Raw genomic sequence first — 48,739 nt, 5'->3', positions numbered from 1 at the left:
CCGCCCCCCCCCCAACGGGGGGGTGGGGAAACCGCGGGCGCCGTGCAGCCCCCTCTCCCGGCGGGGTTGTGGGTTTGGGTGAGGGGAATTCCACCAGAACTATTCACTACAAAAATTCAAACCTACCATATAAAAAGACAAATCCGACCACATCCCCCGATTTGCACCAGCACGGTGCTAGCGTTATGGTTACCCACTTTCAAAATAAGCTCGATAGAACACCTGCTATGACGTTTTCACTTTTCGGCGACAAATTCACCCGCCATTCAGGCATTACTCGCCTGATGGAGGACCTCAACGACGGGCTGCGCACTCCGGGCGCCATCATGCTCGGCGGCGGAAACCCGGCGCAAATTCCGGAGATGACGACCTATTTCCAGACGCTGCTCGCACAGATGCTGGAAAACGGTAAAGCGACCGATGCGCTATGCAATTACGACGGTCCGCAGGGTAAAACCGAGCTGCTGACTCTCCTTGCCAAAATGCTGCGTGAAGAGCTGGGCTGGGATATCGAACCACAGAATATTGCACTGACAAACGGCAGCCAGAGCGCGTTTTTCTACTTGTTTAACCTGTTCGCAGGACGTCGCGCCGACGGCACCACCAAAAAAGTGCTGTTCCCGCTGGCACCGGAGTATATCGGCTATGCCGATTCCGGCCTGGAAGAGGATCTGTTCGTCTCCGCGCGTCCGAACATCGAGCTGCTGCCGGAAGGCCAGTTCAAATATCACGTCGATTTTGAACACCTGCATATCGGTGAAGAGACGGGGATGATCTGCGTATCGCGCCCGACTAACCCAACGGGCAACGTGATCACCGACGACGAGCTGATTAAGCTGGATGCGCTGGCGAATCAGCACGGCATTCCGCTGGTGATCGACAATGCTTACGGCGTGCCATTCCCGGGCATTATCTTCAGCGAAGCGCGTCCGCTGTGGAACCCGAACATTGTCCTGTGCATGAGCCTCTCTAAGCTGGGCCTGCCGGGCAGCCGCTGCGGCATCATCATCGCTAACGAGAAAATCATCACCGCTATTACCAATATGAACGGCATTATCAGCCTCTCACCGGGCGGCATTGGCCCGGCGATGATGTGCGAAATGATTAAGCGCAACGACCTGCTGCGTCTGTCTAATGAGGTGATAAAGCCGTTCTATTTCCAGCGCGTTCAGGAGACGATCGCGACGCTTCGCCGCTATTTACCGGAAGAACGCTGCCTGATCCATAAACCTGAAGGGGCGATTTTCCTTTGGCTGTGGTTTAAGGATTTGCCGATTACCACCGAGCTGCTCTACCAGCGCCTGAAAAAGCGCGGCGTGCTGATGGTGCCGGGCGATTACTTCTTCCCGGGTCTGGATAAGCCGTGGCCGCACACTCACCAGTGCATGCGCATGAACTACGTGCCCGATCCGGAAAAAATTGAAGCAGGCGTCAAAATTCTCGCTGAAGAAATCGAGAAAGCCTGGCACGAAGCCGGTTAGTAACGCGTTACGCCAGATTATGCCGCCGGGTCAACCGGAGTTAATATGCTCCTTACAGTACCGCCGTTTCCACACGGCGGGGGTTAACCCGGTATGCTTAGAAAATATCTGCCGGAAATACCCCACGTCATTAAAGCCACAGCGCGTTGCGACCTCGGTTAACGATGCAGAATCGTTGAGCAGCAGTTTTTCCGCCGCCCTGACGCGCTGGCGATGTATCGCCTCCGTCAGGGTTAAATGGAAAGTCCGGCGAAATACACGCCCGAGATAATCTGCATTACAGTGCAACGCTTTTGCCAGCTGCGATGTGGATATTGGTAAATGAAACTGCGTGCGAATAAGCTGTTTTGCCTTCCAGGCCATCGCCGCGCCGGCTTGATCCGCGTTATCTTCATATCCTGACGAACGGGACACCTGCTGTAAAATCAATAATAAAATCATCTCCAGCGCCATACTGCGCTGTAATTTCTCCTGCTCGCTGAGGAATTGCCGAAATAGCGCAATCACATATTCCGCATCCCTTACGCGGCAGTGTTGTTCTATTGCCAGAGGAGCGGCGTTGGGTAACGTTGAATCTGGCAGCTCCACCTCAAAATGGAGCCAGTAAAAGCGCAGGTCCGCCGGAAAATCTTCCACCCCTACGTGCCGACGGCCCGGCCAGAGCAGCAAACTCTCTCCTGCATTAACGTCAAAAATATGATTTTCTTCCTGGATCGTTAATATCCCTTTTTCGACAAAAATAATCTCCCATGACGTTAATTTTCGCGCAGGATGGCGGCCCACTCCGCGGGAAATAAACAACCCGCCGTTCTGGACCTTAACCGGAAGCGCTATGGATAATTCGAGCATGGATATTCACCATTCCGCTTTTATTACCGTTAATTTTCGACTTAGACGTTGATTATTAATCAATATTCGAACAACTGTCCGATCGGAATCACATTTTCATCATCAGGTCGGAATCGTCACCTTTTTATACTTTTCCCTTCCCTTGTTGGTCTGGCCGTTGAATGCAGAATAAACAGGGTACCTACAAATACGATAAAAAATCGTTTATCGAGGAGTTACCCATGACTTCCACACCGATTACAGACGCAGACGTTGCAAACCAGAAAGTCGATGACCGGCTCTCCGTCCGCGAGAAAATTGGCTACGGCCTGGGCGATGCGGGCGGCACGGTGATTACCTGCCTGATCATGAACTTTCTGACCTTTTTCTATACTGATGTATTTGGCCTCACCCCTGCGCTGGTGGGCACGCTGTTTATTGCCCTTCGCGTGTTTGACGCCATTTCCGATCCGGTGATGGGCGTCATTGCCGACCGCACGCAGAGCCGCTGGGGACGCTTTCGCCCCTGGCAGCTGTGGGTCGCGCTCCCCATCGGCATCGTTGGCGTACTGACCTTCACCGTCCCGGACGCCAGTATGGGCGTGAAAATCGCCTGGGCGTTCGGCACCTATTTGCTGCTGTCCGTGGGCTATACCGCCATCAACGTGCCCTACTGCGCGCTGATTAACACCATGACCACCCGCCACAACGAGGTGATAGCCTGCCAGTCATGGCGCTTTGTGCTGTGCGGCGTGGCGGGCTTTTTGGTCTCCGTTGGCCTGCCGTGGCTGGTCGCGGAGCTGGGCCAGGGCAATGCTGCCCGGGGTTATCAGCTGGGCGTTGGCGTGCTGTGCGCCATCGCCGTGGTGATGTTCCTGTGCTGCTTCTTCTGGGTGCGCGAACGCGTCCCGCTGGCGCTGATGGGCAAATTCACCCTGCGCGAGCACCTGGCGGGCCTGCGTAAAAACGATCAGCTGCTGCTGATGCTGGTGATGTCGTTCCTGCTGATCAACGTCTTCAATATTCGCGGCGGCGGTTATATGTACTTCATCACCTACGTGCTGCAAGGCAGCACGGCGTACACCTCGCTGTTTTTCACGATGGTGACCTTCGCCGCCATTCTGGGCGCGGTGATCGTCAGCCCGCTGTCGCGCCGCATTGATACCGTCAAACTCTACTACCACACCAACCTGGTGCTCGCGGCGCTTGCGGTGGGTATGTGGTTCCTGCCGGGTGACCCGGCGCACCAGACGCTATGGCTGATCGTCATTTTAAGCAATGGCGTGATCCTGGGCTTCACTCTGCCGCTGCACTTCTCGCTCATGGCCTTTGCCGACGACTACGGTGAATGGAAAACCGGCGTGCGCTCCTCGGGCATGAACTTCGCCTTCAACCTGTTTTTCATCAAGCTCGCATGGGCGTCCAGCGCCGGGATCATCAGCCTGGTGTTTATCGCCGTGGCCTATCAGCCAGGCGCGGGCAACCAGACGCCAGCCTCATTGCAGGGGATCACCGCCATGGAGACGCTGCTGCCTGCCCTTTTCCACCTGCTGCTGGCGGTCGCTATCCGCTGGTGCAGGCTTAACAACCCTGTGATGTCGCGCATTGCCACCGATCTGCGCCAGCGTCACGTACCGTCCTGAGGAGAACGCTATGTCCATAATGGAACCCGATCTGCACCAGCTGAAAATCAACGACCCGTTTCTCGGGCAGTATCAACGGCTGGTCCGGGACGTGGTCATCCCCTACCAGTGGGATGCGCTGAACGACCGCGTGGCGGAGGCCGAACCCAGCCACGCCATCACCAACTTCCGCATCGCGGCCGGTCTGGAACAGGGGGAGTTTTACGGGATGGTGTTTCAGGACAGCGACGTGGCGAAATGGCTCGAAGCCGTGGCGTGGTCGCTGTGCCAGAAACCGGATGCAGAACTGGAAAAAACTGCCGACGAGGTGATTTCGCTGGTCGCGGCGGCGCAGTGTGAAGATGGCTACCTCAATACCTACTTTACGGTAAAAGCCCCCGAGGAACGCTGGACGAATCTGGCCGAATGTCACGAGCTGTACTGCGCCGGGCATATGATTGAAGCGGGCGTGGCGTATTTCCAGGGAACCGGAAAACGTCGCCTGCTGGACGTGGTGTGCAGGCTGGCGGACCATATCGATGGCGTGTTTGGCCCGGGCGAAACACAGCTGCACGGTTACCCTGGTCACCCGGAAATCGAGCTGGCGCTGATGCGGCTGTACGATGTCACGCAGGAGTCGCGCTATCTCAATCTGGTGAAATACTTTATCGAAGAACGCGGCGCGCAGCCTCACTTCTACGATACCGAATACGAGAAGCGCGGCAAAACGTCTTACTGGAACACCTATGGTCCGGCATGGATGGTCAAGGACAAAGCCTACAGCCAGGCGCATCAGCCGCTTGCCGAGCAGCAAACGGCCATCGGCCACGCGGTGCGTTTCGTCTACCTGATGGCGGGCATGGCGCACCTGGCGCGCCTGAGTCATGACGAGGGTAAACGGCAGGACTGTCTGCGGCTGTGGAACAACATGGCGCAGCGCCAGCTGTACATTACCGGCGGGATTGGCTCGCAAAACAGCGGCGAGGCGTTCAGCAGCGATTACGATCTGCCCAACGATACGGTCTATGCCGAAAGCTGCGCCTCCATTGGCCTGATGATGTTTGCCCGCCGGATGCTGGAGATGGAGGCAGACGGCCACTACGCCGACGTGATGGAGCGCGCGCTGTACAATACGGTGCTGGGCGGGATGGCACTGGACGGTAAGCATTTCTTTTACGTGAACCCGCTGGAGGTGCATCCGAAAACGCTGGCCTTTAACCATATCTATGACCACGTGAAGCCGGTGCGCCAGCGCTGGTTCGGCTGCGCCTGTTGCCCGCCGAACATTGCCCGCGTGCTGACCTCGCTGGGGCACTATATTTATACCGTTCGCCCGGATGCGCTGTTGATCAACCTGTACGTGGGGAACGACGTCGCCATTCCGGTGGGTGATAGCACCCTACAGCTGCGCATTAGCGGTAACTATCCGTGGCAGGAGCAGGTGAAGATCGAAATCACCTCGCCGGTTCCGGTCACCCATACGCTGGCACTCAGGCTACCGGACTGGTGTGCGGAACCTGCTGTTTCGCTGAATGGCGAAGCCATGACTGGCGAGATATCCCGTGGATACCTCTATCTCAGCCGCCGCTGGCAGGAAGGCGATACCCTGACCCTCACGCTACCGATGCCGGTCCGCCGCGTGTACGGTAACCCCCAGGTGCGCCAGCAGGCGGGTAAAGTCGCGCTCCAGCGCGGCCCGCTGGTTTACTGCCTGGAAGAAGCGGATAACGGCGCCAACCTGCATAACCTCTCCTTGCCACGAGAGAGCGAGTTCCGGGTGTTTGAAGGCAAAGGCATTTTCGCGCACAAGATGCTGATACAGGCGGAGGGGATCGGGGGCCACGCGAAGGAGACAGAGGCGCTGTGGCAGTACGATCGCTCGCCGGTACAGCGTCAGCCCCGGACGCTGACCTTTATTCCCTGGTTTAGCTGGGCTAACCGGGGAGAAGGGGAAATGCGGATATGGGTGGATGAAGGCTGAATAGCCTCACCCACGGGAGAGGTTGAACGCTATGGCAGCACGCGACGTGCTGCCTCAGCCAGAAACGCACTTCGATTGCTGAACTGCGGATGCTCGCTGACAAAGGAATCAATCTTCATCAGTAAACGACGAGGCATGGTGATGTTGATACGCTCGGCCCTACCGTCGAACTGTTTCATATTAATATCCACCAGCAGCCATTGCCCGCCAGTGAAGTTGTCAGGGTGGCTTTCCAGGTGCGCTTCCACGTTACCCGGCAGCGGCAATGCTTCATCCATTTCAAACAGCGCTTCGAAGTGCGCTGTGAGCGCCTCACGTGCATCCTGAAATGCGTCATCCAGGGAGTCACCTGCAAAAAAACAGCCTGGAACGTCAGGGAAAAAGCCGCTGGCGCTACCGTCGGTGTCAGAATGAATGTAAGCCGGATAAAACATAACTACTCCTGATATCAGTGTTTAATTCCCGCCTGCCGCCATATCTGCGCGAGCGTGCCCGGTTTAATATCCTTTTTAGGATGTGGGACGGTAACCAGTCCTTTCTGCACGGGATGGCGAAACTGATGATGGCTTCCTTTCGTTCTGACACATTTCCAGCCGTGGCCGATCAGAACAGTAATGACATCCGCACTTTTCACATCCCAATCCTTCCATGATTATACACATGATACACACCATCGCTATCGGGTTAAATCACATTAGCGCACAAGGAACATCAGTGCAGCGGTGTTTTGACGGAACGGGAAGAAGCATCGAGAAATGAAAAAGGAATACATTGTATTGCAGACAAAAATACAGGCACGATCGTAGGCCGGGCAAGGCAACGCCGCCACCCGGCTTTACCGCATCAGAAACGCCAGGTCAGGCCGGTCATCAGCACGAAGCTGTCGTCGCGGTCGATCATCGGGCTGTTCTTCACGTCGTCAGGCAACACGGTGTAGACCGCGCTGGCGTTGAGGTACAGCTTCTGGGTTAACTGATATTTAGCCGCCAGGCCAACGTAGGGCGTCCAGCTGTCACCGGCGGTGTATTGATCCAGACCTGAGCGGCGAGACTCGCTGCCGGATACGCCGTAGTAGTAGTCGTTATAGCTCTCGTCGCTATAGAAAATACCGACAGAGGGCGTAAGGGTAAGGCGCTCCATCCTGATTGGACGGAAGTAAGAGACCTCACCCACCACACCTCCGCTTTCATCCGTGGCATCACCCGAGACCGCCACTTTCAGCGACCCCCAGCTTTCATGGCGGTAGTACGCGCCGCCGAGGAAAGCTGACGCTTTACGCTCATCAAGCTGCTTCATCTGATGGTCGTCGTTGTCATCAGGATCGAAATGCAGCGGCATCCACGACGCGGTCAGGCTGAATTCATTTTTTGCGTCTTTCCACAGGATCCATCCTCCGGTGGTCTGACGAACGTAAAAACGATCGCCTTCGTAGCTAATTAACGGTACTGCGGTAGTATTTTCGTTATAGCCTTTGTAAGGAGACTCATTAAATACAGCCCCCGCTCCAAGTGAAAAATCTCCGGCCATTGCTGAGGATGTTGCAAGTAACGTGGCAGCGATGAGTAAATTGTATTTAATAGTCATTACGTGTAATCCATTAAAATGCCAAACAAGCGGGGCGCATAATAATGGTTACAAATTTGCCAATGCAACGCTGCGGTTTATATAATATTATATATAAAATCATATAGATGGGTGCGCATGATGAGTAAATTACAGCTAAAGCCACGCGAATTAAAAATAATCTCCGTCATCGCAGCCACCCACAGCATTGGTGATGCCGCCGCCCTGCTGGGCATGGCGCAGGCCAACGTCAGTAAATATCTCTCTGATTTTGAAACGCGGGTTGGGCTTAAGGTTTTTGAGCGCACGACCCGTCAGCTCGCTCTGACACAGTTTGGTGAAGCGTTACTCCCGTATGTCGACGCCACACTGGACAAACACACTCAACTTGTTAATTTCATTGCCGATTATAAGCATGAAAAGCGTGGAAAAGTTACGATTTATGCCCCAACGGGCATCGTGACCTATCTCGCGCGCCAGGTGATCCACCAGATAAAGGACATCGGGGACATTCGCATCTCCCTGAAAACCTATAATCTGAACCGCAATGAATTTTCAGAAGGCGTTTCCTTTCCGGATGACTGCGATATTTTAATTACCTATGCTCAGCCGAAAGATGAAAACCTGGTCGCCAGCGTGTTAACAAAATATTCCGTCACGGCATTCGCAACCCAGGCATATTTAAATAACCACCCTTTATCCGGACCTGAAGATTTAATTAATCACTCGTGTATCCTGATTGACTCCATGCTCGTCGATGATGCCAATATCTGGCGTTTTCGCATGCATGGCAGCGATGATGTGCATGATTATCGGGTGACCGGAAATTATATTTGCGACAATACGCAGACGGCCCTGGAGCTGGCAAGAAATAATCTTGGCATTGTGTTCGCACCGAAAGAGAGCCTGAAAAGAGAATTAACGCAGGGCACGCTGGTTCCCTGCTTCCCGCACCAGGAAGAGTGGTGGCTCGATCTGACGGCCATCTTCCGCAAACGCGAATACCAGCCATGGCGTGTGCAATACGTTCTGGATGGCGTTCTGAACTGCCTGCGCCAGCAAATTGCTCAGGCCGCCCACGGACGGCCTGAGCTGGGCGATTAAAACAGCCCCAGCGGTTTATCGGAGTAGCTGACCAGCAGACATTTCGTTTGCTGATAATGCTCCAGCATCATCTTGTGGGTTTCACGCCCGATGCCCGACTGCTTGTAACCGCCAAATGCCGCGTGCGCCGGATAGGCGTGGTAGCAGTTGGTCCAGACGCGCCCGGCCTGAATGCCCCTGCCCATTTTATAGGCCAGATTACCGTTGCGGCTCCAGACGCCCGCCCCCAAGCCATACGGCGTGTCGTTGGCAATTTCCAGCGCCTCCTCCATCGTTTTGAAGGTTGTCACGGCCAGAACCGGTCCGAAAATTTCCTCCTGGAAGACGCGCATGTTGTTCTGCCCGAACAGGATCGTCGGCTCAAGGTAATACCCTTCCTGCAGATCCCCGCCGAGCACCTTACGGCGACCGCCGGTCAGAATATCCGCCCCTTCTTTCTTACCGATATCAATGTAGTTAAGGATGGTTTCCAGCTGGCCATGCGAGACCTGCGCCCCCATCTGGGTGACGTTATCGAGCGGGTTACCGCTGCGGATTGACTCGACGCGGCGAATGGCCCGCTCCATAAAGCGCTCATAGATGGATTCCTGCACCAGCGCGCGGCTTGGGCAGGTGCAGACTTCGCCCTGGTTAAACGCAAACAGCGCAAACCCTTCCAGCGCCTTATCGAAGAAAGCGTCCTCTTCCTCCATCACGTCTGCGAAAAAGATGTTCGGGGATTTCCCGCCCAATTCCAGGGTCACCGGAATGATGTTCTGCGTGGCGTACTGCATAATCTGCTGGCCCACTTCCGTCGACCCGGTAAACGCCACTTTAGCGATCCGTTTTGAGGTGGCCAGATATTCTCCTATCTCACCGCCCGCGCCGTTCACCACGTTAATGACCCCCGGCGGCAGAAGATCGCCAACAATTTCCATCAGCAGCAGGACCGAGAGTGGGGTTAAACGCGCCGGTTTAAGCACAATGCAGTTCCCGGCGGCCAGCGCAGGGGCCATTTTCCAGCTCGCCATCAGCAACGGGAAGTTCCACGGAATGATTTGCCCGACGACGCCCAGCGGCTCGTGGAAGTGGTACGCCACGGTGTCGCTGTCAACTTCGCTGATCCCGCCCTCCTGCGCGCGAATACAGGAGGCAAAATAGCGGAAGTGGTCGATAGCCAGCGGCACATCTGCCGCCATGGTTTCCCGGATCGGCTTGCCGTTATCCCAGGTTTCTGCCGTCGCCAGCAGCTCCAGGTTCTGCTCCATCCGGTCGGCGATTTTGAACAAAATGGCCGCGCGGTCCTGAACGGAGGTATGCCCCCATTTATCTTTCGCTTTGTGCGCGGCATCCAGCGCCAGGTCGATATCACGCTCGCCTGAGCTGGCTATCTCACACAGCGGCTGGCCGGTAACGGGGGTCAGGTTGGAATAGTATTCGCCGTCGACGGGGGCCACCCAGTTGCCGCCAATAAAGTTGTCATAGCGGGGCTTCAGCTTGAGGGGAAAACCATATTCGCCGGGCTGGATACGCGAAGAGGGAGGATTATTTGTCATGACCGTCTCCTTGCTGTTGTTATACAACAAGGGTAGTCCCGGCTGGCGGTTTTCTCGCCAGTGGGTGACGGGTTTACGAGCCGTATCACGGATTACCGTACTTTACGTTTCGTTTCTGCTACTGAGCCATACTTATCAGCTCAAGCGCTCATGAGGAACGATGCGATGCAGCTATTTATCGGTTTTGACGTAGGCGGAACCCACATCAAGCACGGCGTGATTGATGAAAATGGCAGGGAGCTGGCGACGGACGAGTACGATACCCCTGAGGATAAAAACACCTTTAAAAAGAAGTGGAAAGCGGTGGTTGAAGCGTATCAGGACGAACACGACATCGCCGGTATCGGCGTGAGTTTTCCCGGCCATATTAACCACCACAGCGGCGAAGCGGCGAAAGCGGGCGCGCTCGACTATCTCGACGGCGAAAACCTGTGCGAACTCTTCGCCGGGCTGACCGACCTTCCCGTCACTGTAGAAAACGACGCCAACTGTGCGGCGCTGGGCGAGCGCTGGCAGGGCGCAGGTAAGGATTACGAGCATTTCGTCTGCATCACCATCGGCACAGGCATCGGTGGCGGGATTGTGATGGAAGGCGATCTCTATCGCGGGTCACATTACCGCGCCGGCGAATTTGGCGTGCTACCCGTCGGGGATCAGGGCGAACCGATGCACGAGGTTGCGTCTGCCAGCGGCCTGATGAAAGCCTGCCGCCGCGTGCTGGCCGTATCAGAAGAAGAGATGCCTGACGGCGAGGAGCTTTTTAAACGTATGGAGAGCGACGTGCATCTGCGCGAAGCTATTGAAGCCTGGGCACATTTTCTCTCACGCGGCGTTTACAGCGTGATCTCGATGTTCGATCCACAGGCAGTGCTGATTGGTGGCGGGGTAAGCGAGCAGGAGAAAATCTATCTCCTGCTCGATAAATATCTACAGCGATTCGAGGAGTGGGAGGCACTCAAGGTGCCCATTCTGCCCTGCGAGCTGGGTAACCAGGCGGGAAGACTGGGCGCGGTATGGCTGGCTAAGCAGAAACTCTCCCGCAGCACGTAGCGCTCAGGGGAACAGCTGCGCGTCGCGAAGCAGATGGTCATTACCCCGGCGACGCGTAAACCCGATGCGGTTGAAATATTCCAGGATCTGAATCGCCAGCTTGCGGCCTACGTTCAGCCGATCGCGGAAATCGGCTGCGCAGGTGGAGCCGCGCGCCTGATCCAGTTCGCGGATCAAGTTGGCAAATGCCACAATGCGATCGTTACGGTAATAACGATCTTTCACGATCGCGACTATCAGCCCCTGCTGCGCCGCATGGCGCAATACCTGACGCATCGCCTGCTCGTCGGTATTCGTCTCACGCGCCAGATCGCGAACCCACCACGGTTCATCCCCAAACATTAAGGCCACTTTTTGCCATATAGCCTCCTGCTCTGCGGTGAACCCGGCCTTGTGATCCGGCAGATGCAGCCAGCCGTGATGGCTTTTAATCACCCCGCTTTCGCGCATGTTTTCAATCAGCAGCAGCACCAGCGCGTCATCTTCCATCGGCAGCGCCATGCGTCTCAGACGCTCACGGCCAGGACCGGGCTCATCCTGATGCTGTTCATGGTACGTTGCGAGCGTGTTCAGTATCTTACGCTGCCAGTGTGCAGCCACCGGCGCATCGAGCAGGCTGTTGCCGGCCTGAATAAAGCCCGGCTGCCGGGTCAACTGACGTAGTCCTTCGTCGCTCAGCTGACGTGCCCATGCAAAATCACTCAGGCTCACCGCCCCGCGCTCAAGATGCACCCGCAGCGCGGCGTTATCATCCGGAGCCTGGGCCAGCGCTGCCAGCCATTGCAGATATTCAGGCTTACGCTTGCCGCGTCGAGGCGGGTTAAGCGTCACTACCCGCGCCCCGGCCAGCGTTTCCCGCGCGGAAATATCCCGCAGCACCAGACGGTCGTTGTCCGCCAGCCAGAGCGGCGAATCAAAAACCAGTTCGGCAAGATCGTTTTCCAGCAGGGACACGCGCCCGGTGATATGGCTGGCCGCGTGGTGAATATGCAGCGGCTGCCATTGGGTCAGGGGTACGTGCGTCTGCAGAGAGACAATCACGCGTTCAGACGGCTCGGGCGGGGCGTCGGCCAGCAGCCAGTCGCCGCGGTTAAGCTGCTCTTTTTCCGCATCCCCGGCAATGTTGAGCGCGATCCGCTGCCCGGCGTGGGCGTGCTCTGCGGGCTGGTTTTGCGCATGTAAGCCGCGCACGCGCATCGGTTTATTAACGCCCGTCAGCCACAGGCTATCTCCCACCTTCACTTCACCGCTCAGCGCCGTACCGGTGACCACCAGCCCCGCGCCTTTTACGGTAAACGCCCGGTCAATCGCCAGACGGAAACGGTGATGGCTGGCGTGGTCACGCGACGATAATTGCTGCAAGTGGTGGCGAAGATCGTCGATACCGCGGCCTTCAGTCGCCACGGTGACAAAAAGAGACGCCTCGGCAAAACCATATTCCCGTAAGGTCGCCCGCACCGCTTCACGCACCTCGCTGATGCGCGCCTCATCCACGCGATCGGCTTTAGTCAGCGCCACGGTCAGCTGCGGGTTGCCGGTCAGCTGGAGGATTGCCAGATGCTCACGGGTTTGCGCCATCACGCCGTCGTCGCAGGCCACCACAAGCAGCGCATGATCGATGCCCCCCACGCCCGCCAGCATGTTAGACAGAAACTTTTCATGCCCCGGAACATCAATAAAGCCCAGCACGCGGCCATCCGGCTGGGGCCAGTAGGCATAGCCCAGATCGATGGTCATGCCGCGCTTTTTCTCTTCCGGCAGGCGATCGGCATTTATGCCGGTGATCGCCTGCAGCAACGTGGTTTTTCCATGGTCGACGTGACCGGCGGTGGCAATAATCATTTCAGCAACATCTCCAGAAATCGCTCTTCATCTTCAAGGCAGCGCAGATCCAGCCACATGCGGCCATCGTAAATCCGCCCGATGACCGGCGTCGGCAAGCCGCGCCAGCGCAACGACAGCGCCTCAAGGCGGCTGCCGCGCCCGTCACGCGGGGTGAACGTGAGCGCTTCACTCGGCAGCCTGTCCACCGGCAGCGAACCGCTGCCTATCTGCGACTGGCAGGGCTCAATGCGGACGTCAAAATCGGGGTAGTGCGGGGCGACGCGCGGCAGCAGCAGTTCGGCCTGCGCGCGAATCGAGGCGGCATCCCGGCTTAACAGGCGCAGCGTGGGCAGACGGTCGGCCAGCTTCTCCGGGTGGAGATAGAGCCGCAGCGTCGCGTCCAGCGCGGCAAGGGTCATTTTATCGGCCCGCAGGGCGCGCTTGAGCGGGTGCTGCTGCAGCTGCGCAATCAGCTCGCGCTTGCCGACGATAATCCCGGCCTGTGGCCCGCCCAGCAGTTTGTCGCCGGAAAAGCTGACCAGGCTCACGCCTGCGGCAATCATCTCCTGCGGCATCGGCTCTTTTGGCAACCCGTACAGGCTGAGATCCACCAGCGAACCGCTGCCGAGGTCGGCAATCACCGGAATATTCATCTCCTGCCCAATCGCTGCCAGCTCGGCCTCGTCAACGGTTTTGGTGAAGCCCTCGATATGATAATTGCTGGTGTGGACCTTCATCAGCAGGGCGGTATTTTCATTCACCGCCGCGCGATAATCTTTCGCATGGGTACGATTCGTGGTGCCCACCTCATGCAGCGTGCAGCCCGCCTGACGCATCACGTCCGGGATGCGAAACGCCCCGCCAATCTCCACCAGCTCGCCGCGGGACACCACCACCTCTCTGCCGCTCGCGGTCGCCGCCAGCATCAACAGCACCGCCGCCGCGTTATTATTCACAATGCAGGCATCTTCCGCGCCGGTTAGCTGGCAGAGCAGATCCGCCAGCGCGCGATCGCGATGCCAGCGCCCGGCGCCGTCCAGATCGTACTCCAGCGTCACAGGCGAGCGCATGGCCTGCACGACCGCAGCCACCGCCTCTTCCGCCTGCTGCGCGCGCCCCAGGTTGGTGTGCAGCACGGTTCCCGTCAGGTTAATCACCGGGCGCAGGGCGTGGGCATGGCTTTGGGAGAGATATTCTGAAACGGCTCGTACCCAGTCGTCATTCCATACCGGCAATACGCCCTTCTCACCGATCGTCCTGCGCGCCTCGTCCTGTAAATCCCGCAGCACAGCGACCACGCGGGTATGACCATATCTGGCGAGCAGAGGGCGAAATCCTACGTCTCGCAACAAGCGATCCGTAGAGGGGAGAAGACGATAAAGCGAGCTGTGCGTCTGGTTCATAAGCCTGCCTGAGAGTAAGAAATCTGTGGCTATTTTAGCAGGTTGACCTGAGGGAGTCCTTATACATCCGCATACTTTAATTTACCCAGATCAATAATTACCGAGAATAATTAAAATTATTTCATAACTTACTTGAATAAATAATTCAGAAAACATCAATATCAATCAATCAACGAAGCGAATATTATTATGAATTCCTTACCCCGTAACGCATGGAAGCATACAGATGAAAATGAAGATCAAGGTTCTCGCTGCTCTTTTATTATCGACCTGCACTCTTTATACCGCTCAAACGCAGGCTGATAATAAATTTGGCTTTGCCAAAAGGTGCTCACTACCCGACGCACCGATGCCGATTAAATTCAGAGTCGATGATTACATCGAAAACTTCGATGGTATGGCTTATAATATTATTTATGTTGCTGCAGACCAAAGAAAACGTGGCGATCTTTATAGTCTGTACAGTAACAGTGATGGTTATAATTACCTGAAAACAAAACCGGCCACTGGGCGCGATCCTTTTCCCTCCACGGTTCTGCTATACGATAACAACCCCTCAGGAACAACCGGTAGCTACCTTTCCAAACCTGTATGTATGGATAAATCGGATTGTCAGCCATATCCAGCAGACTGGCATCCCACCGTTGGGCGAGGCTTGTCTGCTTATAATAAAGTTTTAGAACAATATCCTAATGACTTTATTTATGTGCATTCTGGCATGTTCCCGTCCCTGTCTGACGACTCCATCGACACCACGATTTTCACCATGACCAGAAACTTTGAATATTTACGCGTAGAGGTTTTCGCCGTAACAAAGATTGGCGACCCTAACGTTACTAGTGCATTTATGGATGAATATGGTGCTGAGCCTATTGTGTTTGAATATGGTCGCGCACAATTTGGTAACCCTGATTATTATATTGGTGCAGACTCTAACCACCTCACTCGCCCAATGGCAGGTAGTCTGCCTGATTTCCCTGCCCACCTTGATAAAAATATCCAGGCGATGGATTTCTATATCAAATATCCAAAAGGTTATCTTGGCGAAGTTGTCACCTCGGCTAAATTCTATTATTTTTCAGACAAGCAAAAAGAAATTCTCTCGACATGTAACTAATCTGCCCGGCTTCGCCGGGCAACCGGGTTACGCTTTTGGTGGCTCGGTACGAGCGAAACTTTCGCGCTGAAATAGCGCCTCTACCAGTTTCACCAGCAGCGGACGGTCTACGCACCAGCCTGGGGACACCCGGCGGAAGTTGAGATAGCCGATGGCGCAGGCGATGGCGATGGTTGCCAGGTTCAGGCTGTCGGTGTGGATCTTGCCCTCCCGGATAAGCTGTTCGCACATATCCAGACTGCGGCTGATTTTTTCCCGCTGGCGCAGCAATTCGTTTTCTGACTGCTGCGCGGCGGGACGCGCCTGCTCGCGTACGGAGGTGAGTGCCGCATCCATAATGCCATCGGCCAGGGCTTCAATTTGCTTCACCGCCAGCGCCGCTTTAGGGTCAGACGGCAGCATTGCCGGGGCAACGCCCAGCAGTTCGACATACTCCGCAATGATGGGGGAATCGAACCAGTATTCGCCCTCGTCCGTTACCAGCGCCGGAACTTTCCCCAGCGGGTTATACTGCGCGACGCCGTTTTCGGCGTTGTAGGGCTGCTCATTAACGAATTCAAATTCAATCCCTTTCTCCAGCAGGAGAATCGAGATTTTTCGCACGAAGGGACTGGTGTAGCTACCGATGAGTTTCATTGCCTGATCCTTGATGCCGGGAAAAAGTCAGTATGGATCAAGCGATGAAAAAAGGGCAGGTATACGTGTCGCATTCCTGCCCCGGAAGGATTAGTGATCGAGATAGAGGTAGTGCATCCAGCTGGTCATACGCAGCAACACTTTACGCATTACCGAGACGTGGGCGAAATGATCCGAATAGACCGCCACCTGGGCATAAATGCCGTCCGGCAAAGCATCGACGTCGGCGTTAGGCTCCAGCTCAATCAGCGCCTGTACGCCATCCGTACCCGGCGCGACGGTCAGTGCCTGCAAGGCGCCCTGCGCCTGATACGACCCGCCCGGCACCACAGGCAGAACGCTGGTGAGCTTACCGGTGAACACCTGGCCCGGCAGCGCGTTAAACACCACTTCCGCTTCATCGCCCGGCTTCAGGCGCAGCAGCGAGTTCTGACGGAACTGGGCCACAATCTGACGCTTCTGTTCAGGAATGAAGACCATCACCGGGCGCAGCGGCAGCGCGGCGGCATAGGTTCCCGGACGAATCAGCACCTGGGTGATATAGCCGTTGCTCGGCGCGCGCACCACGGTCTGATCGAGGTTGTATTTCGCTTCAGCAAGCTGGGCGCGTAACGAGGCAATCTGCGACTGTTCGCCGTTCACCATGCTGTCCAGCTGGCTTTGAATCTGCGTCTGTTCAGCAACGGAACCTTTCACCATGGCATCCTGGGCCAGATAGTTCTGCCGCGCGTTATCAATATCGCTTTCAGAGAACGGATTCACCTTCGCCTGGCTGCCTTTCAGGTAGCGCTGATAATCTTTATACAGGCGATCGCGTTCAGCGGAGACGCGTGTCGTATTGGCAACCGCTTCCGACAGCTGCGCTTTCAGATTGTCGATATTGTGCGTCGCGGTCACCAGGTCTGCCTTCAGTCTGTCGACGCGCGCCTGATAGCGGCCCGGATCCAGTTTAAATAACACTTCGCCTTTTTTAATGAGCTGGTTATTTTTATCGGTCACTTCAGTCACCACCCCCGTGACCTGCGGCGTAATCGGAATGGAAATAACCGCTTTTTGCGCCGTAAAGGTATACGGATGGTTATAGTTCATTAGCAAAATAAGTCCGGCAACAATAAACACGCCGCCTAACGTCGCGGTAGCAAGCGTCCACTGGTTTACCGGAATACGAAATATTTTAAAGATTGCCCAGGCAAATGCCACATAGGTCAGAATAATCAACAGATCCATGATTAGCGCTCCAGCGTGTTTTTATCATCAGAGGGCTGAACCGCTGCCAGCTTGTGTTCTAACTCGGCCACGCGTTTGGCCAGCGCATCCATGCCCGGAACCTCATCCGCCCTGGTGATGTGGTTCTGCATACCCCAGCCGCGATCTTCGCGGTACAGGGTGGCCCAAATCCACAGGAACGGCCAGATGGCATGGAGCGTAAACAGGCTGATCCAGCCTGCCGTATGAATAGCATCGGCATGGGGATGATTGCGCTTTTTGGCCATATTATAGGGGATATCATGAATGGCGATGATTCCGTAAAAAAGAACCAGAAATACAAAAATCAACACGCCCAGCGCGAAATAGTTGAGAAACATATTCTCCTCACTTAAACAACGTCAACTCATTAAACTAATAAAACAGCACGCAGCCTAATTAATTTATTTTTAAATTTAAAAGGCACGCTGATTATTTCAGAGCCGGGGAGTATCGTTTTTTATAATATCTCCATGCAAGTTTATAAGCGTGTCAAAATATATCCTGAATAATAATATACTCAACCTTACATAATGAGCGTAATTCAGGTTTTAGCTTTCCGCCATACTACATACAAAAAGTGTTTTTTTAGCTTTCCGTGTCACGGAAGGCCATCCTGACGCCGATCCCAGTCGGAGAAATCTGCATAAAAATATTTTGTGAAATCAGTCACAATCCAGAAACAAACTCACGAAACCAAAACGAGACATGCATCACAAAAAACCGTGGTTTTTGCTTCTTTTCTCGCCATCGTATTTTTTTTGCCCACTTATTTTGTGATTCAGATCACCATGAAGGGCGGCACACCACCTGCATTTACGTGATGTGCATCACATAAACTTTCGCTGTCTGGACAGTTGAACGATTCAGTGCCAGATTTCACAGCATCAGAACAGGGCCCGGCTACCTCTGCCGCCGCACATTAACGATAAACCTCGGGCCGCAAGCCTAAGCGTAAACATAAGAAGGGGTGTTTTATGTCATCCGATTTCAAGATCAAAGTTCAAAGCTTTGGTCGTTTCCTCAGCAACATGGTGATGCCAAATATCGGCGCGTTTATCGCGTGGGGTATTATCACCGCATTGTTTATTCCGACAGGGTGGTTGCCTAACGAAACGCTGGCGAAACTTGTTGGCCCAATGATTACCTATCTCCTGCCGCTGCTCATCGGTTACACCGGTGGTCGTCTGGTGGGCGGTGACCGTGGTGGCGTAGTGGGTGCTATCACGACTATGGGTGTTATCGTCGGTGCGGATATGCCGATGTTCCTCGGTGCGATGATTGCCGGTCCTCTCGGCGGCTGGGCGATTAAGAAATTCGACGTCTGGGTTGATGGCAAGATCAAATCCGGCTTTGAAATGCTGGTGAACAACTTCTCTGCGGGCATCATCGGGATGATCCTCGCGATTCTGGCGTTCCTCGGCATTGGTCCGGCTGTTGAAGTGCTGTCCAAACTGCTGGCGGCGGGCGTTAACTTCATGGTGGCGCACGACATGCTGCCGCTGGCGTCTATCTTCGTTGAACCGGCGAAAATCCTGTTCCTGAACAACGCCATCAACCACGGTATCTTCTCGCCGCTGGGTATTCAGCAGTCTCACGATCTCGGCAAGTCCATCTTCTTTCTGATTGAAGCGAACCCGGGTCCGGGCATGGGCGTTCTGCTGGCGTACATGTTCTTTGGTCGCGGCAGCGCGAAGCAGTCTGCTGGCGGTGCGGCTATCATCCACTTCCTGGGTGGTATCCACGAAATTTACTTCCCGTATGTGCTGATGAACCCACGCCTGATCCTGGCAGTTATCCTCGGCGGTATGACCGGCGTGTTCACCCTGAGCGTGCTGGGCGGCGGCCTGGTCTCTCCTGCTTCTCCGGGCTCTATCCTGGCGGTGCTGGCGATGACCCCGAAAGGCGCGTACTTCGCGAACATCGCGGCGATCTGTGCCGCAATGGCGGTCTCCTTCGTGGTCTCTTCTATCCTGCTGAAAACCAGCAAAGTGAAAGAAGACGACGATATTGAAGCGGCGACCCGTCGTATGCACGACATGAAAGCCGAATCCAAAGGCGCGACCCCGCTGGCGGCTGGCGATGTCTCTAACGACCTGAGCCACGTGCGTAAAATCATCGTTGCCTGCGACGCCGGTATGGGTTCCAGCGCAATGGGTGCAGGCGTGCTGCGTAAGAAAGTGCAGGATGCGGGCCTGACCAACATCTCCGTGACCAACAGCGCCATTAACAGCCTGCCGCCGGATGTTGACCTGGTCATCACGCACCGCGACCTGACCGAACGCGCCATGCGCCAGGTGCCGCAGGCACAGCACATCTCGCTGACCAACTTCCTCGACAGCGGCCTGTACACCAGCCTGACCGAACGTCTGGTTGCCGCGCAGCGTCATGAAGATAATGAAGTGAAAGTGCGTACCAGCCTGCAGGACAGCTTTGACGAGAGCAATGCTCACCTGTTCAAGCTGGGTGCGGAGAACATTTTCCTCGGTCGTACCGCGGCCACTAAAGAAGAGGCGATTCGCTTTGCCGGTGAACAGCTGGTGAAAGGCGGCTACGTTCAGCCAGAATACGTTGAAGCGATGCTGGAACGTGAAAAACTGACGCCGACCTACCTGGGTGAATCTATCGCGGTTCCGCACGGTACGGTTGAAGCGAAAGACCGCGTGCTGAAAACCGGCGTAGTGTTCTGTCAGTATCCTGACGGCGTGCGCTTCGGTGAAGAAGAGGACGACATCGCCCGTCTGGTGATTGGTATCGCCGCTCGCAATAACGAGCACATTCAGGTGATTACCAGCCTGACCAACGCGCTGGACGACGAAACCGTCATTGAGCGTCTGGCTAACACCACCAGCGTTGAAGAAGTTCTGGCCCTGCTCAACAAATAGCAGTCCCTCTTCCCTCTCCCCTTTGGGGAGAGGGCTAGGGTGAGGGGGTAAACGTTCCTCACCCCAGCCCTCTCGGGTAAAAACATTGATTAAGGTTAACACTATGAAAGCATTACATTTTGGTGCAGGTAACATCGGTCGTGGCTTTATCGGTAAACTGCTGGCAGACGCGGGCATTACCCTGACATTCGCCGATGTGAATCAGGTGGTTCTGGATGCCCTGAATGCCCGTCATAGCTATCAGGTCCATGTGGTGGGTGAAAATGAACAGGTTGAAACCGTCTCTGGCGTCAACGCGGTCAGCAGCATCGGCGACGACGTGATTGATCTGATCGCCAGCGTTGACCTGGTGACCACCGCTGTGGGCCCGGTCGTACTTGAGCGTATCGCTCCAGCAGTCGCGAAAGGCCTGGCAAAACGTAAGGCGCAGGGCAACGACGCTCCGCTGAACATCATCGCCTGCGAAAACATGGTGCGCGGTACCACGCAGCTGAAAGGTCACGTCATGGCGGCCGTGGCTGACGAAGATAAAGCCTGGGTTGACGCGCACGTTGGTTTTGTCGATTCCGCCGTGGACCGCATTGTTCCGCCGTCCGAATCCGCCACCCACGATCCGCTGGAAGTGACCGTAGAAACCTTCAGCGAGTGGATCGTCGATAAAACCCAGTTTAAGGGCGCGCTGCCGACCATTCCGGGTATGGAATTAACCGATAACCTGATGGCATTTGTCGAACGCAAACTCTTCACGCTGAACACTGGGCATGCTATAACCGCGTACCTCGGAAAGTTGGCCGGTCATCAGACCATTCGTGATGCGATCCTCGATGAGCAGATCCGCGCGGTGGTAAAAGGGGCGATGGAAGAGAGCGGCGCGGTGCTGATCAAACGCTACGGTTTTGATGCTGATAAACACGCAGCATACATCCAGAAAATCCTCGGCCGCTTTGAAAACCCGTATCTGAAAGATGACGTTGAGCGCGTGGGCCGTCAGCCGCTGCGTAAGCTGAGCGCGGGCGACCGCCTGATTAAGCCGCTGCTCGGCACGCTGGAATACGGTCTGCCGCACGCCAATCTGGTGAAAGGAATTGCCGCCGCGATGCACTACCGCAGCGAGCAGGATCCGCAGGCGATTGAGCTGGCTCAGCTGATTGATGACAAAGGCGCGCAGGCTGCGCTGGCGCAGATTTCCGGTCTGGACGCCAGCAGCGACGTGGTGGCGGAGGCGGTTAACGCATATAACGCAACCAAATGATACAGAATCCGGCGCAGGTTAGCCTGCGCCCGAATAACAGATTGTCAGATATGCAGGCAATAATGGAACAAACCCAGGCCTTTGAAAATCGTGTGCTTGAGCGTCTGAATGCTGGCAAAACCGTACGAAGTTTCCTGATTGCCGCCGTCGAGCTGTTAACCGAGGCGGTGAACATTCTGGTGCTTCAGGTGTTTCGCAAAGACGACTACGCGGTAAAGTACGCTGTAGAACCGTTACTGGACGGAGACGGACCGCTGGGCGATCTGTCGGTGCGCCTGAAGCTGATTTATGGCCTGGGCGTGCTCAACCGACAAGAGTATGAAGATGCGGAACTGTTAATGGCGCTGCGCGAAGAGCTCAATCATGACGGTAATGAGTATACCTTTACCGATGATGAGATTCTGGGCCCCTTCGGCGAGCTGCACTGCGTTACCGCCCTGCCTCCTGCTCCCCATTTTGATAACAGCGACCCTGAACTGTACGCGATGCAAAAGCTGCGCTATCAACAGGTTGTCCGTTCCACTATGGTCCTCTCCCTGACTGAGCTGATTTCTAAAATCAGCTTAAAAAAAGCGTTTCAGAAGTAAGCCCGTTCACATTGGTGTATCCTTCCCTGTAAATTCCCCGTTTTCAGAGTCATTTGTCATGAAAGAAGTCGAAAAGAACGAAATTAAACGCCTGAGCGACCGCCTGGATCTGATCCGTCACCAGATGGCTGGCATGTCGCTGGTCGATTCCGCCGAGAAGTACGCCGAGCTGGAGAAAGAGACCGCGAAGCTGGAAGCTGAAATCGAGCGCCTGCGCGAAGTGAAAAGCCAGAAGCTGAGCAAAGAAGCGCAGAAACTGATGAACATGCCGCACCGCCGCGCGATCACCAAAAAAGAGCAGGCTGACATGGGCAAGCTGAAGAAAAGCGTCCGTGGCCTGGTGGTGGTGCACCCGATGACCGAGCTTGGCCGCGAGATGGGCCTGAAAGAGATGACGGGCTTTTGTAAGACCGCGTTCTGATCGTTCTTCCCCTCAACCCGCCCTCTCCCCAAAGGGGAGAGGGAGAAAACCGCACAGTTCAGTCCCCTCACCCCTTTGGGGAGAGGGTTAGGGTGAGGGGTGCCTCAGCCACACTCCCGCTTCAAATTGGCCCAACCAATCCCCCTTTACTTTCTTCCCTGGTTCACAATTCCATTATTTCCGCTCACAAAACCATTGCTAGCTCATAACATCTGGTTAACCATTCATTGTCATCAACCCTACAACACAATATTGGCAGGACCACTTTTACACAGTTTGTGATGCTGAGATGAGCGGAGACTCACCCGCAGCGCAGGCTGTCTGGTCCCCAGGAGACCTGCATGAGCCTCTGGCAACAAAACTACGACCCGGCCGGAAATATCTGGCTGTCGAGCCTGATCGCATCGCTTCCGATCCTGTTCTTCTTCTTTGCGCTGATTAAGCTCAAGCTGAAGGGCTACCTCGCCGCGACGTACACCGTTGCCATCGCCCTGCTGGTGGCGCTGTTCTTCTATAAAATGCCGGTCGATCGCGCGCTGGCCTCCGTCGTCTACGGTTTCTTCTACGGCCTGTGGCCGATTGCGTGGATCATCATCGCGGCGGTCTTTGTCTATAAAATCTCGGTGAAAACCGGGCAGTTCGACATTATCCGCTCGTCGATTCTCTCCATCACGCCGGACCAGCGCCTGCAGATGCTGATTGTCGGCTTCTCCTTCGGGGCGTTTCTGGAAGGTGCGGCAGGCTTTGGCGCGCCGGTGGCGATTACCGCCGCGCTGCTGGTCGGCCTGGGCTTTAACCCGCTGTATGCTGCTGGCCTGTGCCTGATTGTGAACACCGCCCCGGTGGCCTTTGGCGCGATGGGGATCCCGATTCTGGTGGCCGGGCAGGTGACCGGGCTGGACAGCTTCGAGATTGGCCAGATGGTAGGCCGTCAGCTGCCGTTCCTGACCATTATCGTGCTGTTCTGGATCATGGCGATTATGGACGGCTGGCGCGGCGTGAAGGAAACCTGGCCCGCGGTGATGGTGGCGGGAGGTTCGTTCGCCATTGCCCAGTACCTCAGCTCGAACTTCCTCGGACCGGAACTGCCGGACATTATCTCTTCGCTGGTGTCGCTGGTCTGTCTGACGTTATTCCTGAAACGCTGGCAGCCGGTGCGCATCTTCCGCTTTGCCGACATGGGCGCGTCGCATGTGGATCAGACCCTCGCCCGCACAGGCTATACCGCAGGACAGATCGTTCGCGCCTGGTCACCGTTCCTGTTCCTGACCGCAACGGTAACGCTGTGGAGCATTCCGCCGTTTAAAGCGCTGTTCGCTCCCGGCGGCGCGCTGTACGACATGGTGATTAACATCTCCGTGCCGTTCCTCGACAAGATGGTCGCCCGTATGCCGCCGGTGGTGCATGCCGCCACGCCGTATGCCGCGGTCTATAAATTCGACTGGTTCTCCGCCACCGGTACCGCCATCCTGTTTGCGGCACTCCTTTCCGTTGTATGGCTGCGCATGAAACCAGCCGCCGCGGTACAGACCTTTGCGGCGACCATTAAAGAGCTGATGCTGCCGATCTACTCCATCGGCATGGTGCTGGCGTTCGCGTTTATCTCGAACTACTCCGGCCTGTCGTCGACGCTGGCGTTAGCGCTGGCCCACACCGGACACGCGTTCACCTTCTTCTCGCCGTTCCTCGGCTGGCTGGGGGTGTTCCTGACGGGTTCAGATACCTCGTCTAACGCCCTGTTTGCTGCCCTGCAGGCAACGGCGGCCCAGCAGATTGGCGTGTCGGACATCCTGCTGGTAGCCGCGAATACCACCGGCGGCGTGACCGGCAAAATGATCTCTCCACAATCCATCGCCATTGCCTGTGCGGCGGTGGGACTCGTCGGTAAAGAGTCGGATCTGTTCCGCTTTACCGTGAAACACAGTCTGATATTTACCTGCATGGTGGGCGTGATCACCACCCTGCAGGCCTATGTCTTAACCTGGATGATCCCATGATAGTGATGCCCAGACGCCTGTCCGACGAGATTGCCTCTCGCGTGCGGGCGCTGATTGAAGAACAACAGCTGGAAGCGGGCATGAAGTTGCCCGCCGAGCGCCAGCTTGCAGCCCAGCTTGGCGTATCGCGTAACTCACTGCGCGAGGCGCTGGCCACGCTGGTCAGCGAAGGGGTGCTGGTGAGCCGTCGCGGCGGTGGCACCTTTGTGCGCTGGCAGCATGACGACTGGTCCGAGCAAAACATCGTGCAGCCGCTGAAGACGCTGATGGAAAACGACCCGGACTACAGTTTCGACATCCTTGAAGCGCGTCACGCCATCGAAACCAGTACCGCCTGGCACGCGGCGATGCGGGCAACCGAGGCCGACAAAGAGAAGCTCAAAGCCTGCTTTGAGGCCACGCAAAGCAGCGACCCGGATATCGCCTCCCAGGCAGACGTCCGTTTTCACCTGGCGATTGCCGAGGCATCGCATAACGTGGTTCTGCTCCAGACCATGCGCGGGTTCTTCGATCTGCTGCAATCCTCCGTCAAGCAGAGCCGCCAGCGCATGTATCTGGTTCCGCCGGTCTTTGCTCAGTTGACCGAACAGCATGAAGCCGTGCTCAACGCCATTCTGGCCGGTGATGCCGAGGCCGCGCGCAAAGCAATGATGGCGCATCTCGGCTTCGTACACACCACCATTAAACGATTCGATGAAGACCAGGCCCGACAGGCGCGTATTACCCGTCTGCCTGGCGACAGTGATATTTCCAGGGAGAACAAAGCATGATTATTTCAGCAGCCAGTGACTATCGCGCCGCGGCGCAGCGCATTTTGCCCCCGTTCTTGTTCCACTACATCGACGGCGGGGCCTATGCCGAATATACCCTGCGCCGCAACGTGGAAGATCTCTCGGAGGTGGCTCTGCGCCAGCGCGTGCTGAAGAATATGTCTGACCTGAGCCTGGAGACGAAGCTGTTTAACGAAACGCTCTCCATGCCCGTGGCGCTCGCGCCTGTAGGCTTATGCGGCATGTACGCCCGCCGTGGCGAAGTGCAGGCTGCTGCCGCGGCGGATGCCAAAGGCATTCCGTTTACCCTTTCCACCGTCTCAGTCTGCCCGATTGAAGAGGTCGCCCCGACCATCAAGCGCCCGATGTGGTTCCAGCTTTACGTCCTGCGCGATCGCGGCTTTATGCGTAACGCCCTTGAGCGTGCCAAAGCGGCAGGCTGCTCCACGCTGGTCTTTACCGTCGATATGCCGACGCCCGGCGCGCGCTATCGTGATGCCCACTCCGGCATGAGCGGCCCAAATGCTGCGCTCCGCCGCTACTGGCAGGCGGTTACCCACCCGCAGTGGGCGTGGGACGTCGGTCTTAACGGACGTCCGCACGATCTGGGCAATATCTCGGCGTACCTTGGTAAACCGACCGGGCTGGAGGATTACATCGGCTGGCTGGCAAACAACTTCGATCCGTCGATCTCCTGGAAAGACCTGGAGTGGATCCGCGAATTCTGGGACGGCCCAATGGTGATCAAAGGGATCCTCGATGCGGAAGATGCCCGCGACGCGGTGCGCTTCGGCGCGGACGGGATCGTGGTCTCTAACCACGGCGGACGCCAGCTCGACGGCGTGCTCTCTTCTGCCCGCGCGCTGCCGGCCATTGCCGATGCGGTGAAAGGCGATATCGCGATTTTGGCCGACAGCGGCATCCGCAACGGGCTGGACGTGGTGCGCATGATTGCCCTGGGCGCAGACAGCGTGCTGCTGGGCCGCGCGTACCTGTATGCGCTGGCCACCAGCGGCCAGGCCGGCGTGGCGAATCTGCTCAACCTGATCGAAAAAGAGATGAAGGTGGCGATGACGCTGACCGGCGCGAAGTCGATTAGTGAGATCAGCAAGGATTCGCTGGTGCAGGAGCTGAGTAAGCTGCCTGCGGCGCTGGCCCCTCTTTCGCAGGGAAACGCGGCCTGATTTTCATCCGTTACTATTTTTTCTCATGCGCCCGACTCCCCTCGGGCGCTTTTTTTGTCGAAAATAACACCCATGTAACATTCTGGATAAGAAAATTTGACATACCCCACCCGCCCGCAATTGTATAGACAAGCAAATACAAGAACACAAAAACAACATCACATCGGAGGGGAGCGTATGACGTATTCAGGTAAGGTGGATATTCAGCGGGTTATCGACGAGAGTCCCTTTTCAGGGTTTCACTGGCTTCTTATCGTGCTGGGCTTTCTGGTTCTGGCGATCGACGGTTTTGATACCGCAGCGATGGGCTACATCGCGCCTACGCTGTCGGCAGAATGGGGGATACACAAACAGGATCTGGGGCCGGTGCTGAGCGCGGCGCTGCTGGGGCTGTCGCTGGGCGCGCTGATTGCAGGCCCGGTGTCGGACCGGATGGGACGCAAGCGCGTGCTGGTCTTCTCGTGCCTGTTCTTCGGCCTGGCGAGCCTGGGCACGGCCTGGGCACAAAGCCTGAATACCCTGACGCTGTGGCGCTTTTTGACGGGCCTGGGGCTCGGCGCCGCAATGCCTAACGCCATCACGCTGATCTCCGAATTTGCCCCCCAGCGCTGTCGCGCCATGGCGATTAATACCATGTACTGCGGCTTCCCTCTGGGTGCGGCAGGCGGCGGTGCGATCTCTTCCTGGCTTATCCCCCATCACGGCTGGCGAAGCGTGCTGCTGACCGGCGCGATTGCTCCGCTGATTTTAACGCTGCTGCTGGCGCTGCTGTTGCCGGAATCGGTGAAGTTTCTGGTGCAGCGCGGGAAAGACGTTATGCAGGTCCGCCGCATCGCCAGCCGGTTCAGCCGCAGCACGCTGGAGAGCGTCACGGGCTTTTTCCTGGCGGAGGAGAAAGTCGCGTCTAAAGAAGGGAGCGTGGGGCAGCTGTTTTCCATGCCCTGGCTGCCCGGCACCCTGATGCTGTGGGTGACCTATTTTATGGGGCTGGTCATTTACTACGTCCTGCTGAGCTGGATGCCAACGCTGATGCAGGGGATGGGTTATGCGCTGGCGGAATCCGCCTGGCTCACCTCGCTGTTCACGTTCGGGGGTACCGCAGGCATTCTGCTCGCGGGCTGGATGATGGACCGCTGGGAGGCGCACAAGGTGGTCGCAGGGGGATTTGTCCTGACAATGGGATTGATCCTGTTACTCGGCCTTGAGCATAACCATATCGCCCTGTTTGGCGGGCTGATTTTCCTGATGGGGATCGCCATGAACGGCGCGCAGTCGGGCATGCAAACCCTCGCGGCCACCTTTTACCCTACCGAGTGCCGCGCGACGGGCATCGCCTGGATGCAGGGGATTGGCCGCTTTGGCGGGGTGGCGGGCACCATGACCAGCGCCCAGCTTCTTTCTATGCAGTGGCAGGCAGACAGTATTTTAATGATCCTCAGCGTGCCCGCCCTGGTGGCCGCGGCAGCAACCGTCTACAAAATGCTGTATAGCCGCTCGCAGGAACCCGGCGTCGCGTAGTTCCTCTCTTTTCTGCTATTCTGCCCCCGCAATTAAGGGGGCAGCATGCTTAACATCGTTTTATTCGAACCAGAAATTCCGCCAAATACCGGCAATATCATCCGCCTGTGTGCCAACACCGGTTTTCGCCTGCACATCATCGAGCCGATGGGCTTTACGTGGGACGACAAGCGCCTGCGCCGCGCGGGGCTGGATTACCATGAATTTACCGCCGTGGTTCGCCATCACGATTACGCCGCGTTTCTGGAAGCGGAGAAGCCGCAGCGCATGTTCGCCCTGACCACCAAAGGCACACCAGCGCACAGCGCCGTGAGCTATCAGGAAGGTGACTATCTGATGTTTGGCCCGGAAACCCGCGGCCTGCCGGCTACGATTCTGGATGCTCTGCCCGCTGAGCAAAAAATCCGTATTCCGATGATGCCGGACAGCCGCAGCATGAACCTGTCGAACGCGGTGTCGGTGGTAGTGTATGAAGCCTGGCGCCAGCTAGGTTATCCCGGCGCCATTTTAAGAAGTTAAATGCCGTCACCATACTCGAAGGTATGGTGAATGCCGTTGAAGTGCTGATCCATATCCATCGACGGCTTATCGCTGTCAGGCTTACCGACGATGCGCGCCGGTACGCCAGCGGCAGTGGTGTGCGGCGGCACGGGCTGGAGCACAACCGACCCGGCGCCAATCTTCGCACCGCGCCCGACTTCAATATTGCCGAGAATTTTAGCGCCCGCGCCAATCATCACCCCTTCACGAATTTTCGGGTGGCGATCGCCGCTGGTTTTACCGGTACCGCCCAGAGTAACCGACTGCAGGATCGAGACATCATCTTCAATCACCGCCGTTTCACCCACCACAATGCCGGTGGCGTGGTCGAGCATGATCCCGCGGCCAATCTTCGCCGCCGGGTGAATATCGACCTGGAACGTCACGGAGACCTGGTTTTGCAGGAAGATCGCCAGCGCGCGGCGGCCTTCATTCCATAACCAGTGGCCGATGCGGTAAGCCTGCAGGGCGTGGAAGCCTTTCAGGTACAGCAGCGGCGTGGAGTATTTATCGACCGCCGGGTCACGGGTGCGCACGGCCTGGATATCGCAGGCGGCAGAGGCGATCATTTCCGGGTCAGCGGCGTAAGCCTCTTCCACCACTTCACGGATGGCGATAGCCGGCATGATGGAGGAAGCCAGCTTATTGGCGAGCATGTAGCTCAGCGCGCTGCCGAGATTTTCGTGCTTGAGTAACGTCGCGTGGTAAAAACTGGCCAGCATTGGCTCACAGTCGGCCAGCGCCCGGGCTTCGGCTTTAATATTATTCCAGACGATATCCAGTTCTTCACACGGCATTGCTAACTCCAGACGATAGTATAATGACCAGCCAGTTCTGCGCTGGCTGGGTCATTCAGGTGACAACGGTTCCGACTAGTTACTGCTGCGCTCGTCCTTGCGCGCACGACCTAATAAGGTCAATGCTGCCTCGCGCGCATTTTTTCCGCAATACAATACCTGATAAATTTCCTCGGTTATTGGCATTTCGACACCAAACCGGTGCGCCAACTCGCGAACTTCTTTGGTATTGCGGTAGCCTTCCACCACCTGTCCAATCTTCTCCTGCGCGCTTTTTACATCGCTGCCCTGTCCGAGCATCATGCCAAAGCGGCGGTTACGAGACTGGTTGTCGGTACAGGTCAGCACCAGGTCGCCCAGACCCGCCATTCCCATAAAGGTGGCCGGATCGGCGCCCAGCGCTTCGCCCAGACGGGACATTTCGGTTAAGCCGCGGGTAATCAACGCCGTACGCGCGTTGGCACCAAAACCAATGCCGTCTGACATCCCGGCGCCAATCGCAATCACGTTCTTCACCGCGCCGCCCAGTTGCACGCCGATAAAATCGGGGTTGCTGTAGACGCGGAAGCTCTTGCCGCAGTGCAGCAGCTGCTGGAGATCGTCGGAGAAGGCCTGGTCAGTGGATGCCAGCGAGATCGCCGTCGGCAGGCCCGCAGCCAGCTCTTTGGCAAAGGTCGGGCCGGAGATGACCGCAAGCGGGATCTCATCACCCAGCGCTTCGCGGGCAACGTCCTGCAGCAGGCGTCCGGTCTCCGCTTCCAGCCCTTTGGTTGCCCAGACAATACGCGCATCCGGGCGCATCAGCGGCTTAATCTGATGCAGCACGTCGCCAAAGACATGGCTCGGCACCACAATCAGAATGTTGCGGCTGGCCGCCAGCGCGGTCGCCAGATCGCTTTCCAGGTGCAGAGAGTCAGGGAACGGAACGTCTGGGAGAAACGCCACATTGCAACGGTCGCGCTGCAGCGTGGCGATATGTTTTGGATCGTGGCCCCACAGGACCACATCGTGACCATTTCTTGCCAGCGTGATGGCAAGAGCGGTGCCGTATGAGCCGGCACCGATCACAGTCATTGACGCATTAACAGTGCTCATCAGGCATCCTGATGTTGTTCGGCACCTTCGCCAGCCTGCTGCTGCAGATAGTTCATGAACAGCGCATCAAAGTTCACTGGCGCAAGGTTCAGTTGCGGGAATGTACCGCGAGAAACCAGGCTGGTGATACATTCACGGGCATACGGGAACAGGATGTTCGGGCAGTATGCACCCAGGCAATGCGCCATCTGGTTGCCTTCGATGCCGCCGATGGAGAAGATACCGCCCTGCTGTACTTCACACAGGAATGCAGTTTCTTCGCCCAGAGAGGCGGTCACGGTCACACGCAGTACGACTTCATACACGTCATCCGCCAGCTGGGTGGATGCGGTATCCAGATCAAGTTTAACCTCTGGCTGCCAATCTTTCTGGAAAACGTGCGGCGCATTTGGCGCTTCGAAAGAGACATCCTTGGTGTAGATACGCTGGATCTGGAAAGTCATTTCGGTGTTGTTTTGTTCTGACATGGAAATACCCTTTTTAATTGTCCTAAAGTCTCTTAGCTCAGCAGCGGATCGAGTCCACCACGGGCGTCGAGCGCATACAAGTCATCACAGCCGCCAATGTGCTGCGCATCAATAAAAATCTGCGGAACCGTCGTACGACCACTACGTTGGATCATCTCTTCGCGTTTGATCGCGTCACCGTCGATAGGCAATTCCTGGAACGTTACGCCTTTGCTGCTCAGCAGCGCTTTCGCACGATGGCAGAACGGGCACGTCGCTTTGGTGTAGATCTCAATATTGGCCATGACTGAACTCCTTATTTACCGCGAACCAAAGGAAGATTTTCCCCGCTCCAGCCGGAAATACCTTCTTTCAGTACCGTTACGTTTTCGAAGCCCGCTTTATAAAGCGCGCTGGCAGATTCCTGCGCCTGCATACCAGTCGCATCCACAACAATAATGGGCTGAGCTTTGTGTTTCTCAAGCTCACCCACGTTGTTCGCTTTGATTTCAGCTGGCAACAGGTTGATTGCGCCGGCAATGTGACCTTTACGGAAATCGTCACGCTGACGCAGATCGACAACAACGGCGTCTTCTTTGTTAATCAGACGCGTCGCTTCACCACGGGTGATAACCTTAATCTTAGACGTCAGGCTCTTAAATGTGGTGAACAGTACAGCAGCCAGCAGGCCAATCCACGCGATGCTCAGAACCGGATGGCGGCTAACGAATTGCATAATTTCTTGCATGGAGGGTAACTACTCCCGACTAAGTGATAAAAAAACCAAGACAGGAGTATACCTGTGCGTTCTGGCAAATACAGCCAGCGACCATAACCTAATCCATTTTCTGCGGCATGCCACCTAAAAAAATGCCTCAAAATGGTCCGGTCAGCATCTTGCCCCCGCGCTTTCTTTGATCTTCTGCGGCTATTTGATCGATTCAGCTGTAGTAAAATTACGCAAATTTTGACTCTTGAGCATGAGGTTGTTGCAATGTCGGTTTCTAAAAAACCTATGGTACTGGTGATTCTGGATGGCTATGGCTACCGCGAAGACAGCCAGGATAACGCTATTTTCAACGCAAAAACCCCGGTAATGGATGCGCTGTGGGCAAAACGTCCGCATACCCTGATTGATGCATCCGGTCTGGAAGTCGGCCTGCCGGATCGCCAGATGGGCAACTCCGAAGTCGGTCACGTTAACCTGGGCGCAGGCCGTATCGTGTATCAGGACCTGACCCGTCTGGACGTCGAAATCAAAGAACGCACCTTCTTCGCGAACACGGTTCTCTGCGGTGCGGTAGATAAAGCCGTTGCGGCAGGTAAAGCGGTGCACATTATGGGTCTGCTCTCCGCGGGCGGCGTGCACAGCCACGAAGATCACATCATGGCGATGGTTGAGCTGGCCGCTGAACGCGGTGCGGAAAAAATCTACCTGCACGCCTTCCTGGACGGTCGCGATACGCCACCGCGCAGCGCAGAAGGCTCCCTGAAAGCTTTCGAAAACAAATTCGCCGCGCTGGGCAAAGGCCGCGTAGCCTCCATCATTGGCCGTTACTACGCTATGGACCGTGACAACCGCTGGGATCGCGTTGAACAGGCCTATGACCTGATGACCCTGGCAAAAGGTGAGTTCCAGTTCGCGACCGCCGTTGAAGCCCTGGAAGCCGCATACGCGCGTGATGAAAACGATGAATTCGTGAAAGCGAGCGTGATCCGCGCTGAAGGCCAGGCCGATGCCGCGATGGAAGATGGCGACGCGCTGATCTTCATGAACTTCCGCGCTGACCGCGCGCGCGAAATCACCCGTGCGTTCGTCAACAGCGATTTCGACGGCTTTGCCCGTAAGAAAGTGGTGAACATCAACTTCATCCAGCTGACCGAATATGCGGCAGATATCAACGCGCCTTGCGCTTACCCACCTGCCTCGCTGGAAAATACTTTCGGCGAGTGGATGGCGAAGAACGACAAAACCCAGCTGCGTATCTCCGAAACTGAGAAGTATGCGCACGTGACCTTCTTCTTTAACGGCGGCGTTGAAGAGCCGTTTAAAGGCGAAGAGCGCATTCTGATCAACTCGCCGAAAGTCGCCACTTACGATCTGCAGCCAGAGATGAGCTCTGCCGAACTGACCGAAAAACTGGTGGCCGCGATCGAAAGCGGCAAGTACGACACTATCATCTGTAACTATCCGAACGGCGACATGGTCGGCCATACCGGCGTGATGGAAGCGGCGGTGAAAGCGGTTGAAGCGCTGGACCACTGCGTTGAGCAGGTTGCGAAAGTGGTTGAGTCCGTTGGTGGCCAGCTGCTGATCACCGCTGACCACGGTAACGCCGAGCAGATGCGCGACCCGGCAACCGGCCAGGCGCACACCGCCCATACCAACCTGCCTGTTCCGCTGATTTATGTAGGTGATAAATCACTGAAAGCAGTGGAAGGCGGCAAGCTTTCCGACATCGCGCCAACCATGTTGTCGCTGATGGGCATGCCGATCCCTGAAGAGATGACTGGTAAGCCGCTGTTCATCGTGGAATAATCGCTCCCCATGAGGGGAAAGGCGATTTTTTCAATCACATGGGTCGTGAAGCCGCTTAGGTTATCAGTCAGACCTCTGCTTTGCGCCAGCGCACTCAGCGCTGGCGTATTGCTGTGCGCCGCATCCGCCCACGCGGATGACCGCGACCAGCTGAAATCCATTCAGGCCGATATCGCCGCCAAAGAGCGTGCGGTACGCCAGCAGCAACAGCAGCGCTCCGCCCTGCTCGCCCAGCTTAAGCAGCAGGAAGAGGCCATCTCCGCTGCCGCACGTAAACTCCGTGAAACGCAAAACACCCTCGCCGAGTTGAACAAACAGATCGACGAGATGAACGCGTCGATTGCCAAACTGGAGCGCCAGCGTGATGCGCAGGAGCGCAACCTCGCGGCACAGCTGGATGCTGCATTCCGCCAGGGTGAACATACCGGACTCCAGCTGATCCTCAGCGGCGAAGAGAGCCAACGCGGCCAGCGCCTGCAGGCCTACTTCGGCTATCTCAACCAGGCGCGTCAGGAGACTATCGCGCAGCTGAAGCAGACGCGCGAAGAGGTCTCCACCCAAAAAGCGGAGCTGGAAGAGAAGCAGAGCCAGCAACAGACGTTGCTCTACGAACAAAAAGCGCAGCAGGCGAAACTTGAGCAGGCCCGTAACGAGCGCAAGAAAACCCTGTCCGGTCTTGAGTCCTCCATTCAGGCAGGACAAAGCCAGCTGAGCGAAATGCGCGCCAACGAATCCAAACTGCGTAACAGCATCGCCCGTGCGGAAGCGGCGGCGAAAGCGCGCGCCGAAAAAGAGGCGCGCGAGGCACAGGCGGTTCGCGACAAGCAGCAGGAAGCCTCCCGCAAAGGAACCACCTACAAGCCAAGCGAGAGCGAACGTTCTCTGATGTCGCGTACCGGTGGCCTGGGCTCCCCTCGCGGTCAGGCATACTGGCCCGTTCGCGGTTCTATTTTGCATCGCTATGGCGAACAACTGCAGGGTGAGCTACGTTGGAAAGGGATCGTTATCGGTGCGTCTGAAGGTAGCGAAGTGAAAGCCATCGCCGATGGCCGCGTGATTCTGGCCGACTGGCTGCAGGGTTACGGGCTTGTGGTGGTGGTCGAGCACGGTAAAGGCGACATGAGTCTTTACGGCTACAACCAGAGCGCGCTGGTCAGCGTCGGCACGCAGGTGCGCGCCGGCCAACCCATCGCCCTTGTGGGCAGCAGTGGCGGTCAGGGCCGCCCGTCACTCTATTTCGAAATTCGTCGTCAGGGTCAGGCGGTCAATCCACAGCCGTGGTTGGGAAGATAAGTTTTGCTTCAGTTTCGTCGAATGATTCTCGCCGTCGTCAGCGCGCTGGCGCTGGCAGCACCAGCTTATGCAGGCAAACTCGCGATTGTGATTGATGACTTCGGTTATCGTCCGCATTATGAAAATCAGGTGCTGGCGATGCCGTCAGCCATCTCCGTCGCCGTCCTGCCCAATGCGCCACACGCGCACGAGATGGCTACCAAAGCCCACAACAGCGGTCATCAGGTGCTTATTCATCTGCCAATGGCCCCGCTCAGCAAGCAGCCGCTGGAAAAAGATACCCTGCGCCCGGATATGAGCAGCGATGAGATCGAGCGCATCATCCGTGACGCCTACAACAAAGTTCCGTATGCCGTAGGCCTGAACAACCATATGGGCAGCGCGATGACCTCCAGCCTGTACGGAATGCTGAAAGTGATGCAGGCGCTGGAGCGTTACAATCTCTACTTCCTCGACAGCATGACCATCGGCAACAGCCAGGCAATGCGGGCCGCTCAGGGGACGGGTGTAAAGGTCATTAAGCGTAAAGTCTTCCTGGACGACTCCCAGAATGAAGCGGATATCCGCGTGCAGTTTAACCGCGCGGTAGCGCTGGCGCGCCGTAACGGTTCGGCTATTGCCATTGGGCACCCGCATCCTTCAACGGTGCGCGTTCTACAGCAGATGTTGCCCTCCCTGCCTGCCGACATCACGCTGGTACGCCCGAGCGATCTGCTCAATGAACCGCAGGTAGACACGTCTCGTCCGGGTAGCGCTCAACCTCCGGCAACGCAGCCGCGCAATCCGTTCCGCGGCGTGAAGAATTGCACGCTGAAACAACCGCCTGAACCGGTGCATGCAACCCGCTTCTTCACGGTAATCAGCGAAAGTGTGAGTCAGAGTACGCTGGTGCAATACTTCCAGCACCAGTGGCAGGGATGGGGTAAGAAAGTCTCAGCGAACCACTCCCAGTGACAGGCGATTAAGGTAGAACAATGCCGCAACGACACAAAATTCTGCTCCTCGATACCGGTAAAGAGTGGGGAGGAGGCACCAACAGCATGCTCGAACTTCTGAAGCGCATTAACCGCGAGAAGTTCGATATTACCTGTTGTTTTTACAGCGACTACAGTCGAGCCGAAGGGCAAACCATCGGTCAGGTGCTGAACGGCATTGGCATTCCCTTAATTGTCATTCCCCAGCATAAACAGCCCGCATGGGCGAAAATCGCAAAAGAGCTGGGCCGCAGCCTGCTGTTTTTCTCCCGCAGCGCCCGGAAGGCGCTTACGCGCCATGTTGATACCCTCTGGCGCATTCGCCCCAACGTCCGCAAGATCGAGACGATTTTCCGGGAAGGCGGTTTCGATACGCTGTACATGAACAACCAGCCAGGCTCTAACGAAGAGGGTTACCTGGCGGGCGCGAAGCTGCATGCGCGGATAATTCAGCACTGCCGGATTGAACCGGTGCTGTCGCCGCCGCTGGTAAAGCTGGTGAATGCCCATGCCACAAAAATCATCGCCGTTTCGCACGGCGTCGAGCGCGTGTTACTTCAGCATGGCGTCCGGCCCGAGCTGTGTACAACGGTCAACAATGCCATCGACATCCACCAGCCTTTGCCCGACCGACGCGCCATGCGTCATCGTCTGAACATTGATGACGACACCTTTGTGTTCGGCAGCATTGGATCGCTGATCCCCCGCAAGGCTAACCACCATACGCTGGCGGCGCTGGCGCAGTTCAACCAGCAGCATCCGCAGGCAAAATGGAAGATGGTGCTGGTCGGTGAAGGGGCTGAACGCGGCGCGCTGGCGGCACAGGCTGAGGCGCTGGGTATTGCCGGGCACGTGATTTTTACCGGTTTCCAGAACACGCCTTTTGACTACCTCGCTACCTTCGATGCGTTTATTCTGGCCTCGCAGAGCGAAGGCCTGCCCCGCGTCGTGCTGGAAGCGATGCTGCTGAACATCCCCGTCATTGGTTCAAAGGTGACCGGCACGGCAGAATTGATCGACCACGAGGCGACCGGGCTGCTTTTCCCGTGGAGCGATGTATCGAAACTTGCTCAACATCTGGATAATATCTGGCAGGATCCCGATCTGCGCGCCCGGCTCGCCGCGGCTGCGCATCAGAATGTCTGCAACGTGTATGCCATTGAAAGCTATGTTAACGGTGTCGAGGCCGTTCTTGGCGCGCAATAACCAAACGAGAACAACATGTTTAAATTCCTGAATGCTCGCTACCGCCACATCACCGGGCGACATAACATTCCGTACGCTTCCCTTCCGGTTACGCGCGATCTCGTTGCGGTGGACTCCATCGTGATCCCGTGTACGGGCGCGGATTTCGTTGAAGAAGCGTTGTTGTCAGCGACATTTGCAGAACGTTATGCCACCGACGTCAGCGAAATTGTTATCGTCAGCGATCAGCCTGAATCCGCTTTCGGCGAACTCCCGCCAAAGACCCGCGTCGTCACGCTTACCCTTCCGGTACGCGAGGAAAGTTACCGCTATAAGCAGATCTACCTCAGCCGTCTGGTGAAGCTGAACGCCCCGCTACAGGCGCGCGGTGAAGGCGTATTGATGATCGATTCCGATCTCAACCTGCTGAAAATGCCGGAAATTAACATGGCCGATATGCACATCTACTCCAGCTTCCGTCAGGGCAAAATGATTGCCAAGCTGGACGGTGCGCCAGTGGAGAAAGTGCCGGCGTATTACAAAGAGACGGTGCGCCCGTATCTGGTCGATCACGTTAACGGCGCGTTTCTTGCGGCCACCAAAAAGACCTGGCGCCGTATCTGCCCGCTGTGGCTGACGCTGTTCCAGGATACCTGGGAACTGATGGACGACACGCAGCCGCCAACCGATCAGCTGCCGCTCGCCGCGCTGCTGGACATGCTGGATTTAAAAACGGTTAATCTGGGCGACTGGATGAACTGGCCGGTGTCCAAGAAGATCGGCGGACAGGAAGCTGTTGTGCCGAAAGAGGTGATTGGCGCGCACGGTGGTTTCCCACTTTCCGAATGGCAGAAGTATCTTGAATCGCCAGATAATAAGCTGTTATTCAAAGGGCAGGACTACACCCGCAAGGTGCGTTACCTGACGGACGAAGAGAAAAAGAATCAGTAAAAAAGGGGCCGCTGGCCCCTTTTTGATTATTTATCCCAGCTCAGGATCACTTTTCCTGACTGGCCGGAACGCATCGCGTCAAAGCCCTGCTGGAATTCGTCGATGGAGAAACGGTGCGTAATAATCGGTGACAGATCCAGACCGGACTGGATTAGCGCCGCCATCTTGTACCAGGTTTCGAACATCTCGCGGCCATAGATGCCCTTGATGAACAGCCCCTTGAAGATGACTTTGTTCCAGTCGATGGACATATCTGACGGCGGAATACCCAGCATCGCAATACGCCCACCGTGGTTCATGGTGTCCAGCATGGTGCGAAACGCCGGTGGCGCGCCGGACATCTCCAGACCCACGTCAAAGCCTTCGGTCATGCCCAGCTCTTCCATCACGTCGGTCAGGCTCTCTTTAGAGACATCCACCGCGCGGGTCACGCCCATTTTACGCGCCAGCGACAGACGGTATTCGTTCACGTCGGTGATGACCACGTTGCGCGCGCCCACGTGCTTCGCCACGGCTGCCGCCATGATGCCGATTGGGCCCGCGCCGGAGACCAGCACGTCTTCGCCCACCAGGTCGAAGGAGAGAGCGGTGTGCACAGCGTTGCCGAACGGGTCGAAGATGGAGGCCAGATCGTCAGAAATATTGTCCGGGATTTTGAACGCGTTAAAGGCCGGAATCACCAGGTATTCCGCGAAGCAGCCCGGACGGTTAACGCCCACGCCGACGGTGTTACGGCACAGGTGCGTACGTCCACCGCGGCAGTTACGGCAGTGGCCGCAGGTAATATGGCCTTCGCCGGAAACGCGATCGCCAATCTTGAAGCCTTTTACTTCCTGGCCGATGCCGACCACTTCACCCACATATTCGTGGCCGACAACCATCGGGACAGGAATGGTTTTCTGCGACCACTGGTCCCAGTTGTAGATGTGAACGTCAGTACCGCAGATGGCGGTTTTACGAATTTTGATCAGCAGATCGTTATGACCGACTTCCGGCTCCGGCACGTCGGTCATCCAAATCCCTTCTTCCGCTTTCAGTTTGGATAACGCTTTCATCACACGTCCTCAGGCAATTACGCCCAGCTGTTTACCGATGCGGGTAAAGGCTTCCACCGCACGTTCAATTTGTTCAGGCGTATGCGCCGCGGACATCTGGGTGCGGATACGCGCCTGACCTTTTGGCACCACCGGGAAGAAGAACCCGGTGACGTAAATCCCCTCTTTCTGCAACTCGCGGGCAAACTTCTGCGCGACGACCGCATCACCCAGCATCACCGGGATAATGGCGTGATCGGCACCGGCCAGGGTAAACCCTGCGGCGCTCATTTTTTCACGGAACAGACGGGCGTTGGACCACAGGCGGTCGCGCAGTTCGGCACCGGACTCCACCATCTCCAGCACTTTGATGGAGGCGGCCACAATCGCTGGCGCAAGAGAGTTGGAGAACAGGTACGGTCGAGAGCGCTGGCGCAGCCACTCAACCACCTCTTTGCGCGCAGCCGTGTAACCGCCGGACGCGCCGCCGAGCGCTTTGCCCAGCGTGCCGGTGATGATGTCCACGCGGCCCATCACGTCGCAGTATTCGTGGGAACCACGGCCGTTTTCGCCGACAAAGCCGACCGCGTGAGAGTCATCGACCATTACCAGCGCGTCGTATTTATCCGCCAGGTCGCACACGCCCTTCAGGTTGGCGATCACGCCGTCCATAGAGAACACGCCGTCGGTGGCGATCAGCACATGACGAGCCCCCGCTTCACGGGCCTCTTTCAGGCGCGCTTCCAGCTCGACCATGTCGTTGTTGGCGTAGCGGAAGCGCTTCGCTTTGCACAGACGTACGCCGTCGATGATGGAGGCGTGGTTCAGGGCGTCGGAGATAATCGCATCTTCTGCGCCGAGCAGGGTCTCAAACAGACCGCCGTTGGCGTCGAAGCAGGAGGAATACAGAATCGCGTCTTCCATTCCGAGGAAGCTCGCCAGCTTTTGCTCAAGCTGCTTGTGGCTGTCCTGCGTACCGCAGATAAAGCGTACGGAGGCCATGCCGAAACCGTGGGTGTCCATGCCGTTTTTCGCCGCGGCAATCAGCTCAGGGTGATTCGCAAGACCTAAATAGTTGTTCGCACAAAAGTTGATCACATGGCTGCCGTCGGCAACGGTGATGTCCGCCTGCTGAGCAGACGTGATAATACGCTCTTCCTTGAACAACCCTTCCGCACGTGCGGTGTCAAGGTCGCTGTTTAACTGTTTGTAAAAATCACCACGCATTGCAATTCTCCAGACTCGGCAAATTTCGGCACATATTACCCAAACCTATAGTTCATGACGAGATGACGCAGTATCTCTTCTCGTTTTTGCAGCATAAATCACGTGTAACCCTGCTGCATATCGGTGAATGGCTGAAGGGTCGCCATACTAATGATATGATATGAACATTAGCGTCCGGGATTGGCCCCGGGCTCCACACTTCAAAGGTTACAGTTATGATCATCGTTACTGGCGGCGCGGGCTTTATCGGCAGCAATATTATCAAGGCCCTCAATGACAAAGGCATCACCGACATCCTGGTGGTGGACAACCTGAAAGACGGCACCAAGTTCGTTAACCTGGTGGATCTGAACATCGCTGACTACATGGATAAAGAAGACTTCCTTATCCAGATTATGGCAGGTGAAGAGTTCGGCGAGATCGAAGCCATCTTCCACGAAGGTGCGTGCTCATCCACCACAGAGTGGGACGGCAAGTACATGATGGACAACAACTATCAGTACTCCAAAGAGCTTCTGCACTACTGCCTGGAGCGTGAAATTCCGTTCCTGTATGCCTCCTCGGCGGCAACCTATGGCGGTCGTACCTCGGACTTCATCGAGTCCCGCGAATATGAGCAGCCGCTGAACGTTTACGGCTACTCTAAGTTCCTCTTCGACGAGTACGTGCGTCAGATCCTGCCTGAAGCGAACTCCCAGATCGTCGGCTTCCGCTACTTCAACGTCTACGGACCGCGCGAAGGCCACAAAGGCAGCATGGCGAGCGTGGCGTTCCACCTGAATACCCAGCTGAATAACGGCGAAAGCCCGAAGCTGTTTGAAGGCAGCGACGGCTTCAAGCGCGACTTCGTTTACGTGGGCGACGTGGCAGCCGTGAACCTGTGGTTCTGGGAAAACGGCGTGTCCGGCATCTTCAACCTGGGCACAGGCCGCGCGGAATCCTTCCAGGCAGTGGCTGACGCGACGCTGGCGTACCACAAAAAAGGCAGCATCGAGTACATTCCGTTCCCGGACAAGCTGAAAGGCCGCTATCAGGCGTTCACGCAGGCTGACCTGACCAACCTGCGCGCCGCAGGCTACGACAAGCCGTTCAAGACCGTTGCCGAAGGCGTAACGGAATACATGGCCTGGCTGAACCGCGACGCATAAGTATGAAGATTCTGGTGATCGGCCCGTCCTGGGTGGGCGACATGATGATGTCGCAAAGTCTTTATCGCACGCTCAAGGCGCGTTATCCCCAGGCGATAATCGACGTGATGGCACCTGCATGGTGCCGTCCGCTGCTATCGCGCATGCCGGAAGTGAACGAGGCGATCCCGATGCCGCTTGGCCACGGGGCGCTGGAAATCGGCGAGCGCCGCAAGCTCGGCCACAGCCTGCGCGAGAAGCGCTACGATCGCGCGTACGTGCTGCCAAACTCCTTCAAATCCGCCCTGGTGCCTTTCTTTGCGGGAATCCCGCACCGTACCGGCTGGCGCGGTGAAATGCGCTACGGCCTGCTGAACGACGCACGGGTGCTGGATAAAGAGGCCTGGCCGCTGATGGTGGAGCGCTACGTGGCGCTGGCCTACGACAAAGGCGTGATGCGCAGCGCGAAAGACCTGCCGCAGCCGCTGCTGTGGCCGCAGCTTCAGGTTAGCGACGGGGAGAAATCCCACACCTGCAACGCGTTTGGCATTTCGTCTGAACGCCCGATGGTTGGCTTCTGCCCCGGCGCGGAATTTGGTCCGGCAAAACGCTGGCCGCACTACCACTATGCGGAGCTGGCGAAACAGCTGATCGACGAAGGCTACCAGATTGTGCTGTTTGGCTCGGCGAAGGACCACGAGGCGGGCAACGAAATACTCGCCACGCTGAGCAATGAACAACAGGCCTGGTGCCGTAATTTGGCAGGAGAAACGCAGCTTGAACAGGCGGTTATCCTGATTGCCGCCTGTAAGGCCGTGGTCAGCAATGACTCTGGCCTGATGCACGTCGCCGCCGCGCTGGACCGTCCGCTGGTCGCACTGTATGGCCCAAGCAGCCCGGACTTCACCCCGCCCTTGTCGCACAAAGCGCGCGTCATCCGCCTGATCACTGGCTACCACAAGGTACGCAAGGGCGATGCCGCAGAAGGCTACCATCAGAGCCTGATCGATATTACCCCGCAGCGCGTTCTCGAAGAGCTCAACGAACTGCTGTTGAGCGAAGAAGGATAACGGATGCGGGTATTGATCGTTAAAACCTCCTCAATGGGCGATGTTCTGCATACGCTGCCGTCGCTGACGGACGCTATGCGGGCCATCCCCGGCATCCGTTTTGACTGGGTGGTGGAAGAAGGCTTCGCGCAGATCCCCACCTGGCATGAAGCGGTTGACCGCGTGATCCCGGTCGCGATTCGCCGCTGGCGCAAAGCGTGGTTCTCCGCACCGATCAAAGCCGAGCGTAAAACCTTCCGTGAAACGGTGCAGGCGCAGCGTTACGACGCAATCATCGACGCCCAGGGGCTGGTGAAAAGCGCCGCGCTGGTCACGCGTCTGGCGCACGGCGTAAAGCACGGCATGGACTGGCACACCGCCCGCGAACCGCTGGCGAGCCTGTTCTATAACCGCCGCCACCACATCGCAAAACAGCAGCACGCCGTGGAACGCACCCGCGAGCTGTTCGCAAAAAGCCTCGGCTATGCGAAACCGGAAACCCAGGGCGACTATGCCATTGCACAGCACTTTTTGCGCAATACAGATCCCTGTGCTCAGCCTTATCTTGTCTTCCTGCATGCAACTACGCGTGACGATAAGCACTGGCCGGAAACGCACTGGCGAAGGCTGATTGAACTAATGCAACCCTCCGGTATCCATATTAAACTCCCGTGGGGCGCTGAGCATGAACGGCAGCGTGCGGAGCGTCTGGCAGCAGGCTTTCCCCACGTTGAGGTTTTACCCAAACTCACGCTGGCGCAGGTTGCCGCAGAGCTGGCAGGCGCTAACGCCGTTGTTTCCGTGGATACGGGTTTAAGCCATTTAACCGCGGCGCTGGATCGTCCAAATATCACACTTTTTGGTCCGACCGATCCCGGCCTGATCGGGGGCTATGGCAAAAACCAGCATCAGATGGTCAGCCCGACTCAGCAAACGAAGGATATCAGCGCAGATGCGATTTTTTCATTTTTACAGGGCAGCCGCTGGCTTTCCAACAGGGATATTTAACCCATGAGTTACGTATTTCTGCTGATTTTACTCTTTCCGGTGAAGCTTCTCCGGAAGCTGTTTCGCAAGGAGACAGGTAAAAACCTGGTCATTCAAACAGCTAAAATCGGCGATTTTGTTAATGCTACGCCTCTTCTGGCCTGGCTGCAAAAAAGCGACGTGCTGATCAGCCGCAGCGTGGGTGCGCTGGCGAAACATGATGAGACTATCGACGAGATTTTTTTTATCGAGCAGCAAAAGCGTAACCTGTGGCGAAAGCTTCGCTTTGCCTGCAGGATTATGAACCGCTATGACAACGTATACCTGCTGCAGCCTAACAGCGTGAATCTCTTTTTCGCCTCCGTATGCAATGCCAAAAACAAACAATTTTTAAGCACTTATACGCGCAGGTGGTATCACGGGATTTTCTATGCAACGGCCGATGGTACGGTTAAGCACGAAAAGAAGACGCTGTCCGTCACGAACTATCTTAAGCTGGCGGATCGTGCGCTGACCTGGCAAGACTCTCCCAAGCACGCCACAAAGCCACTGTTTAAACCCGCGACTTACCCGGCGATCCTTGATAAACCAGGTGCGATCCGCATTGGCATCAGCATCGCCGCAGGAAATAAAGCGAAAACCGTTCCGCCGGTCATCTGGAAGCAAATTGCCGATCGTCTGGCAGACCTGCCATGCGAGTTTTATGTCTTTGGCGCCCCGAATGAACAGTCGTGGATGGACGATATCACCCGGGCTTATGGTGAGCTGCCCAACTTTATTAATCTGATTGGCAAGATCTCGCTGGAAGAGCTTCCGTGGGCCATTTCTAAGATGGATTGTTATATCGCGTCCGATTCGGGGAATGTCTATATTGCCGATGCGGTTGGCGTGCCGGTCGTCTTATTGTTCGGACCGTGCTGCCACTATGAGCAACGCCCGCTTGGCAACGTGTTGCTGATTGGCAACGATGCCAATATATGCTCGTATGTTTTTGAAACACGATATTACTTCTCACAAAGCCGGGAAGAACTCTTCGCGGTAACAGACGAATCGCTGGACGAACTCAAACATTTCATTTGCGGACTGCCAACAGCAAATTCTGCCCTTGATGCGCAGGGAAACTAATTATTATGGCTTTTCTCAGCATCATTATTGCCGCACACAACGCTGAAGACACGCTTCACGCCACGCTGGAAAGCCTGCAAAACGCGATTGAGAATGCAGGCGATGAAGTCGAAGTCATTATCTTTAATGACAGTTCCGGTGATTCCACACAGGATATTATTGAGACGTGGTTGCCAAAGCTTCCGCATGCCCAATCCCATTACGTTGAGTACCGTAACGTAGGGCATGTTCGAAATAGCGCAGTCTCGCTGGCGTCGGGCGAATACATCACGATGCTGGATAGCGACGATCTGTTGAAGCCGGGTAGCGTCCGGGATGCCGTCGCCTTCCTGAAAGCAGAGCGTCCTGATATGTTGCTGACGCGCCTGCTGGAAATTCGCGATATGCGGAAAATTACCTCCGCCTGGCAGGGATTCACCCCCGTCTCATTGTCGCAAAGTGATGCAATAAAGCGTTTCTTGCAGCACAAAGATTTTCAGGCGCACCTCATCGGGCAATTCGTACACCGCAGGCTGTACGCAACCAACCCGATCCCTTCTATGGTCTGCTATGAAGATTTCGCGGTATTTCCCGGCATGCTGATGCAATCGCGTAAAATCGTCTATCAGCGCCAGGGGCACTATTATTACATCAAACGCAGCGGCAGTTTGTCGAGCCGTCTTGACGCCAGTAAAATCGCTACGCTGGTTGAATGCACATTACAGATGGAAAAAACATTCCCGCCATCATTTAAGCATCTTATTAATTGCCACTGGTTTGATATTTACAGTAATCACCGACAACACCTGACCGATGTGCAGCTCAAACTGGTTAAGCAGCGGGTGAAATCACTTTATTCTTTCTCTTTTTTCTTCTCCAGAGATGTACGTTTCAGCTACAAAAAAAGGGTCATTGAGGCATTATGGAAAAAGTAAAACTGCGGCTCTATCAGCTGGCACTGATTTTGAGCCTCATTTCGCTGGCGCTGGCGCTGCTGAGCTCAGGTAAACAACGCGAATTTTTCTATATTGCAGTTTATGCCAGTATTATCGGCTTAGCTTGCGAATATAAAAAAATTACCCTGCGCCCCTTTTCAATCGCGCTTCCTATATTACTGATAGGGTTGCTCAATCTTGTCTGGTATATGGTGTATGAATATCACAGCGAAGGTTTAAACGCTTACAGTGATTATCTTGGTGCCAGTAAAAAACTGATTTTAGCGAGCATTCTCGTTTTTTATCTGGACCGATTTAAAAATTACGTCGATAAAAGCGCTTTCCAGAAGTACTTCCTGTACGCGGCAGGTGCGGGTTTTGTCCTCGCCACGGGGTATGGCTTGTGGCAGGCAACGCAGGGTGTAGATCGAGTTGAGATGGCCATAAATCGTCCTACCGTATCGGCCTATGTTTACTCAGTTCTGTCGCTGGCGCTGGTGTACAGTCTCTATCTTCAAAAAAACAGAAAACTGTATGTGGTAGCGGGTTTCACCGTATTAATTTCCTGGTTCGTCATTCTTTTGACAGGGACGCGTGCTGCAATGGGGCTGTATTTGCTTCTGGCGATTGTGCTCACGCTTTACCACTTCAGAAGAATTCATCTTAAATCGATGCTCATTTTCTTATGTGTTGTGGCAGGCATTATTATCGTTAGCTACAAGCCTTTGATCTCCCCCAAAATAGATCAAACACAGATGGAAGTAGAACGCTTCCAACAAGGCTATGACGCCACATCACTCGGCGCGCGTTTTTCCATGTGGATTGTTGGTATTCAGAACGGACTTGCCCACCCACTGGGACAATCAATTGAAGACCGAGAGGTATGGACGCAGCGTTATGTTAAAGAAGGGCATCCCCACCTCGCCTCGGCGCTCCAGTATATTAGGATACATCTGCACAATGAATTCATCGAAAAATACTCTCTGCAGGGGCTACCGGGACTGGCGATATTACTCTTTTTCTTCGTTTCGATAATCGCATACGCGCTGAAGAACAGAAATGGCCTGCTGCTGACGACCATGCTGCTTTTGTTGCTTTATGGCCTGACGGACGTCATTTTACTGAGCTCAGAAGCCCTAATCTTCTTTGTAACCCTGTTTGCGTTGAGCCCCCCTTTCTCGCAATCCAGGAACCATCATTAAGCGATAATGCCCGCCATGCGGGCATTATTTTTTCTTGTACTGATAAAATTCCGCCAGCGTCATCCCAATCGTCTTATCGGATAACCAACTAAAGAGCACTTCCAGATCCTGATACAACCCTTCGATCGCCGCCTCATCTTTAAACGTGGGGCTTCCGCCAGGCATAAATTCAGACGAGTGAAGCATAAACTCCACGTAGTCATTTCCCTGAGACAAGCATTGCTGCGCGACCTGAATCATCTGCGGCGCATTTCCACCCGTCGGTCGTAGCCAGTTCACCGAGGGCGAACGGTATTTCCCGCGAAGACGATCGTACCCCTGTTTGATCGTGTTCAACCAGGCCGGATGTTTATACTGAATGCTCATCGGCACTTCCAGCAATGGGCTATTGCCCACCCGGGAAAGAGTATCTAAATCCATAAAATAGGCGTGGTCGGGGAAATGCTGATAATCCGTTCCGCCATTACCCTGCGGAGCACCTTTCGCGTTGCGCCAGTTCACGCGCGGCGTCACGGAGCAATCAACCTGGTAACCCAGTTCAACGAGCAATTTTGCATAGCGGCTATCAAATGCCCAGCGCCCGGCACGGTGGCTCAGCATTTTGGTCTGGAATGTCTCTTCCAGCAGACGGGTCATGAACAGCACTTTCTCACGCATCACCTCGTCTGAAAATTCAATCAGATACGGCTGCCAGCGCCAGTCATCTCCCGTGAGATCGTGCTCAGGCGGGCTATTCCATGCGTGAAGGTGCATTCCCACCTCCCCCTGCCTGCGAGCAATCACGTCCCTGGCGAACTCAATGAAAACGGGATCAATTGCCATCTCATAGTTTGTCAGCCATACGGGCTTAAAACCAAAACGTTCACAAAGGGTCTGAAAGCGGGCCAGATAGCGCGCGTTTTCCGTTTTAATGACGCGGTGATTCTGCCAGAGATTATCGCCCTCAGTATCAATCGTGATGATAAACGCTGGTTTTTTCATAATGAGTCCGCATGACAGGGAAGTTAGCGCTATGTTACGCACTCACCAAAGCCTGAGTAAAGCCTCCCTGGGAAATTCCTGAGATTATGGAGAAAGAGTGCAAGTCGCTACCAGGTCTATTAGAATTGCCAACAGTACAACGCCGATAAGATGATGATGAATAACTTACCTGACACGCCTGATTTGCGCATTTTACTGATCAAACTCCGCCATCATGGCGATATGTTATTGACCACTCCCGTCATTGATTCGTTACGTCAAAAATGGCCGCAGGCGCAAATTGACGTGCTGTTGTATGAAGAAACGCGCGATATGCTCGCCGCCCATCCGGCGATTGGCACTATTTATGGAATCGATCGTAAATGGAAGCAGCTGGGCACGCTAAAGCACCTTCAAAAGGAGTGGCAGCTGCTCTGCGCATTACGAAAGCAACATTATCATCTGGTGATTAATCTTGCCGATCAGTGGCGTAGCGCTATCGTCACCCGCTTCACCGGTGCGCCGGTTCGCCTCGGATTCGCCTTTAACAAACGCAACAATCCATTCTGGCGTTTCTGCCATAGTGAATTAGTCTCTGTTGCAAATCACAAATCCCTGCACACCGTCGAACAAAATCTCTCCATTCTGTCGCCATTACAGGTCGCACCTAAGCCGGCGGTTACCATGGCCTACAGCGCAGAAGACTGGCACCACGCCCGCCAGCTGCTGGTGCAAAAAGGAGTGGGCGATAACTACATCGTCATCCAGCCGACGTCACGCTGGTTCTTCAAATGCTGGGATGAGAGCAAAATGGCGCAAACCATCACCGCGCTGCAGCAGGATGGGCATACCGTCGTCCTCACGGCCGGGCCGGATAAAAAAGAGCTGGCGATGATCGATCGCATTCTCGCCGCCTCACCGAAGACGGGGGTCGTCTCGCTGGCGGGACAGCTAACGTTGCGCCAGCTGGCCTCGCTTATCGATCACGCGTGTCTTTTTATTGGCGTTGACTCCGTGCCGATGCATATGGCCGCCGCGCTGCAGACGCCCTGCGTGGCGCTGTTTGGCCCTTCCAAACTGACGTTTTGGTCTCCATGGCAAGTCAACGGTGAAGTCATCTGGGCGGGCGACTACGGCCCCCTTCCCGATCCCGACGCCATTGATACCAAAACGAAAGAACGTTATCTCGACGCCATTCCTGCTGATGCTGTCGTCTCCGCTGCAAGGAGATATCTGTCATGAAACACCATCGCCTGGCGATTGTTCGCCAAAAGTATCGCCCTGATGGCGG

Annotated in this window: 46 protein-coding genes (1 of these 46 running past the window's edge); 28 read left to right on the top strand and 18 right to left on the bottom strand. The window is 55.9% G+C overall.

All coding sequences use genetic code 11. The annotated features are described in order from the left end of the window. Positions 1–227 precede the first annotated feature (227 nt). Positions 228–1,481 carry a valine--pyruvate transaminase gene (avtA, locus tag URZ40_RS13655; protein ID WP_320720686.1) on the top strand — a complete coding sequence of 418 codons (1,254 nt, stop codon included), beginning with the start codon at positions 228–230 and terminating at the stop codon, positions 1,479–1,481. 30 nt (positions 1,482–1,511) lie between these two features. Here the strand turns inward: avtA and URZ40_RS13650 are convergent, their stop codons facing one another. Then, a complete protein-coding gene (locus URZ40_RS13650; RefSeq protein WP_320720685.1) occupies positions 1,512–2,330 on the bottom strand; it encodes a helix-turn-helix domain-containing protein in 819 nt (272 codons plus the stop codon). Positions 2,331–2,551: 221 nt separating this feature from the next. On the opposite strand from URZ40_RS13650, the gene URZ40_RS13645 reads away from it, so the two are divergent. Both URZ40_RS13645 and URZ40_RS13640 read left to right on the top strand, forming a co-directional pair. Beyond that, positions 2,552–3,952: an MFS transporter gene (locus URZ40_RS13645; protein WP_316380431.1), complete on the top strand. Its 1,401-nt coding sequence runs from the start codon at positions 2,552–2,554 to the stop codon at positions 3,950–3,952. A 10-nt stretch (positions 3,953–3,962) separates the two neighbouring features. Continuing rightward, on the top strand, positions 3,963–5,912 hold the full coding sequence (locus tag URZ40_RS13640) for a glycoside hydrolase family 127 protein (RefSeq protein ID WP_320720684.1): 1,950 nt from the start codon (positions 3,963–3,965) through the stop codon (positions 5,910–5,912). 29 nt (positions 5,913–5,941) lie between these two features. Here URZ40_RS13640 and URZ40_RS13635 read toward each other — a convergent pair whose 3' ends face one another. From URZ40_RS13635 to URZ40_RS13625, 3 genes are all read right to left on the bottom strand, one after another. Next, positions 5,942–6,346: a type II toxin-antitoxin system HicB family antitoxin gene (locus URZ40_RS13635; protein WP_116343040.1), complete on the bottom strand. Its 405-nt coding sequence runs from the start codon at positions 6,344–6,346 to the stop codon at positions 5,942–5,944. 14 nt (positions 6,347–6,360) lie between these two features. Then, positions 6,361–6,546: a type II toxin-antitoxin system HicA family toxin gene (locus URZ40_RS13630; protein WP_151412682.1), complete on the bottom strand. Its 186-nt coding sequence runs from the start codon at positions 6,544–6,546 to the stop codon at positions 6,361–6,363. A gap of 209 nt (positions 6,547–6,755) precedes the next feature. Beyond that, a complete protein-coding gene (locus URZ40_RS13625; protein WP_320720683.1) occupies positions 6,756–7,496 on the bottom strand; it encodes a MipA/OmpV family protein in 741 nt (246 codons plus the stop codon). Positions 7,497–7,613: 117 nt separating this feature from the next. On the opposite strand from URZ40_RS13625, the gene URZ40_RS13620 reads away from it, so the two are divergent. Continuing rightward, the gene (locus URZ40_RS13620; RefSeq protein WP_116343034.1) at positions 7,614–8,579 is read left to right on the top strand and encodes a LysR family transcriptional regulator; all 966 of its coding nucleotides are present in this window, start codon (positions 7,614–7,616) and stop codon (positions 8,577–8,579) included. On the opposite strand, the gene aldB is transcribed toward URZ40_RS13620, so the two are convergent. After that, a complete protein-coding gene (aldB, locus tag URZ40_RS13615) occupies positions 8,576–10,114 on the bottom strand; it encodes an aldehyde dehydrogenase AldB (RefSeq protein ID WP_320720682.1) in 1,539 nt (512 codons plus the stop codon). The two genes, URZ40_RS13620 and aldB, sit on opposite strands and share 4 nt — an antisense overlap. 165 nt (positions 10,115–10,279) lie before the next feature. Here aldB and URZ40_RS13610 point away from each other — a divergent pair, with 165 nt between their 5' ends. Next, positions 10,280–11,164, top strand: coding sequence for an ROK family protein (locus URZ40_RS13610; RefSeq protein ID WP_316380427.1), 885 nt, complete (start codon positions 10,280–10,282; stop codon positions 11,162–11,164). A 3-nt stretch (positions 11,165–11,167) separates the two neighbouring features. On the opposite strand, the gene selB is transcribed toward URZ40_RS13610, so the two are convergent. Together selB and selA are read right to left on the bottom strand one after the other, a co-directional pair. After that, a complete protein-coding gene (selB, locus tag URZ40_RS13605; RefSeq protein ID WP_320720681.1) occupies positions 11,168–13,006 on the bottom strand; it encodes a selenocysteine-specific translation elongation factor in 1,839 nt (612 codons plus the stop codon). Further along, positions 13,003–14,391 (bottom strand): L-seryl-tRNA(Sec) selenium transferase, encoded by a 1,389-nt coding sequence (selA, locus tag URZ40_RS13600; RefSeq protein ID WP_320720680.1) that lies wholly within the window; start codon positions 14,389–14,391, stop codon positions 13,003–13,005. The genes selB and selA overlap by 4 nt, the downstream gene beginning before the upstream one ends. A gap of 226 nt (positions 14,392–14,617) precedes the next feature. On the opposite strand from selA, the gene URZ40_RS13595 reads away from it, so the two are divergent. Beyond that, on the top strand, positions 14,618–15,508 hold the full coding sequence (locus URZ40_RS13595) for a hypothetical protein (protein WP_320720679.1): 891 nt from the start codon (positions 14,618–14,620) through the stop codon (positions 15,506–15,508). Positions 15,509–15,535: 27 nt separating this feature from the next. Here URZ40_RS13595 and URZ40_RS13590 read toward each other — a convergent pair whose 3' ends face one another. The 3 genes from URZ40_RS13590 to URZ40_RS13580 form a co-directional block, all read right to left on the bottom strand. Then, entirely contained in the window at positions 15,536–16,144 is a 609-nt protein-coding gene (locus tag URZ40_RS13590; RefSeq protein ID WP_316380423.1) for a glutathione S-transferase, read from the bottom strand. Between the two features lie 90 nt (positions 16,145–16,234). Continuing rightward, positions 16,235–17,371, bottom strand: coding sequence for an HlyD family secretion protein (locus URZ40_RS13585; protein WP_116343021.1), 1,137 nt, complete (start codon positions 17,369–17,371; stop codon positions 16,235–16,237). A gap of 2 nt (positions 17,372–17,373) precedes the next feature. Then, positions 17,374–17,730: a DUF3302 domain-containing protein gene (locus tag URZ40_RS13580; RefSeq protein ID WP_116343019.1), complete on the bottom strand. Its 357-nt coding sequence runs from the start codon at positions 17,728–17,730 to the stop codon at positions 17,374–17,376. A gap of 636 nt (positions 17,731–18,366) precedes the next feature. Between URZ40_RS13580 and URZ40_RS13575 the strand changes: the two genes are divergently transcribed. The 9 genes from URZ40_RS13575 to trmL all read left to right on the top strand — a co-directional run bounded on the left by URZ40_RS13575 (position 18,367) and on the right by trmL (position 28,522). Beyond that, positions 18,367–20,274 carry a PTS mannitol transporter subunit IICBA gene (locus URZ40_RS13575; RefSeq protein ID WP_116343017.1) on the top strand — a complete coding sequence of 636 codons (1,908 nt, stop codon included), beginning with the start codon at positions 18,367–18,369 and terminating at the stop codon, positions 20,272–20,274. Between the two features lie 103 nt (positions 20,275–20,377). Then, complete coding sequence (gene mtlD, locus URZ40_RS13570) at positions 20,378–21,526, top strand: mannitol-1-phosphate 5-dehydrogenase (RefSeq protein ID WP_233003627.1); 1,149 nt, start codon at positions 20,378–20,380, stop codon at positions 21,524–21,526. Then, a complete protein-coding gene (mtlR, locus tag URZ40_RS13565) occupies positions 21,523–22,113 on the top strand; it encodes a mannitol operon repressor MtlR (RefSeq protein WP_047363332.1) in 591 nt (196 codons plus the stop codon). Before mtlD ends, mtlR begins: the two co-directional genes overlap by 4 nt. Before the next feature lie 58 nt (positions 22,114–22,171). Then, positions 22,172–22,534 carry a YibL family ribosome-associated protein gene (locus URZ40_RS13560; RefSeq protein ID WP_320720678.1) on the top strand — a complete coding sequence of 121 codons (363 nt, stop codon included), beginning with the start codon at positions 22,172–22,174 and terminating at the stop codon, positions 22,532–22,534. A gap of 341 nt (positions 22,535–22,875) precedes the next feature. Then, complete coding sequence (lldP, locus tag URZ40_RS13555; RefSeq protein ID WP_233003628.1) at positions 22,876–24,531, top strand: L-lactate permease; 1,656 nt, start codon at positions 22,876–22,878, stop codon at positions 24,529–24,531. Then, a complete protein-coding gene (lldR, locus tag URZ40_RS13550; RefSeq protein ID WP_014882013.1) occupies positions 24,528–25,301 on the top strand; it encodes a transcriptional regulator LldR in 774 nt (257 codons plus the stop codon). The genes lldP and lldR overlap by 4 nt, the downstream gene beginning before the upstream one ends. Beyond that, positions 25,298–26,485: an FMN-dependent L-lactate dehydrogenase LldD gene (gene lldD / locus URZ40_RS13545; protein ID WP_316380420.1), complete on the top strand. Its 1,188-nt coding sequence runs from the start codon at positions 25,298–25,300 to the stop codon at positions 26,483–26,485. The genes lldR and lldD overlap by 4 nt, the downstream gene beginning before the upstream one ends. 177 nt (positions 26,486–26,662) lie before the next feature. Then, the gene (locus URZ40_RS13540) at positions 26,663–28,003 is read left to right on the top strand and encodes an aromatic acid/H+ symport family MFS transporter (RefSeq protein ID WP_320720677.1); all 1,341 of its coding nucleotides are present in this window, start codon (positions 26,663–26,665) and stop codon (positions 28,001–28,003) included. 45 nt (positions 28,004–28,048) lie between these two features. Beyond that, positions 28,049–28,522: a tRNA (uridine(34)/cytosine(34)/5-carboxymethylaminomethyluridine(34)-2'-O)-methyltransferase TrmL gene (trmL, locus tag URZ40_RS13535; protein ID WP_028015039.1), complete on the top strand. Its 474-nt coding sequence runs from the start codon at positions 28,049–28,051 to the stop codon at positions 28,520–28,522. Here trmL and cysE read toward each other — a convergent pair. From cysE to URZ40_RS13510, 5 genes are all read right to left on the bottom strand, one after another. Further along, positions 28,519–29,340, bottom strand: a complete 822-nt coding sequence (gene cysE, locus URZ40_RS13530) for a serine O-acetyltransferase (RefSeq protein ID WP_008502718.1) — start codon at positions 29,338–29,340, stop codon at positions 28,519–28,521. The two genes, trmL and cysE, sit on opposite strands and share 4 nt — an antisense overlap. A gap of 75 nt (positions 29,341–29,415) precedes the next feature. After that, on the bottom strand, positions 29,416–30,435 hold the full coding sequence (gene gpsA, locus URZ40_RS13525) for an NAD(P)H-dependent glycerol-3-phosphate dehydrogenase (RefSeq protein WP_116343007.1): 1,020 nt from the start codon (positions 30,433–30,435) through the stop codon (positions 29,416–29,418). Further along, positions 30,435–30,902 (bottom strand): protein-export chaperone SecB, encoded by a 468-nt coding sequence (gene secB / locus URZ40_RS13520; protein ID WP_003860835.1) that lies wholly within the window; start codon positions 30,900–30,902, stop codon positions 30,435–30,437. The genes gpsA and secB overlap by 1 nt, the downstream gene beginning before the upstream one ends. 32 nt (positions 30,903–30,934) lie before the next feature. After that, the gene (gene grxC, locus URZ40_RS13515) at positions 30,935–31,186 is read right to left on the bottom strand and encodes a glutaredoxin 3 (RefSeq protein ID WP_028015037.1); all 252 of its coding nucleotides are present in this window, start codon (positions 31,184–31,186) and stop codon (positions 30,935–30,937) included. An 11-nt stretch (positions 31,187–31,197) separates the two neighbouring features. Then, positions 31,198–31,629: a rhodanese-like domain-containing protein gene (locus URZ40_RS13510; protein ID WP_014882007.1), complete on the bottom strand. Its 432-nt coding sequence runs from the start codon at positions 31,627–31,629 to the stop codon at positions 31,198–31,200. A gap of 246 nt (positions 31,630–31,875) precedes the next feature. Here URZ40_RS13510 and gpmM point away from each other — a divergent pair, with 246 nt between their 5' ends. From gpmM to URZ40_RS13485, 5 genes are read left to right on the top strand one after another with little or no spacing between them, the layout of a single operon-like run. Further along, a complete protein-coding gene (gene gpmM / locus URZ40_RS13505) occupies positions 31,876–33,420 on the top strand; it encodes a 2,3-bisphosphoglycerate-independent phosphoglycerate mutase (RefSeq protein WP_316380417.1) in 1,545 nt (514 codons plus the stop codon). A 33-nt stretch (positions 33,421–33,453) separates the two neighbouring features. Further along, positions 33,454–34,713 (top strand): murein hydrolase activator EnvC, encoded by a 1,260-nt coding sequence (gene envC / locus URZ40_RS13500; RefSeq protein ID WP_233003646.1) that lies wholly within the window; start codon positions 33,454–33,456, stop codon positions 34,711–34,713. 3 nt (positions 34,714–34,716) lie between these two features. Next, positions 34,717–35,667: a divergent polysaccharide deacetylase family protein gene (locus URZ40_RS13495; protein WP_116343001.1), complete on the top strand. Its 951-nt coding sequence runs from the start codon at positions 34,717–34,719 to the stop codon at positions 35,665–35,667. Between the two features lie 20 nt (positions 35,668–35,687). After that, positions 35,688–36,893 carry a glycosyltransferase gene (locus URZ40_RS13490; RefSeq protein WP_320720676.1) on the top strand — a complete coding sequence of 402 codons (1,206 nt, stop codon included), beginning with the start codon at positions 35,688–35,690 and terminating at the stop codon, positions 36,891–36,893. Positions 36,894–36,908: 15 nt separating this feature from the next. Further along, positions 36,909–37,823: a hypothetical protein gene (locus URZ40_RS13485; protein ID WP_316380416.1), complete on the top strand. Its 915-nt coding sequence runs from the start codon at positions 36,909–36,911 to the stop codon at positions 37,821–37,823. Positions 37,824–37,849: 26 nt separating this feature from the next. Here URZ40_RS13485 and tdh read toward each other — a convergent pair whose 3' ends face one another. Then, positions 37,850–38,878 carry an L-threonine 3-dehydrogenase gene (gene tdh, locus URZ40_RS13480; RefSeq protein ID WP_042717745.1) on the bottom strand — a complete coding sequence of 343 codons (1,029 nt, stop codon included), beginning with the start codon at positions 38,876–38,878 and terminating at the stop codon, positions 37,850–37,852. A 9-nt stretch (positions 38,879–38,887) separates the two neighbouring features. After that, positions 38,888–40,084 carry a glycine C-acetyltransferase gene (gene kbl, locus URZ40_RS13475; RefSeq protein WP_023309905.1) on the bottom strand — a complete coding sequence of 399 codons (1,197 nt, stop codon included), beginning with the start codon at positions 40,082–40,084 and terminating at the stop codon, positions 38,888–38,890. 215 nt (positions 40,085–40,299) lie between these two features. Between kbl and rfaD the strand changes: the two genes are divergently transcribed. The 6 genes from rfaD to URZ40_RS13445 are packed head-to-tail and all read left to right on the top strand — an operon-like array spanning position 40,300 to position 46,488. Beyond that, positions 40,300–41,232, top strand: coding sequence for an ADP-glyceromanno-heptose 6-epimerase (gene rfaD, locus URZ40_RS13470; RefSeq protein ID WP_080329840.1), 933 nt, complete (start codon positions 40,300–40,302; stop codon positions 41,230–41,232). A gap of 2 nt (positions 41,233–41,234) precedes the next feature. Beyond that, complete coding sequence (rfaF, locus tag URZ40_RS13465) at positions 41,235–42,281, top strand: ADP-heptose--LPS heptosyltransferase RfaF (protein ID WP_316380415.1); 1,047 nt, start codon at positions 41,235–41,237, stop codon at positions 42,279–42,281. Between the two features lie 3 nt (positions 42,282–42,284). Beyond that, entirely contained in the window at positions 42,285–43,268 is a 984-nt protein-coding gene (rfaC, locus tag URZ40_RS13460; RefSeq protein WP_320720675.1) for a lipopolysaccharide heptosyltransferase RfaC, read from the top strand. Positions 43,269–43,271: 3 nt separating this feature from the next. Beyond that, on the top strand, positions 43,272–44,372 hold the full coding sequence (locus URZ40_RS13455) for a glycosyltransferase family 9 protein (protein WP_320720674.1): 1,101 nt from the start codon (positions 43,272–43,274) through the stop codon (positions 44,370–44,372). A gap of 5 nt (positions 44,373–44,377) precedes the next feature. Next, entirely contained in the window at positions 44,378–45,286 is a 909-nt protein-coding gene (locus URZ40_RS13450; protein WP_316380410.1) for a glycosyltransferase family 2 protein, read from the top strand. Next, positions 45,274–46,488, top strand: coding sequence for an O-antigen ligase family protein (locus URZ40_RS13445; RefSeq protein WP_316380409.1), 1,215 nt, complete (start codon positions 45,274–45,276; stop codon positions 46,486–46,488). Before URZ40_RS13450 ends, URZ40_RS13445 begins: the two co-directional genes overlap by 13 nt. Positions 46,489–46,512: 24 nt before the next feature. On the opposite strand, the gene URZ40_RS13440 is transcribed toward URZ40_RS13445, so the two are convergent. Then, positions 46,513–47,469: a polysaccharide deacetylase family protein gene (locus URZ40_RS13440; RefSeq protein ID WP_320720673.1), complete on the bottom strand. Its 957-nt coding sequence runs from the start codon at positions 47,467–47,469 to the stop codon at positions 46,513–46,515. A gap of 150 nt (positions 47,470–47,619) precedes the next feature. Between URZ40_RS13440 and rfaQ the strand changes: the two genes are divergently transcribed. Next, positions 47,620–48,690, top strand: coding sequence for a putative lipopolysaccharide heptosyltransferase III (gene rfaQ / locus URZ40_RS13435; protein ID WP_320720672.1), 1,071 nt, complete (start codon positions 47,620–47,622; stop codon positions 48,688–48,690). Then, a protein-coding gene (locus URZ40_RS13430; protein ID WP_320720671.1) for a glycosyltransferase family 4 protein crosses the window boundary here: on the top strand, positions 48,687–48,739 show its beginning. Its footprint extends 1,075 nt past the window's final position; 53 of the gene's 1,128 nt are visible here — the first part of the coding sequence; it begins with the start codon at positions 48,687–48,689; its stop codon lies off the right edge, out of view. Before rfaQ ends, URZ40_RS13430 begins: the two co-directional genes overlap by 4 nt.

Source organism: Enterobacter sp. 296B2 (genome assembly GCF_034106185.1).
GTDB lineage: Bacteria > Pseudomonadota > Gammaproteobacteria > Enterobacterales > Enterobacteriaceae > Enterobacter > Enterobacter cloacae_N.
This window is presented reverse-complemented; position numbering and strand designations above follow the sequence as displayed.

Bases quoted from the DNA above. Each gene is read 5' to 3' on its own strand.
- trmL (WP_028015039.1), top strand. From the start codon at position 28,049: ATGCTTAACATCGTTTTATTCGAACCAGAAATTCCGCCAAATACCGGC.
- URZ40_RS13450 (WP_316380410.1), top strand. From the start codon at position 44,378: ATGGCTTTTCTCAGCATCATTATTGCCGCACACAACGCTGAAGACACG.
- secB (WP_003860835.1), bottom strand. From the start codon at position 30,902: ATGTCAGAACAAAACAACACCGAAATGACTTTCCAGATCCAGCGTATC.
- rfaC (WP_320720675.1), top strand. From the start codon at position 42,285: ATGCGGGTATTGATCGTTAAAACCTCCTCAATGGGCGATGTTCTGCAT.
- URZ40_RS13640 (WP_320720684.1), top strand. From the start codon at position 3,963: ATGTCCATAATGGAACCCGATCTGCACCAGCTGAAAATCAACGACCCG.
- URZ40_RS13610 (WP_316380427.1), top strand. From the start codon at position 10,280: ATGCAGCTATTTATCGGTTTTGACGTAGGCGGAACCCACATCAAGCAC.
- URZ40_RS13445 (WP_316380409.1), top strand. From the start codon at position 45,274: ATGGAAAAAGTAAAACTGCGGCTCTATCAGCTGGCACTGATTTTGAGC.
- lldP (WP_233003628.1), top strand. From the start codon at position 22,876: ATGAGCCTCTGGCAACAAAACTACGACCCGGCCGGAAATATCTGGCTG.
- avtA (WP_320720686.1), top strand. From the start codon at position 228: ATGACGTTTTCACTTTTCGGCGACAAATTCACCCGCCATTCAGGCATT.
- URZ40_RS13590 (WP_316380423.1), bottom strand. From the start codon at position 16,144: ATGAAACTCATCGGTAGCTACACCAGTCCCTTCGTGCGAAAAATCTCG.
- kbl (WP_023309905.1), bottom strand. From the start codon at position 40,084: ATGCGTGGTGATTTTTACAAACAGTTAAACAGCGACCTTGACACCGCA.
- lldD (WP_316380420.1), top strand. From the start codon at position 25,298: ATGATTATTTCAGCAGCCAGTGACTATCGCGCCGCGGCGCAGCGCATT.
- URZ40_RS13485 (WP_316380416.1), top strand. From the start codon at position 36,909: ATGTTTAAATTCCTGAATGCTCGCTACCGCCACATCACCGGGCGACAT.
- cysE (WP_008502718.1), bottom strand. From the start codon at position 29,340: ATGCCGTGTGAAGAACTGGATATCGTCTGGAATAATATTAAAGCCGAA.
- URZ40_RS13440 (WP_320720673.1), bottom strand. From the start codon at position 47,469: ATGAAAAAACCAGCGTTTATCATCACGATTGATACTGAGGGCGATAAT.
- lldR (WP_014882013.1), top strand. From the start codon at position 24,528: ATGATAGTGATGCCCAGACGCCTGTCCGACGAGATTGCCTCTCGCGTG.
- URZ40_RS13490 (WP_320720676.1), top strand. From the start codon at position 35,688: ATGCCGCAACGACACAAAATTCTGCTCCTCGATACCGGTAAAGAGTGG.
- aldB (WP_320720682.1), bottom strand. From the start codon at position 10,114: ATGACAAATAATCCTCCCTCTTCGCGTATCCAGCCCGGCGAATATGGT.
- selB (WP_320720681.1), bottom strand. From the start codon at position 13,006: ATGATTATTGCCACCGCCGGTCACGTCGACCATGGAAAAACCACGTTG.
- URZ40_RS13635 (WP_116343040.1), bottom strand. From the start codon at position 6,346: ATGTTTTATCCGGCTTACATTCATTCTGACACCGACGGTAGCGCCAGC.
- URZ40_RS13625 (WP_320720683.1), bottom strand. From the start codon at position 7,496: ATGACTATTAAATACAATTTACTCATCGCTGCCACGTTACTTGCAACA.
- tdh (WP_042717745.1), bottom strand. From the start codon at position 38,878: ATGAAAGCGTTATCCAAACTGAAAGCGGAAGAAGGGATTTGGATGACC.
- URZ40_RS13620 (WP_116343034.1), top strand. From the start codon at position 7,614: ATGATGAGTAAATTACAGCTAAAGCCACGCGAATTAAAAATAATCTCC.
- URZ40_RS13540 (WP_320720677.1), top strand. From the start codon at position 26,663: ATGACGTATTCAGGTAAGGTGGATATTCAGCGGGTTATCGACGAGAGT.
- URZ40_RS13575 (WP_116343017.1), top strand. From the start codon at position 18,367: ATGTCATCCGATTTCAAGATCAAAGTTCAAAGCTTTGGTCGTTTCCTC.
- rfaF (WP_316380415.1), top strand. From the start codon at position 41,235: ATGAAGATTCTGGTGATCGGCCCGTCCTGGGTGGGCGACATGATGATG.
- selA (WP_320720680.1), bottom strand. From the start codon at position 14,391: ATGAACCAGACGCACAGCTCGCTTTATCGTCTTCTCCCCTCTACGGAT.
- gpsA (WP_116343007.1), bottom strand. From the start codon at position 30,435: ATGAGCACTGTTAATGCGTCAATGACTGTGATCGGTGCCGGCTCATAC.
- rfaD (WP_080329840.1), top strand. From the start codon at position 40,300: ATGATCATCGTTACTGGCGGCGCGGGCTTTATCGGCAGCAATATTATC.
- grxC (WP_028015037.1), bottom strand. From the start codon at position 31,186: ATGGCCAATATTGAGATCTACACCAAAGCGACGTGCCCGTTCTGCCAT.
- URZ40_RS13650 (WP_320720685.1), bottom strand. From the start codon at position 2,330: ATGCTCGAATTATCCATAGCGCTTCCGGTTAAGGTCCAGAACGGCGGG.
- URZ40_RS13595 (WP_320720679.1), top strand. From the start codon at position 14,618: ATGAAAATGAAGATCAAGGTTCTCGCTGCTCTTTTATTATCGACCTGC.
- URZ40_RS13560 (WP_320720678.1), top strand. From the start codon at position 22,172: ATGAAAGAAGTCGAAAAGAACGAAATTAAACGCCTGAGCGACCGCCTG.
- rfaQ (WP_320720672.1), top strand. From the start codon at position 47,620: ATGATGATGAATAACTTACCTGACACGCCTGATTTGCGCATTTTACTG.
- URZ40_RS13455 (WP_320720674.1), top strand. From the start codon at position 43,272: ATGAGTTACGTATTTCTGCTGATTTTACTCTTTCCGGTGAAGCTTCTC.
- mtlD (WP_233003627.1), top strand. From the start codon at position 20,378: ATGAAAGCATTACATTTTGGTGCAGGTAACATCGGTCGTGGCTTTATC.
- URZ40_RS13510 (WP_014882007.1), bottom strand. From the start codon at position 31,629: ATGCAAGAAATTATGCAATTCGTTAGCCGCCATCCGGTTCTGAGCATC.
- URZ40_RS13645 (WP_316380431.1), top strand. From the start codon at position 2,552: ATGACTTCCACACCGATTACAGACGCAGACGTTGCAAACCAGAAAGTC.
- mtlR (WP_047363332.1), top strand. From the start codon at position 21,523: ATGATACAGAATCCGGCGCAGGTTAGCCTGCGCCCGAATAACAGATTG.
- URZ40_RS13585 (WP_116343021.1), bottom strand. From the start codon at position 17,371: ATGGATCTGTTGATTATTCTGACCTATGTGGCATTTGCCTGGGCAATC.
- URZ40_RS13580 (WP_116343019.1), bottom strand. From the start codon at position 17,730: ATGTTTCTCAACTATTTCGCGCTGGGCGTGTTGATTTTTGTATTTCTG.
- gpmM (WP_316380417.1), top strand. From the start codon at position 31,876: ATGTCGGTTTCTAAAAAACCTATGGTACTGGTGATTCTGGATGGCTAT.